Source organism: Serratia sp. PF-27 (assembly GCF_030053255.1).
GTDB classification, from domain to species: Bacteria; Pseudomonadota; Gammaproteobacteria; order Enterobacterales; family Enterobacteriaceae; genus Serratia; species Serratia bockelmannii.
On the sequence record NZ_JASGBT010000020.1, the window covers coordinates 1 to 55,175 of the forward strand.

The 55,175-nt window shown below is 58.6% G+C and carries 53 protein-coding genes, 1 pseudogene and 1 other annotated feature; of the genes and pseudogenes, 26 read left to right on the plus strand and 28 right to left on the minus strand.

Annotated elements, in window-relative coordinates; genetic code table 11:
* The 5 genes from QMZ29_RS12990 to QMZ29_RS13010 all read right to left on the minus strand — a co-directional run.
* A partial coding sequence (locus tag QMZ29_RS12990) for an ankyrin repeat domain-containing protein (RefSeq protein ID WP_283225777.1) occupies window positions 1-645 on the minus strand: 645 nt, incomplete at its 3' end.
* A 56-nt stretch (window positions 646-701) separates the two neighbouring features.
* Window positions 702-1,445 carry an ankyrin repeat domain-containing protein gene (locus tag QMZ29_RS12995; RefSeq protein ID WP_261423731.1) on the minus strand — a complete coding sequence of 248 codons (744 nt, stop codon included), beginning with the start codon at window positions 1,443-1,445 and terminating at the stop codon, window positions 702-704.
* Window positions 1,442-2,917, minus strand: coding sequence for a Tle-like phospholipase domain-containing protein (locus QMZ29_RS13000; protein ID WP_261423732.1), 1,476 nt, complete (start codon window positions 2,915-2,917; stop codon window positions 1,442-1,444). The genes QMZ29_RS12995 and QMZ29_RS13000 overlap by 4 nt, the downstream gene beginning before the upstream one ends.
* 403 nt (window positions 2,918-3,320) lie before the next feature.
* Entirely contained in the window at window positions 3,321-3,833 is a 513-nt protein-coding gene (gene eco, locus QMZ29_RS13005; protein ID WP_033642514.1) for a serine protease inhibitor ecotin, read from the minus strand.
* A 140-nt stretch (window positions 3,834-3,973) separates the two neighbouring features.
* Complete coding sequence (locus QMZ29_RS13010; RefSeq protein WP_261423738.1) at window positions 3,974-4,819, minus strand: 5'-methylthioadenosine/S-adenosylhomocysteine nucleosidase; 846 nt, start codon at window positions 4,817-4,819, stop codon at window positions 3,974-3,976.
* Between the two features lie 146 nt (window positions 4,820-4,965).
* Here QMZ29_RS13010 and QMZ29_RS13015 point away from each other — a divergent pair, with 146 nt between their 5' ends.
* Together QMZ29_RS13015 and ybjG are read left to right on the plus strand one after the other, a co-directional pair.
* Window positions 4,966-5,700 (plus strand): phosphatase PAP2 family protein, encoded by a 735-nt coding sequence (locus QMZ29_RS13015; protein WP_049207959.1) that lies wholly within the window; start codon window positions 4,966-4,968, stop codon window positions 5,698-5,700.
* Window positions 5,701-5,705: 5 nt separating this feature from the next.
* The gene (ybjG, locus tag QMZ29_RS13020) at window positions 5,706-6,311 is read left to right on the plus strand and encodes an undecaprenyl-diphosphate phosphatase (RefSeq protein ID WP_025302225.1); all 606 of its coding nucleotides are present in this window, start codon (window positions 5,706-5,708) and stop codon (window positions 6,309-6,311) included.
* Between the two features lie 36 nt (window positions 6,312-6,347).
* On the opposite strand, the gene QMZ29_RS13025 is transcribed toward ybjG, so the two are convergent.
* On the minus strand, window positions 6,348-7,184 hold the full coding sequence (locus QMZ29_RS13025; RefSeq protein ID WP_060432773.1) for an aldose epimerase family protein: 837 nt from the start codon (window positions 7,182-7,184) through the stop codon (window positions 6,348-6,350).
* Between the two features lie 213 nt (window positions 7,185-7,397).
* On the opposite strand from QMZ29_RS13025, the gene deoC reads away from it, so the two are divergent.
* The 4 genes from deoC to QMZ29_RS13045 all read left to right on the plus strand — a co-directional run bounded on the left by deoC (window position 7,398) and on the right by QMZ29_RS13045 (window position 12,734).
* Window positions 7,398-8,078 (plus strand): deoxyribose-phosphate aldolase, encoded by a 681-nt coding sequence (deoC, locus tag QMZ29_RS13030; RefSeq protein ID WP_261423743.1) that lies wholly within the window; start codon window positions 7,398-7,400, stop codon window positions 8,076-8,078.
* A 152-nt stretch (window positions 8,079-8,230) separates the two neighbouring features.
* Window positions 8,231-8,995: a DNA-binding transcriptional repressor DeoR gene (gene deoR, locus QMZ29_RS13035; RefSeq protein WP_261424348.1), complete on the plus strand. Its 765-nt coding sequence runs from the start codon at window positions 8,231-8,233 to the stop codon at window positions 8,993-8,995.
* Between the two features lie 979 nt (window positions 8,996-9,974).
* Window positions 9,975-11,273: an HAAAP family serine/threonine permease gene (locus QMZ29_RS13040; RefSeq protein WP_004938697.1), complete on the plus strand. Its 1,299-nt coding sequence runs from the start codon at window positions 9,975-9,977 to the stop codon at window positions 11,271-11,273.
* Between the two features lie 93 nt (window positions 11,274-11,366).
* Window positions 11,367-12,734 (plus strand): L-serine ammonia-lyase, encoded by a 1,368-nt coding sequence (locus QMZ29_RS13045; RefSeq protein ID WP_261423744.1) that lies wholly within the window; start codon window positions 11,367-11,369, stop codon window positions 12,732-12,734.
* A gap of 54 nt (window positions 12,735-12,788) precedes the next feature.
* Here QMZ29_RS13045 and QMZ29_RS13050 read toward each other — a convergent pair whose 3' ends face one another.
* The 9 genes from QMZ29_RS13050 to QMZ29_RS13090 all read right to left on the minus strand — a co-directional run bounded on the left by QMZ29_RS13050 (window position 12,789) and on the right by QMZ29_RS13090 (window position 21,162).
* Window positions 12,789-13,454: a response regulator transcription factor gene (locus QMZ29_RS13050; protein WP_049205929.1), complete on the minus strand. Its 666-nt coding sequence runs from the start codon at window positions 13,452-13,454 to the stop codon at window positions 12,789-12,791.
* Window positions 13,451-14,839 carry an FKBP-type peptidyl-prolyl cis-trans isomerase N-terminal domain-containing protein gene (locus tag QMZ29_RS13055; protein ID WP_261423745.1) on the minus strand — a complete coding sequence of 463 codons (1,389 nt, stop codon included), beginning with the start codon at window positions 14,837-14,839 and terminating at the stop codon, window positions 13,451-13,453. Before QMZ29_RS13055 ends, QMZ29_RS13050 begins: the two co-directional genes overlap by 4 nt.
* Window positions 14,836-15,258: a YuaE family lipoprotein gene (locus QMZ29_RS13060; protein ID WP_049205925.1), complete on the minus strand. Its 423-nt coding sequence runs from the start codon at window positions 15,256-15,258 to the stop codon at window positions 14,836-14,838. The genes QMZ29_RS13055 and QMZ29_RS13060 overlap by 4 nt, the downstream gene beginning before the upstream one ends.
* 24 nt (window positions 15,259-15,282) lie before the next feature.
* Window positions 15,283-15,837, minus strand: a complete 555-nt coding sequence (locus tag QMZ29_RS13065) for a fimbrial protein (protein ID WP_025302217.1) — start codon at window positions 15,835-15,837, stop codon at window positions 15,283-15,285.
* 50 nt (window positions 15,838-15,887) lie between these two features.
* The gene (locus QMZ29_RS13070) at window positions 15,888-16,526 is read right to left on the minus strand and encodes a fimbrial protein (RefSeq protein ID WP_038629099.1); all 639 of its coding nucleotides are present in this window, start codon (window positions 16,524-16,526) and stop codon (window positions 15,888-15,890) included.
* Between the two features lie 71 nt (window positions 16,527-16,597).
* On the minus strand, window positions 16,598-17,347 hold the full coding sequence (locus QMZ29_RS13075) for a fimbria/pilus periplasmic chaperone (protein ID WP_235614437.1): 750 nt from the start codon (window positions 17,345-17,347) through the stop codon (window positions 16,598-16,600).
* A 96-nt stretch (window positions 17,348-17,443) separates the two neighbouring features.
* A complete protein-coding gene (locus QMZ29_RS13080) occupies window positions 17,444-19,978 on the minus strand; it encodes an outer membrane usher protein (protein WP_080271247.1) in 2,535 nt (844 codons plus the stop codon).
* A 47-nt stretch (window positions 19,979-20,025) separates the two neighbouring features.
* A complete protein-coding gene (locus QMZ29_RS13085) occupies window positions 20,026-20,562 on the minus strand; it encodes a fimbrial protein (RefSeq protein WP_025302213.1) in 537 nt (178 codons plus the stop codon).
* A gap of 78 nt (window positions 20,563-20,640) precedes the next feature.
* Window positions 20,641-21,162, minus strand: coding sequence for a fimbrial protein (locus QMZ29_RS13090; RefSeq protein WP_025302212.1), 522 nt, complete (start codon window positions 21,160-21,162; stop codon window positions 20,641-20,643).
* A 664-nt stretch (window positions 21,163-21,826) separates the two neighbouring features.
* Between QMZ29_RS13090 and QMZ29_RS13095 the strand changes: the two genes are divergently transcribed.
* From QMZ29_RS13095 to QMZ29_RS13105, 3 genes are all read left to right on the plus strand, one after another.
* Window positions 21,827-22,159, plus strand: a complete 333-nt coding sequence (locus QMZ29_RS13095) for a hypothetical protein (protein WP_025302211.1) — start codon at window positions 21,827-21,829, stop codon at window positions 22,157-22,159.
* Window positions 22,160-22,238: 79 nt separating this feature from the next.
* The gene (locus QMZ29_RS13100) at window positions 22,239-23,210 is read left to right on the plus strand and encodes a fimbrial protein (RefSeq protein ID WP_225735589.1); all 972 of its coding nucleotides are present in this window, start codon (window positions 22,239-22,241) and stop codon (window positions 23,208-23,210) included.
* 19 nt (window positions 23,211-23,229) lie between these two features.
* Window positions 23,230-23,721, plus strand: coding sequence for a fimbrial protein (locus tag QMZ29_RS13105; RefSeq protein ID WP_225735588.1), 492 nt, complete (start codon window positions 23,230-23,232; stop codon window positions 23,719-23,721).
* Window positions 23,722-23,818: 97 nt separating this feature from the next.
* Here QMZ29_RS13105 and QMZ29_RS13110 read toward each other — a convergent pair whose 3' ends face one another.
* Window positions 23,819-25,024: a serine hydrolase gene (locus tag QMZ29_RS13110; protein ID WP_025302208.1), complete on the minus strand. Its 1,206-nt coding sequence runs from the start codon at window positions 25,022-25,024 to the stop codon at window positions 23,819-23,821.
* A gap of 466 nt (window positions 25,025-25,490) precedes the next feature.
* On the opposite strand from QMZ29_RS13110, the gene QMZ29_RS13115 reads away from it, so the two are divergent.
* Both QMZ29_RS13115 and QMZ29_RS13120 read left to right on the plus strand, forming a co-directional pair.
* Window positions 25,491-26,858, plus strand: a complete 1,368-nt coding sequence (locus tag QMZ29_RS13115) for a pyridoxal-phosphate dependent enzyme (protein WP_197770190.1) — start codon at window positions 25,491-25,493, stop codon at window positions 26,856-26,858.
* A 12-nt stretch (window positions 26,859-26,870) separates the two neighbouring features.
* Complete coding sequence (locus tag QMZ29_RS13120; RefSeq protein WP_261423750.1) at window positions 26,871-28,016, plus strand: trans-sulfuration enzyme family protein; 1,146 nt, start codon at window positions 26,871-26,873, stop codon at window positions 28,014-28,016.
* Window positions 28,017-28,075: 59 nt separating this feature from the next.
* Here the strand turns inward: QMZ29_RS13120 and QMZ29_RS13125 are convergent, their stop codons facing one another.
* Both QMZ29_RS13125 and QMZ29_RS13130 read right to left on the minus strand, forming a co-directional pair.
* Window positions 28,076-29,098, minus strand: coding sequence for an isopenicillin N synthase family dioxygenase (locus tag QMZ29_RS13125; protein ID WP_261424352.1), 1,023 nt, complete (start codon window positions 29,096-29,098; stop codon window positions 28,076-28,078).
* Window positions 29,043-29,279 carry a hypothetical protein gene (locus QMZ29_RS13130; RefSeq protein WP_261423752.1) on the minus strand — a complete coding sequence of 79 codons (237 nt, stop codon included), beginning with the start codon at window positions 29,277-29,279 and terminating at the stop codon, window positions 29,043-29,045. The genes QMZ29_RS13125 and QMZ29_RS13130 overlap by 56 nt, the downstream gene beginning before the upstream one ends.
* 107 nt (window positions 29,280-29,386) lie before the next feature.
* On the opposite strand from QMZ29_RS13130, the gene QMZ29_RS13135 reads away from it, so the two are divergent.
* Window positions 29,387-30,043 carry an HAD family hydrolase gene (locus tag QMZ29_RS13135; protein ID WP_004938759.1) on the plus strand — a complete coding sequence of 219 codons (657 nt, stop codon included), beginning with the start codon at window positions 29,387-29,389 and terminating at the stop codon, window positions 30,041-30,043.
* Window positions 30,044-30,132: 89 nt separating this feature from the next.
* Window positions 30,133-30,753 carry a glutathione S-transferase family protein gene (locus tag QMZ29_RS13140; RefSeq protein WP_060432761.1) on the plus strand — a complete coding sequence of 207 codons (621 nt, stop codon included), beginning with the start codon at window positions 30,133-30,135 and terminating at the stop codon, window positions 30,751-30,753.
* Between the two features lie 13 nt (window positions 30,754-30,766).
* Here QMZ29_RS13140 and QMZ29_RS13145 read toward each other — a convergent pair whose 3' ends face one another.
* Window positions 30,767-31,867 (minus strand): PQQ-dependent sugar dehydrogenase, encoded by a 1,101-nt coding sequence (locus QMZ29_RS13145; protein ID WP_197836374.1) that lies wholly within the window; start codon window positions 31,865-31,867, stop codon window positions 30,767-30,769.
* A gap of 131 nt (window positions 31,868-31,998) precedes the next feature.
* Between QMZ29_RS13145 and QMZ29_RS13150 the strand changes: the two genes are divergently transcribed.
* Together QMZ29_RS13150 and QMZ29_RS13155 are read left to right on the plus strand one after the other, a co-directional pair.
* The gene (locus QMZ29_RS13150) at window positions 31,999-32,418 is read left to right on the plus strand and encodes a GNAT family N-acetyltransferase (RefSeq protein WP_197811208.1); all 420 of its coding nucleotides are present in this window, start codon (window positions 31,999-32,001) and stop codon (window positions 32,416-32,418) included.
* 11 nt (window positions 32,419-32,429) lie between these two features.
* Complete coding sequence (locus tag QMZ29_RS13155; RefSeq protein ID WP_043137840.1) at window positions 32,430-33,413, plus strand: magnesium and cobalt transport protein CorA; 984 nt, start codon at window positions 32,430-32,432, stop codon at window positions 33,411-33,413.
* Between the two features lie 74 nt (window positions 33,414-33,487).
* On the opposite strand, the gene QMZ29_RS13160 is transcribed toward QMZ29_RS13155, so the two are convergent.
* The 4 genes from QMZ29_RS13160 to speB all read right to left on the minus strand — a co-directional run bounded on the left by QMZ29_RS13160 (window position 33,488) and on the right by speB (window position 38,136).
* Window positions 33,488-34,300, minus strand: coding sequence for a nitrilase-related carbon-nitrogen hydrolase (locus tag QMZ29_RS13160; protein WP_049207929.1), 813 nt, complete (start codon window positions 34,298-34,300; stop codon window positions 33,488-33,490).
* The gene (locus tag QMZ29_RS13165; RefSeq protein ID WP_049205896.1) at window positions 34,297-35,724 is read right to left on the minus strand and encodes a purine-cytosine permease family protein; all 1,428 of its coding nucleotides are present in this window, start codon (window positions 35,722-35,724) and stop codon (window positions 34,297-34,299) included. The genes QMZ29_RS13160 and QMZ29_RS13165 overlap by 4 nt, the downstream gene beginning before the upstream one ends.
* Window positions 35,725-35,740: 16 nt before the next feature.
* Window positions 35,741-37,126, minus strand: coding sequence for a sodium:solute symporter family protein (locus QMZ29_RS13170; protein ID WP_025302197.1), 1,386 nt, complete (start codon window positions 37,124-37,126; stop codon window positions 35,741-35,743).
* A 77-nt stretch (window positions 37,127-37,203) separates the two neighbouring features.
* The gene (gene speB / locus QMZ29_RS13175; protein WP_043137848.1) at window positions 37,204-38,136 is read right to left on the minus strand and encodes an agmatinase; all 933 of its coding nucleotides are present in this window, start codon (window positions 38,134-38,136) and stop codon (window positions 37,204-37,206) included.
* A 249-nt stretch (window positions 38,137-38,385) separates the two neighbouring features.
* On the opposite strand from speB, the gene QMZ29_RS13180 reads away from it, so the two are divergent.
* Window positions 38,386-39,291 (plus strand): LysR family transcriptional regulator, encoded by a 906-nt coding sequence (locus tag QMZ29_RS13180; RefSeq protein WP_025302195.1) that lies wholly within the window; start codon window positions 38,386-38,388, stop codon window positions 39,289-39,291.
* Here the strand turns inward: QMZ29_RS13180 and QMZ29_RS13185 are convergent.
* Window positions 39,282-40,472, minus strand: coding sequence for an MFS transporter (locus tag QMZ29_RS13185; protein ID WP_261423765.1), 1,191 nt, complete (start codon window positions 40,470-40,472; stop codon window positions 39,282-39,284). The genes QMZ29_RS13180 and QMZ29_RS13185 overlap by 10 nt on opposite strands.
* A 137-nt stretch (window positions 40,473-40,609) precedes the next feature.
* On the opposite strand from QMZ29_RS13185, the gene QMZ29_RS13190 reads away from it, so the two are divergent.
* Window positions 40,610-41,494 carry a LysR family transcriptional regulator gene (locus QMZ29_RS13190; RefSeq protein WP_060432756.1) on the plus strand — a complete coding sequence of 295 codons (885 nt, stop codon included), beginning with the start codon at window positions 40,610-40,612 and terminating at the stop codon, window positions 41,492-41,494.
* 15 nt (window positions 41,495-41,509) lie between these two features.
* Here QMZ29_RS13190 and QMZ29_RS13195 read toward each other — a convergent pair whose 3' ends face one another.
* Window positions 41,510-42,334, minus strand: coding sequence for an SDR family oxidoreductase (locus QMZ29_RS13195; RefSeq protein ID WP_025302192.1), 825 nt, complete (start codon window positions 42,332-42,334; stop codon window positions 41,510-41,512).
* A 229-nt stretch (window positions 42,335-42,563) separates the two neighbouring features.
* Between QMZ29_RS13195 and hisL the strand changes: the two genes are divergently transcribed.
* From hisL to hisIE, 9 genes are all read left to right on the plus strand, one after another.
* Entirely contained in the window at window positions 42,564-42,611 is a 48-nt protein-coding gene (hisL, locus tag QMZ29_RS13200; protein ID WP_100396937.1) for a his operon leader peptide, read from the plus strand.
* Window positions 42,587-42,713: a sequence feature (His leader region), on the plus strand. It overlaps the preceding gene by 25 nt.
* Window positions 42,714-42,784: 71 nt before the next feature.
* The gene (gene hisG, locus QMZ29_RS13205; RefSeq protein ID WP_015377256.1) at window positions 42,785-43,684 is read left to right on the plus strand and encodes an ATP phosphoribosyltransferase; all 900 of its coding nucleotides are present in this window, start codon (window positions 42,785-42,787) and stop codon (window positions 43,682-43,684) included.
* A 4-nt stretch (window positions 43,685-43,688) separates the two neighbouring features.
* Window positions 43,689-44,996 carry a histidinol dehydrogenase gene (gene hisD / locus QMZ29_RS13210; protein ID WP_025302191.1) on the plus strand — a complete coding sequence of 436 codons (1,308 nt, stop codon included), beginning with the start codon at window positions 43,689-43,691 and terminating at the stop codon, window positions 44,994-44,996.
* Window positions 44,993-46,081 (plus strand): histidinol-phosphate transaminase, encoded by a 1,089-nt coding sequence (gene hisC / locus QMZ29_RS13215; protein WP_147823016.1) that lies wholly within the window; start codon window positions 44,993-44,995, stop codon window positions 46,079-46,081. The genes hisD and hisC overlap by 4 nt, the downstream gene beginning before the upstream one ends.
* Window positions 46,078-47,145: a bifunctional histidinol-phosphatase/imidazoleglycerol-phosphate dehydratase HisB gene (hisB, locus tag QMZ29_RS13220; RefSeq protein ID WP_015377254.1), complete on the plus strand. Its 1,068-nt coding sequence runs from the start codon at window positions 46,078-46,080 to the stop codon at window positions 47,143-47,145. The genes hisC and hisB overlap by 4 nt, the downstream gene beginning before the upstream one ends.
* Window positions 47,145-47,735, plus strand: coding sequence for an imidazole glycerol phosphate synthase subunit HisH (gene hisH, locus QMZ29_RS13225; protein WP_147823015.1), 591 nt, complete (start codon window positions 47,145-47,147; stop codon window positions 47,733-47,735). Before hisB ends, hisH begins: the two co-directional genes overlap by 1 nt.
* Before the next feature lie 5 nt (window positions 47,736-47,740).
* Window positions 47,741-48,478, plus strand: a complete 738-nt coding sequence (gene hisA / locus QMZ29_RS13230; protein ID WP_025302188.1) for a 1-(5-phosphoribosyl)-5-[(5-phosphoribosylamino)methylideneamino]imidazole-4-carboxamide isomerase — start codon at window positions 47,741-47,743, stop codon at window positions 48,476-48,478.
* Window positions 48,460-49,236 (plus strand): imidazole glycerol phosphate synthase subunit HisF, encoded by a 777-nt coding sequence (gene hisF, locus QMZ29_RS13235; protein ID WP_033637764.1) that lies wholly within the window; start codon window positions 48,460-48,462, stop codon window positions 49,234-49,236. The genes hisA and hisF overlap by 19 nt, the downstream gene beginning before the upstream one ends.
* The gene (gene hisIE / locus QMZ29_RS13240; protein ID WP_015377251.1) at window positions 49,230-49,850 is read left to right on the plus strand and encodes a bifunctional phosphoribosyl-AMP cyclohydrolase/phosphoribosyl-ATP diphosphatase HisIE; all 621 of its coding nucleotides are present in this window, start codon (window positions 49,230-49,232) and stop codon (window positions 49,848-49,850) included. Before hisF ends, hisIE begins: the two co-directional genes overlap by 7 nt.
* Window positions 49,851-49,923: 73 nt before the next feature.
* Here hisIE and gnd read toward each other — a convergent pair whose 3' ends face one another.
* From gnd to QMZ29_RS13255, 3 genes and pseudogenes are all read right to left on the minus strand, one after another.
* Window positions 49,924-51,330 (minus strand): NADP-dependent phosphogluconate dehydrogenase, encoded by a 1,407-nt coding sequence (gene gnd, locus QMZ29_RS13245; protein ID WP_025302186.1) that lies wholly within the window; start codon window positions 51,328-51,330, stop codon window positions 49,924-49,926.
* Window positions 51,331-51,551: 221 nt separating this feature from the next.
* Window positions 51,552-54,926, minus strand: a complete 3,375-nt coding sequence (locus QMZ29_RS13250) for a GT99 family glycosyltransferase N-terminal domain-containing protein (RefSeq protein WP_164068642.1) — start codon at window positions 54,924-54,926, stop codon at window positions 51,552-51,554.
* An 8-nt stretch (window positions 54,927-54,934) separates the two neighbouring features.
* Window positions 54,935-55,175, minus strand: a pseudogene (locus tag QMZ29_RS13255) (ABC transporter ATP-binding protein); the annotation flags it as partial.

Consider the following 55,175-nt stretch of genomic DNA (forward strand, 5'->3'; position numbering starts at 1 on the left):
GAAGCTGTCATTAAAATCATCTTTGGCTAATGGGTTAGCGCCATGAGCCAAAAGAACCTCAATGTGTTCTGGGCAACTATTATACAACGCATTAATTAATGGCGTTCTGTTCATAGCACCTTTGATATTAACATCAACTTTGTAATCTATTAGAGTACTCAGCGTCTCTGTATTAACCGCTTGAAAGCTCTTGAAAATTATTGGTTGATTGTTTATTTCATCCCTTGCATTAGGCGATAGTCCGCCTTCAAGCATAGCCTGTATCCAGACGCCTTTATCCGCTTTCATAACATATTCAGCCGGGCTACTTCGCCCTTCCGGTCTTGGCTGCAGTGGATCTGCCCCCGCCTTGACCAAATCCGTAATGATCTTGAGCCGCTCTGGCGTATTCTTGTCAAAGATGGCGTTGTTTATAGCCCAGAATAGCAACGTCATCTCCGCCTTGGCCGGTCGATTTAACGTTTCTTTGCTTACCGTCGGTAAAACCTTATCCAGCTTTTGCCTGTCACCCTCGTAAATGATGGTGGCGATGTCCAGCTGCTTCCCTTTAAAGTAATCTTGTGGTTGTAGCTCCCTACCTTGCTCGCATCCCTGCATAACACACATCGACAGCACCACGGTGATAATGAGAATAATGTGCTTCATGCCATACCCATCCCATCCACGTCAAACGCCAATTATTTCACCCACCTGAGAGCCAACTAATTCACAATATTGATCTTCTCTTTAATTTTAATTAATTTTTTTATATAAGAATTATTTTTGTCTCCTTTGGCTATTTCCGCAGAAATCAAAGAAAGGAAGCTGTCATTAAAATCATCTTTGGCTAATGGGTTAGCGCCATGAGCCAAAAGAACCTCAATGTGTTCTGGGCAACTATTATACAACGCATTAATTAATGGCGTTCTATTCATAGCCCCTTTGATATTAACATCAGCTTTGTAGGCAATAAGTACCTTTAATGTTTCAGTATTCTTCGCTTCAAAACTTTCAAATATGATAGGTTGATTATGAACCCTATCTCTGGCGTTTGGAGAAAGGCCACCTTCCAACATAGCCTGTATCCAGACGCCTTTGTCCGCTTTCATAACAAATTCAGCGGGACTACCTGGCGTGTTGGGTTGAGGCTGTAAAGGATCTGCGCCGGCCTTTACCAAATCAGTGATAATTTTCAATCTTTCAGGTGTGGTTTTGTCATAGATGGCATTGTTTATTGCCCAGAACAATAAGGTCATTTCCTCCTTAGCTGGACGATTTAAGATCTCTTTATTTACTGATGGCAACAGTTTATCCAACTGCGGCCTATCACCATCATAAATGGCTTTGGCAATGTCCAATTGCTGACCGTCAAAATAATCCTGCGGTTGTAAATCCATACCTTGTTTGCACCCCTGTATGATGAGCATAGACACTACCATCGTGATAATGAGTATGATTTTTTTCATATTCTTCCCTTGATTGTGGCTATGTCATCGTCTTTTTCATTTTCAATGCATTGTATCGCCTGGTCTATACCGTGCTTATCCAGCAGTGAGCCTGTTCCACCGGGAAGCGTGTGTTTTACTCCCACTGCGTCAGGCGCCAACATGGACAGCCGTTCTTTCGCCATCACCGCAGGCGGATAAAATTTGAGGTCTTTAGCATCCTCCCACAAATCAACTTCCTGCAGCTTGGTTAACAGCTCCCCTTTTACGCGATACGCCTGAATATTATCGGCGCTACCTATTATCGAACCGCCGTATTTTTCGACGGTTCCCGCATTCAGGCCTGCTGCATTAAACGTCCAAGCCGGTTTACCGCTGGCTATAGAAGCCGCAGACGCCATGCCCCCACCCAGCGAATGACCAGATATCCCAACATCGCCTTTAATTGCTTTACCGATATTAACCGCTTTTTTGTAGTATTCAGAATTAAGCCCTATTCCCTGAGCACCATTATTTGTCCAATCGCTCAGGTTTTTAATTCCTGACAAATCGCCGTTCAATAACGCTTTCTGGGCAGCCTTGCTTATTCCCTCCGGGAACTCGGGCGCACGCGATCCGCGGAACACCACCGTCGGACTCATCGCTTTACCAAAGATGCTCTCATCTGGCTGATAAACTCGGGCTAAAAAATCAGGATTCATTGGTTTGTCATAAAGCATTTTACTGTCCAGACCAAGCCTATTTAAAGCTCGTTCGTTATTACTGATATCTTTCCAGCCCTCCGGTACCCCTGGTAGTTCGCCTAGTGAATCGGCGGTCTTGTAAACATTCTCAGCCAACTTCGCCTTTTCGACCGCGACGTTGTTCTCCGCCAGGCGCTGTGCCGCCATGCGCGCATCCGGGTAAATGCTGCGGTTGCCTCGTCCTATCAGGTACTGGCGTTCTTGCCAGCGTTCTGCCTTGGTCAGCGGACGGATGGCCTGCACCGTGGCGGCAACGGTTGCCACTGCGGTAGCGATGGCTTGTTGCAGAGGGGGATTCCGGGTCGTATTCTGCCTCGCCGGCAGCACCGTCGGTTTTGCCCGGTGGCCATAGCGGCTGACCATTTCTTCATAGCGGGCGATCACGCGCCCGGTAGGATAAAAGGCGGGAAGAGAGCTGCCTGGGTAGCGCTGTAATCGGCCTTCCGCGTCAACGTAAAAGGCATATTTCGTCGGCGTCCAGGTGCCCATTTCCTGATCAATCGCCAGCAAGCCGCCCCGGTTGATCTCATCGAGCACGCTGCGCTTCACAGCCACGTCCTCACGATAACCGGTGACGCCAATCCCGGATTGAGTATTGCGGGTAATCGGATACCGGCTGCTTATCGATATGCCGGCTGCGCCGCCGAACAGATAATGCCGTTCCAGCTCATACCGCGCTGCTGTAGGGTTAAGTATCCTGGAAAAGCTTTCCGGCGCCGTGTGTTCAGAGGAGAAATGAATCAGTTTCATGCGGTGCCTGCCCACTCGTAAGGTTCCGTGGTCGGCACAGGCGCACCATCATCAAGCAACTCGCCAGGTGTGCGGCTGTTACGGGTCTCGTCGAGCGTTAGCGAACGATAACGCATTGGATATCCTTATCTTCTGTGTCACGCCTAAATAGGGTATGGGCAAAATTATCACAATTCAGTAAAGATTTCTTTGCTCTATTTCTATACGCGCGCATCCTCTCCCATCCATGCAGCGGCGTGCTTCCTGTGCCCATGTGAAGAGCGTATTTCGTTGCCATGTTGCGGCTAAAAGCCACGTCCGAAAGCAATCAGTCGAGTGTCAACGATGCGGGAATGATAAGGAGACAGGAAGGAGAAAGGCTCCGCCAACCGGGAATGGCCAGCGGAGCGGCGTCAGGCGGCGGTTATTTCTGCTCAGCCTGACTTACGGTATCTTCGGCTTTCCAGATGCGGTATTTCACTTCCGCGTCTTTCGGCGCATACACCACGATCGGCAGGCGGCTGTTGTAACGCTGCATCGCGGCGTCGCCCAGGTTAGCGGCGATGAATTTCTTGGTCTTGGTGTTGTCCGGGCAGGCCATCATGGTCGAGGCCGGTTCAGACAGCTTCTCCAGCACCAGGTAGTCGTAACCCCAGCCGGACAGGGTTTTGGTCTCCAACGTGCCACCAATCATATGGCGGTTGCAGTCCACTTCCAGCGTCTTGCCGATCAGCAGCTCTACCTTGTAGTTCTCTTCGTGCTCTTGCTTCGGCAGGTAGATCACCTGGCGATTCATACCCTTCTCGGCTTTCGGGTAAGGCGCGACTTTTTCCAGCGGCTGTTTGCTCATGTCCGCGTCATCGCCAGAGGTCGCCGCCATAGCGCCGGCGGAAACGGCCATCAGCAGGCCGGAAAATACAACGGATGCCTTGTTCATGTTTTATCCCTACACTTTGTCAAATAATCCGTCTATAAACTAATACACTACCGCTAAGCTCGCCACAGGTTTAATCTTCTTTACAATAGGCAATTAATAGTGACAATCGCCTAATATCGCCGATTAGCCGGAGTAATAACTCAGTATTTCTTCAGGTTGGCAACATAGGCCTTCACCACCTGATAGACATAATCCTGGCATGCCAGCCCGGTTTGCGGATCGTACTTGCCCTGATTGGTGATGTTGTTGGACAGCACGCGAATGCCGACGAACGGCACCTTGAACTCGGCGGCGATCTGCGCGGCGGAGGCGGTCTCCATCTCTTCGACCGACGTCCGGTAGCTGTCGTGGAAATAGCGAATGCGATCCAGCTCGCTGTTCCATACGTCGGCCGAGCCGATCACCCCTTCCACTACCTTGCCCTGTCGGTAATCGCTCTTAACGCTTTGCGCAATCGCCAGCAGTTTGGGGTCGGCGGGAAACTGGCGCAGGCTGTGCGCCTTTTGGTCCTCGCCGGCGCTGCCCTTGGAAGCCAACAGATCCATCGGCTGCCACTGACGCGAGTCGCTGCCTTCCCCCAACGCCTTGGCTGGCGTTTTGAACGCCCCGAGATTGACCGAATATTTGCCCAGCACGATGTCATATACTTTCAGTGCCGGGTCATGGCCGCCGGCGGTGCCCTGATTAATGATCGCCACCGGGTGAAACTGCGTGGCGGCGATCGCCGTGGCCGCCGCGGCGTTGGACATGCCCTTCAGCGTCTCCGACACCACCACCGGGTAGCCGTCTACGGTACCGTGCCAAAAGCGCCAGCCGCCAACCTGCTCCTCACGCGGGTTTTCCAACCGCTGGGCGAAACGTTCCGCCTCCACCGGCATGGCGCCCTGTACCACGATCGGCCCGGCCGCCGCAGGTTGGCCAAAGCTCAGCGGAGAAAAGGCCGCACCGGCGGCTGCCAACAGTAAGACACGCGCTTTATTCTGCATCACCACACTCTCACCCCGAAAAAAGCAAACGATTACCTTAGCCGAAGGCGGTGGCCTCGGATAGGGTTTTCTTACCGGGGGACTAAGGTTTTCTTAAGACAGAATTATTACAGTAACGTCATTCAATCCTGTCACCGAGCCTGCGCGTGAATCCAGAATCGTCATTAAATCAATCCTCAACGACACCGCAAATTAAGACAACCACCCTTTACTCCCTGTCGGCATCCTTTTACCGTTGGCAAGTTTTTGGCCTGCTGATCAGCGGTTTGGTGTTTCTATGGCTCTCCCGTAACGAACAGCTGGACTGGGCGATCAGCAATTATTGGTACGATGCCGCCAGCGGGCATTTCCCGTGGCAAAACAATTATTGGCTGGATCTGATCAATCACCGCCTGTTGAAGCAGATAGTGATCGTAGGGGCGGTGCTGACACTGTTTTGGGGCCTCTATCGCCGCAGCGCGCGCCTGATCGTAACCATGCTGCTGATTGGTATCGGCCCGCTGGTGGTGGGCATTCTCAAAGCCACCAGCGCGCACTCCTGTCCGTGGGATCTGATTGAGTACGGCGGCAAGGCGATGTCCTTCCCGCTGTTCGGCACGGTACCGGCGCTGCCGGGCCCCGGTCGCTGTTTCCCCGGCGGGCACGCCTCGAGCGGTTTCGCGGTGATGGCGTTGTTTTTCCTGTTTTATCCGCAGCGTCCGCGCCTGGCCTGGTGGTGCTGGTGCGGCGGCATTGCGCTCGGCATGTTGATGGGCTTTGGTCAGATCATGCGTGGCGCACATTTTCTTACCCATAACCTGTGGGCGGGTTGGTGGGTTTGGTTAAGCCAGTTGGCTATTTATTGGATGATTAGCGGCTATTGGCGCCGCAAGATGAGGTAACGGTTATGGAGCAGCTAAACCATGTTCTTTTCGCCTGGATCAATGCGACCCCGGCGTCTCCCGAATGGATGATCGATTTCGCCACCTTTTTGGCGCGCGATCTTATCATTATCGTGCCGCTGCTGATCGTCGGCCTGTGGCTGTGGGGGCCGCAAAGCCAGCTGGTTTCACAGCGCGAAGTGGTGGCGAAAACCACGATCGCGCTGTTGTTCGCCATGCTTGCCGCCTCCGCTATCGGCGCGCTGCTGCCGCATGAGCGTCCGTTCGTCGCCGGCGTCGGCTATACCTTCCTGGCGCACGCGCCGGACAGCTCGTTCCCCAGCGATCACGGCACCGCCATCTTTACCTTTGCGCTGGCATTCCTGTTCTGGCACCGGGTCTGGTCCGGCGCGCTGCTGATGATTGTCGCCGCCGGCATCGCCTGGTCACGCGTTTACCTCGGCGTGCACTGGCCGCTGGATATGGTTGGCGGTTTCCTGCTCGGCCTGGTCGGCTGCCTGTTCGCGCAGCTGGTATGGAATCTGTTCGGCGATGTCCTCGCCGACAAGCTGTCGCGCCTGTATCGCTTCCTGTTTGCCTTCGCCATTCGCCGCGGCTGGGTGAAAGAGTAACCGCACAACATGACAGGGGCGTTACCGCCCCTGCTTTCACACCACGCCGGTAGTCACACAGAACGTCCGCGTTTTTCCCGCTCCCAGCATCACTCCTACCTCCCCTTCCGACGCGTTCGGCCGACAGTTCGCCGGCTGGATAAAAGCCAGCAGCCGCCTGTTGCCCTGAACGGCGATGCGCCGGAAACCATAGTTGAATTGTTCGGTGGCAAAACGCGTCACATAACGCCGGCCCTGCGGCGCCAGCATAAAGAATTCGGCCTGATCCACGTAGCGCGTCAGATCGTCGGAGCACAACAGTTCCTGCCCGATCGTATCCCCTAATAAAGCCGGCGTCGGCAGGTTCTGGCGGAATACCGCATCAGGAATGCAGTCATAGTTGAGGCCGCAAACATAGCGCAGCGGCTGCGGCCGCTCGGCCTGATTGGTGACCTTCATCTCTATGGCGAACTGCGCGCTCTGGGCCGCCAGACGCAGCGCCGGGCCGATGCGCCAACGCCCGCCCGCCCGCTCCCCCTCGCCGTGCAACGTCAGCTCATCGCCCGCCAGCTGGATCCACACGCGTTGCATCTGCAGCGGCTCACCGTCCTGATGCGGCCAGGCGGGATAGAACGCAGCGTCGTCAGCGCGCTTTCTGCCGGCGCCCCGCACGCTGCGGCGGCCCGACTTCAGCGAGTAACCGTCAAACTTAGCGTCCCAGATCGCAAGGCCCTGATACGGTAAAACCGTCAGCGCGCCACGGCAGTTCGCCAGCGTTAACATCGGCCCACGTTCTGCGCAGCGATGCGCGCTCACCGCAAAATCCGCATTGCGGAACAGTTCCTGCCGATGCGCCCCGAAAGCTTCAGGAGCCAGATCGATGTTGATCTTCATCTTTTTTCCCTCGACGTTTCGCCCGCGCAGGCCGCGAGCCACAAAATGTTATTTAAATAACAAATGAAACGCCTTTAAGCTATACCTATAACAGCATTATAGCGACGATCGGATCGACATTTTTTAAACAGCACTAGGTTTATCGGCATCGGAATGTTATTATTTTCACATTCCTCACTCCGTTTACTGTCTTAACCTCACTAAGGAACCGCGATGACCACCGAAAACATCGATTACGCCCGCTATGTCGACCACACCCTGCTGGCCATGGACGCCACCGAAATGCAGATCGCCAAACTGTGCGAAGAAGCGCAGCAGCACAACTTCTATGCGGTATGCGTCAACTCCGGCTACGTGCCGCTGGCGGCCCAGCTGCTGCAAGAAAGCACCGTGAAAGTCTGCTCTGTGATCGGTTTCCCGCTGGGTGCCGGCCTGACCGTCGCCAAGGCCTTTGAAGCCAAAGCGGCGATCGCCGCCGGGGCGCAAGAGATCGATATGGTGATCAACGTCGGCTGGTTGAAAAGCGGCCTGCTGGACGAAGTGAAAGCCGATATCGCCGCCGTGCGCGAGGTTTGCGCGGCGATCCCGTTGAAGGTAATATTGGAAACCTGCCTGCTCAGCGATGCGCAGATCGTCCAGGTTTGTGAAATGTGTCGCGAACTCGATGTGGCCTTCGTGAAAACTTCCACCGGCTTCAGCACCGGCGGCGCTCGGGAAGAGCACGTCAAACTGATGCGCGAGACCGTGGGCAGCGAGATGGGCGTGAAAGCTTCCGGCGCCGTGCGCGATCGCGCCACCGCCGAGAAGATGATCAACGCCGGCGCCACGCGTATCGGCACCAGCTCCGGCGTCGCCATCGTGTCCGGCGCTCAGCCGGCGGCAGGCAGCTACTGATCGTCGGCATGCCCTGACGGGCACAGCCAATACACTCCGATGCGGGACAATACGGGCGGCTAGGCGGCCCGATATTGCCCCGCATTGTTGTGTTTAGCGCCGGACACGCCGGCACGCCCTTTTACCTCTACTACCTGTGGGAAGACGGACCTATGGAAACGCGGCGCGAAGAACGTATCAACCGGCTAGTTCAGGCGTTAAAACGCGCTGACAAGATCCACCTGAAAGAAGCCGCCGTGCTGCTGGGGGTCTCGGAGATGACCATTCGCCGCGATCTGAGCGCCGAACCGGCGGCGGTGGTGCTGCTCGGCGGCTATGTGGTGACCGATCCGCGCAGCAACGGCGTGACCAACTACTTCGTTTCCGATCAAAAAGCCAAACAGGTCACGGAGAAACGGCGCATCGGCCTGCTGGCGGCCCCCTTGATCAATGAAAACGACACGGTGTTTTTCGACTGCGGCACCACTACCCCGGCGATCATCGACGCCATCGCCGACGAGCTGACCTTCACCGCCGTGTGCCATTCGCTGAACACCTTCCTGGGGCTGCAGGACAAACCGAACTGCAAAGTGGTCCTGTGCGGCGGTGAGTTCAAGCCGAACAACTACATCTTTTCCAGCGTCAGCGGCCGTAACGAGCTCGATCATATCTGCCCGAATATCGCCTTTATCTCCGCCGCCGGCCTCAGTCTGCAGCACGGCGCCACCTGCTTCAACTTCGACGAACTGGAGATGAAGCATCGCGCGATGGCGATGGCGCAGCAAAAGATCCTGGTGGCAGACCACAGCAAATTCGGCAAAACCAAACCGGCCTGCATCGGCCCCCTGACACAATTCGATCGGGTGATCACCGACCGCCAACCGGCCGCCGACTTCCTGGCATTCTTCAACGACAACGCCATCGCTATCCGCTATTAATCCGCCTTCAGCGCCGTCATAACCGACGGCGCACCGTTTCGATATCCCTCTTTCCTCACCCAAAAATGAACAAATAATGCGCAATCAATTCGCGTTTTTCGCTTATCCGCACGCAACATCAGGTTAATAAAATGCAACAGCTCACCCGCGTGATTATTTTTTCGCAGGCTAAACACGCGGTCGGCTGGGTGAATTAACGGCTATTTATGGCTTTTATATGATAAATCGTACCAAAGGCCAGGAAGTTTAAATAAACGGCGGTTTACGCGATTGCAGCAAATCTCACCAATACCTGTTAGCTATCTGTTATTTATATGATGAATGGTTACGCATTTTTATCCGCTAACCACGTAAGTAATTTCCCTTCGTTACTAGCGGTGAATTTTAAATAAAAATCATTAAAAACAAAAAGATAAATTAAATTTACCTTAAAAACATAATGTGATCCACGTCACTAAAACTGCTTAATCCGGGTTTTTCGCTAGATCCAAAACCACGCATAAAATATATTGCTCGGCTTGCTGCTGAGCACAGCGCTTTATCCGGCTAATTATTGTACAAGCCGCATAATCGCAGAAAATTTTATGAGAGCGTTCTCAGCACAAAATCTTACACAAATGTGCAACAAATGCGCGAAAAATCGATAAAAAAGCAGATAACTGCACATATTACGCATTTGAGAGCAGGATCACGGTTGTTTCTACTGTAAATCGTTATCTTGCCGCCAACAAAAATCGACAGGCAATGACCTGTCGGCAGCGGTAACGACTTTTATCCCCCGTGACGGTGGAAAGTCTTTAGTGAATTACCCGGCGCTGTGCCTTGGTAATGAACACAATAAACAACCAGGGGGACGCCAAAACATCCCCGCAAGCAACACCTGATTCTTACCGCAAGCGTTGCCTGAATAGGACGTTTGACGGTTTAACCTTAAGTTTTGCCTTTTAATTTTAAATTCGTGTTCACTTCGGAGATATTTATGGACACTACACAGACCGGCACAATTGCCTCTGCGGCCTCGGGCTCCAGCAGTACCTGGCGTAAAACGGATACCATGTGGATGTTGGGCCTGTACGGCACCGCCATCGGCGCAGGCGTCCTGTTCTTGCCCATCAACGCCGGCATCGGCGGTTTGATTCCTCTGATCATCATGGCCATCATCGCTTTCCCGATGACCTTCTTTGCCCACCGCGGCCTGTGCCGTTTCGTGCTGTCCGGCAAAAATCCCGGTGAAGACATCACCGCTGTAGTGGAAGAGCATTTCGGCATCACCGCCGGTAAACTGATTACCCTGCTGTACTTCTTCGCCATCTACCCGATTCTGTTGGTTTACAGCGTGGCGATCACCAACACCGTCGACAGCTTCATTACCCACCAGTTGGGCATGACGTCGCCGCCGCGCGCCATTCTGTCACTGATCCTGATCGTCGGCCTAATGACCATCGTGCGTTTCGGTGAGCAGGCCATCGTGAAAACCATGAGCATTCTGGTCTTCCCGTTCGTGGCGGTGCTGATGCTGCTGGCGGTATACCTGATCCCTAACTGGACCGGCGCCATCTTCGAAAACGTGTCGCTGTCCGGCAGCGGTACCGGCATGGGCCACGGCCTGATCATGACCCTGTGGCTGGCAATCCCGGTAATGGTGTTCTCCTTTAACCACTCGCCGATCATCTCCGCTTTCGCCGTCGCCAAACGCGAAGAGTACGGCGCAGACGCCGAGAAGAAATGCTCCCGCATTCTGGCTTATGCACACATCATGATGGTGCTGACCGTGATGTTCTTCGTGTTCAGCTGCGTGCTGAGCCTGACGCCGGAAAACCTGGCGGAAGCCAAGGCGCAGAACATCTCGATTCTGTCTTACCTGGCTAACCACTTTAACAACCCGATGATCGAGTACATCGCGCCGGTTATCGCCTTCGTCGCCATTACCAAATCGTTCCTGGGCCACTACCTCGGCGCTCGTGAAGGTTTCAACGGTCTGGTTGCCAAATCGATGAAGAGCCGTGGCAAAACCGTCAGCACCGCCAAGTTGAACCGCATGACCGCTATCTTCATGCTGGTGACCACCTGGATCGTCGCCACCCTGAACCCAAGCATCCTGGGCATGATCGAAACCCTGGGTGGCCCAATCATCGCCATGCTGCTGTTCCTGATGCCGATGTACGCCATTCGTAAAGTGCCTGCCATGCGCAAGTACAGCGGCCACATCAGCAACGTGTTCGTGGTTGTGATGGGTCTGATCGCCATCTCTGCTATCGTGTTCAGCCTGCTCGGCTAATCACGCCCGGCCGGCGCCGCTTGCGCGCCGGCCCTCCCGCACTCCCCCATTTCCCGTATTCACCGCCTGAAACCTGAAGAAGGAGGCGAGACCATGGTCAGCGTTTTCGATATTTTCAAAATTGGCATCGGCCCATCCAGTTCCCACACCGTTGGCCCGATGAAGGCCGGCAAACAGTTCGTCGACGATCTGATCGCCCACCAGCAGTTGCAGGACACCACCCGCGTGGTGGTCGACGTCTACGGTTCGCTGTCGTTGACCGGTAAAGGTCACCACACCGACATCGCCATCATCATGGGCCTGGCCGGCAGCCTGCCGCACGACGTGGACATCGACAGCATCCCGGGCTTTATTCGCGACGTGGAACAGCGCGGCCGCCTGCCGCTGGCCAACGGCCACCACGAGGTGGATTTTCCGCTGCACGGCGGCATGAATTTCCACAGCGACAACCTGCCGCTGCACGAAAACGGCATGCGCATCCGTGCCTTCGCCGGTGAACGCCTGCTGCACAGCAAAACCTATTACTCGATCGGAGGCGGTTTCATCGTCGACGAAGAACACTTCGGCCAGTCCGCCGAGGGCGCCACGCCGGTGCCCTACCCGTTCAAATCGGCGCACGATCTGCAGCAGCATTGCAAAGACACCGGGCTGTCGTTGTCCGGCCTGGTGATGCAGAACGAGCTGGCGCTGCGCAGCAAAGCGGACATCGACGCGCATTTCGCCGACGTCTGGCAGGTGATGAGCGCCGGTATCGAGCGCGGCATCAACACCGAAGGCCTGCTGCCTGGCCCGATGAAAGTGCCGCGCCGCGCCGCCGCGCTGCGACGCATTCTGGTGACCGGCGACAAGAACAATATCGATCCGATGAACGTGGTCGATTGGATCAACATGTTCGCGCTGGCGGTCAACGAAGAGAACGCCGCCGGTGGCCGCGTGGTCACCGCGCCGACCAACGGCGCGTGTGGCATTATCCCTGCGGTACTGGCCTACTACGACAAGTTCATCCGCCCGGTGAACGCCAACTCCTACACACGCTACTTCCTGGCGTCCGGCGTGATTGGCGCGTTGTACAAGATGAACGCCTCGATCTCCGGCGCCGAAGTGGGTTGCCAGGGGGAAGTGGGCGTGGCCTGTTCGATGGCGGCGGCCGGGTTGACCGAGCTGCTCGGCGGCAGCCCGGCGCAGGTGTGCATCGCGGCGGAGATCGCCATGGAGCACCATTTGGGGCTGACCTGCGATCCGCTCGCCGGCCAGGTTCAGGTGCCCTGCATCGAACGCAACGCCATTTCCGCCGTTAAGGCGGTCAACGCCGCACGCATGGCGATGCGCCGGACCAGCGAACCGCGGGTTTGTCTGGATAAGGTGATCGAAACCATGTACGAGACCGGCAAAGACATGAACGCCAAATACCGCGAAACCTCACAGGGCGGGCTGGCGATCAAGGTCGTGGCCTGCAACTGATCGCCACGGCGAGGTACTTAAGGCGCCAGCCGGTGTGACTTGGCCGGCGCCGTTTCAATAGCGATCCTTTCCTGCCGCAACGCCGGGCTGAATACCCGCGCGAAGCCCCACAGCCCCGGGACGAGCGCTGTGCCGCAGCCAGCCGTAAAGTTCGGCATTACGCCGGAATCCCATTTTGCGCATGACGCTCATCTTGTGATTGCTGACCGTCTTCACGCTAATGTCCAGCATCCGGGCGATTTGCGTGACTCCCATCTCCCGCGTCATGCAGCGCATGATCTCTTGTTCGCGCAGCGTCAGGCCCCGGTGTTGGCATACGCAGCTCCTGCCACAGCTCAGTCTGCCCGGCCATTTGCTGCGCCGCTCCAGCTCGGCGCTCACCTGATACAGCGCCGAAACCAACGGCATATCGTGGTAGATGACGCCAGTCTCCAGCGAGCAGCGGTTACCGACGGTGCGTTTATGCCGTCCCTCCGGCGTTCGCAACGAGAAATACAGCGTTTTACGCCCCGCGGGCTGCGCCTCAGAGAGGTGACAAAAACAGCTTTGCACGCCGGGAGGAAAATAGCAGAACACCAAATCGGCTTCGTGAACCTGCCGCGCATCCACTAACAGCGTGCGCTTGCCGTAAGTGCTGAAATGCAGCGCCAGGGCCTCTTGCCAACCGGCGCTGAAGTATCGATTCTCATCAAATAGCGCGATTTTTATCATCGTGTTCATCCCTGTTCTCCCGCCGTGTCGGCTTCCCGTTTAACCGCCTGGACGCCCTTCGCCGGCGCCTGGCTGTTGTCGATGCGCAATTCATAAACCATGGTGGCGTTGGGCGGCACCTTCGGCGGGTAGCCGGTTTCACCGTAGGCCAGCGCCGGCGGCACGACCATCGTCAACGAGCCGTGGTTGTGCAGATGACCTATCGCCTCCCGGAACAGCGGCGGGTATTCGGACAGCGGTTGCGACAGCACCTTGCCGCTCAGATCCATATCCTGGATCACCGTGCCGTCGGTCAGCTTCTCTTTCACCACGACATCGACCACCGCCGTTGGCGCCAGCGCGCCCTCCCCGGCGTAATCCACCCGATACCAGAAGCCCATCGCCGACTGCTTTACGCCCTTTTGTTGACTGAACTGCGCCAGATAATCTTCATCGCGCCGCCGCTGCTGGTTAACGCGTTTCTCACGCGCGGCCACGGCGGCGGCATCCGCCTGCGCCGTCAGCGTATTCAGTTCATCCGGCGGCAGCTGCAAACGCCCCGCCACGCTGTCGATAACGCCCGCCAACAGGCTGTCGCGGTCCACCGGTACCCCCCAGCTTTGACGCTCCGTCATCAACCCCTGAATATCCCGCCCCAGCGCACTGCCCGCCGCATAGGACAACCGTTTCCGTTCATCCTTCAACTGCTCCGGCGTCATCTCCCATTGCAGCCGCTTACGCAACGCCAGCAGGTCTTCGCGCGCCTGCTGAGTCGCCTTCTGCTCACCGGCCCGCTTCTGCTCGCTTTCTTCCAACGCGGCGCGCAGAGCTTGCAACGCCTCCTGGTGCTCGCGTTGGCGTTGTGCAAGCGTCTGTGCCGATGCCTGCGCGGCAGACTCAAGTTCGGTGACGCGCCGTTCGGCCTGCGCCGCCGTCGTTCTGCTTTTGGCGGTTTCCTGCGTCGCCTGACGCAACAGCGCCTCGGTGCGCTGCGCGTCGGGCGAACCTCGCCAGGCAGCGCCCAGCCCGGCAATCCACTGTTGAAGCGTCGACGAGTCCGGCAACGCTGCGACGGGTGGCGCCGCTTTCTCCGCCCGCAGCGCAGTAAGTTCCTGGCGCAACATCGTCAGTTCCATTCGCTGGCGTGCCAGCTGTTGGTCACGCGTCAATAATTCCTGGCTCAGCGTAAAAGCTTTGGCCGATGAAGCAGGCTGGTGGGTGTCCGGCGGACGCTTTGCCGGCTCACGCTTTTTTTGCCCCGCCTCGCGATCGGCGGGCGCCGCGTTTTCGCTCTTCGGCGCGGTGTTCTGCCGTTGATACTGCTCGGCAAACTGCAGCAGCGCCGGCACGCCGTCGTCCGCCTGCGCGACGCCGGTGAACAGCAGAGCCGCACAGCCCAGCAGGCGCAGCCTCATTTAACCTGCTCCCCGCGATCCGCCAAGCCGGTCAACACCGCCTGATTCACCCCGGCGCACAGATAGTTGACCTTGTAGCGATACAGCGCATCCACCGTCTCCTGCGTGTCGCCGTTTACCCTGGCGCGCAGGTTGGCGTACTGCGAAGCGCCGCTCATCAGGCTGTCGAAGGCCTGTTTGTAGCGCTGATACTGTTTCTCGTCGATCGTGCGCAATGCACCCAGTTGCTGCTGGCACTGCCGCAGCTGCTCGGCCTCACGCTGCTTGCGCAAAGCCTCTTCTGACGGAGCTTGCACAGCCTGATTTTTGGTGTTCACGGCGGGCTTGCCCGACTTTTGGTTTTGACAGGCGGCGGCGCTCAACGCCAACAGGCACAGCAGGCCCATGCGCAGGGCGCGATTGAGGGGCTTTATCATCATTGCGTTTTTTGTCCTTGTAGACGCTTATTCGTATTCCAACGTAAAGGTGGCCACCGCGCTGAAGGTGCCGCGGCCGATGGACTTCGTTTGGATGGCCTCCGGCTCCCCCTGCACATAGGCCTGCAGCGTGAGCGTGGTGTTGCCGGCATTCAGGCGGAATTTATCGCTGGCGCGATTGAGCGGCAGCGCCTTGCCGGTGCTGTCCTCCAGCCCGATGCCGATCCCCGAGGCCAGGCTGCCGGCATCCAGCGCCAACAGGCCGGGCAGTTTGGCGTTCTCGGTGCCGGTAAACGTAATGGCCACCGTATTGCCCAGGCTGAGATCGCATTCAGTCAGGTGCAACGCGAAGGTTTGGCTGTGGGTGCGGGTGTTCAGGTACAGGTATTTGTCGACGATGGTGCCGAAATCCAGTTGGATGTCCTCATCCCCCGGTTGTATGACACACGGCTCGGCCACCAGCGTACCGTGAAAGCGCATGTTTTCCGCCGCAGCCGCCGGCTGCGCCATCATGCCGGCCAGCATTACCATGCCGGCTCCCAGCAGCGCGCTTCGGCGCCGGTTCGTCTCTGTCGCGCGCATGACGCCACTCCCTTTGGTTATGCTTGCGCCTACCAGACGCAAGCGGCGTATTAGTCGTAATAAAGACGGAAATCGATCGCCGCGCGGTAAGCGCCGGCGCTCAGCGTCGCCGGGGTGCGCACCGGCGTCACCGTATACGTCAGGGTGTTTTGCCCCGGCGTCAGCAAGATCGGTTTGTTGCGCGCGCCGAGGCGGACCGGCAAACCGCGGGCATCCGCCAACTGCAACCCCAATCCGGTGACGCCGGCCACCCTGACCAGACCCGGCGCGTCGTCATCCGTCGGCGCGGAAAACGCGACGGACACCGCAGGCTGGCTGCCGCTCCAGGCCAGAACCCCGGTCCAGGCGTCGCGGTTGCTCGCCGGCGCCCGCAGGCAGTCTTTCAGCGTCAGCTCGAAGGCGACCGGCGTGCCGCGATCGCCCGGACGCTGGAAGTGCGCCGTTCCGGTCTCCCCCAGCCATACCTCCTGGCGGGCGGTGGTCATTTCCAGGCTGCAGGCGCTTTCCGTTAACGCGCCGTAGACGTGGAGCGTGCCATTCGCGCCCTCCACGTCCCAGTTGTCCACCGCGCGGGCCGGCGGCATCAGCATCAGCATCGTGCCTGCCGTCAGCGGTACCATCAGCGCGGCCAACACCGTCAGGCCGATAGTGCGTCGCTGATGACGTTCATAGGCCTTTCCCAACAGCATGGGGATCTTTCGTTGCATGATTCGTTCACTCCGCTGTGTTCACTCTGTCTTCCCTGCTTGCGCGCGGATCGTCATTTGGCGACCGGTACGACCTGGCAGGCATTGCCGCCGCAGCGGAAGTTCAACTGCGGCCGACCACCGTAATCGTTGATGTACGCCAGCGACGGGCCGCTACCGAGGCTCGCGGCGGAGACGTTCAGCGGGGCGCTGGCCTTCGGCGCCACCATCAACGGTTCAAAGCCGGCGGCCCCTTTCCCGCCCTTGCCGGCGCTCGCCTCAACGATCGTCACGTAATAAGGGGTCGGGTTGTTCACCACGTACTTGTCGCCCTGCCGGGTCAGCGTCAGCTGCTCCTGCCACGGTGCGGCGTTCTTTTTCGGGGCGAGCGCCGCCGGGCGATAAAACATTTTGATGCGCGTCTGCAACGCTATCTGCAGCGTGTTCGGCTTATTGCTGCGCGGCGGGATCTCGCGCAGATTGAAGTAATACAGCGTCTCCCTGTCCTGCGGCAGCTGACGTGCTGCCGGCAGCGACTGGATCTTCACCTGGCTCGGTTTGCCCGGCTCCACCCGCTGCACCGGCGGCAGCACGGTAAAAGGGTTTTGGATTTTGTTGCCGCGATCGTCTTCGATCCATCCCTGCGCCAGATAAGGCAACTGTTTGTTCTGGTTACTGATGTTGAGACTGACCGTTTTCAGGTCGCCGTCGAAAATCACACGCGTGCGATCCAGCGCAATGGCCGCATGAGCGGGCAGGCTGACCGCGCCGATCGTCAACGCGGCGACGAGCGGGCTCACAAGGAAAACGGTCTTTCTGGTCATAGTCAGATTCATCATGTCTTCACGGTTCCAGTCGGCCGGAAGCGGGCGAGCCCGCCCCGGCGGTTTAGCGGCGGAGCGAGCTCCGCCGGGTGTATGTCAGTTGGCGTCAGCCGCCGGCTTGTTGCCGGCAAGCGGGCGGCAAGGCAGCAGCAACGTGTTCATCAACATTTCGGCCGGCAGCGGCGCCGGCAGCTGGATTTCACACTGCGCCGCGCCGTTCCAGTGCACGCTCATGCGCTCGCCGGGGTTGAGGCCGGACAGGTAAACGCTGCCGCCGTCATTAATGATGCCGGTCTCCTGCTTACGGGCATTCAGCACCGTGGCGCCGAACGGCGGCTCGCTGCCGTCCGCCAGCTTGACGATCGCCATCGCCTTCTCGCCGGCAATCACTTCAAACTTGCGGTAGCCGATAGCCCCCTCGGTCAACGTGGCCTGCACCACCGAACGCGTCGCCTCGACGTTGTCGCTTAGGCTGTTGAGATCGATGCTGGCCTTATTGCGGTAGTAGCTGTTCACATCCGCCACCACCGCCTTGCCGTAACGGTTGGTCAGCACCGTACTGCCATAGCCACGTACCGGTACACCGGCGACGCCTTCGGTATCGAGCAGCAAGCGCGTGCCGCCCGGCGTATTGACGCGGTGCAGCACCGCTCCTTCCGCCGCCATCGTCAGGCCGCCCTGCGCGCCGATGCCGACGGCGCTGTACCGGCCGGCCTGGTAGCTGGCGTTGGCATTGATCTGCGCCATATCGCCCTGATGGCTGTAATACCCGCTGGCCGTCGCCCCACTGCGCGCGGCGCCTGCGCTGATCTGATAGTTGTTGTGTTCATCAACCCGGTTGTAGTACCCGACCCGATGGGCGTTCTCTTCGCGATCGAGCGTCATGTTGTAACTGAGCGTCCCGGCGCTGCCCCAGGGCAGCGACAGCGACAGGTACATCCCGTCGTCGTTGCGCTCGTTGTAACGGTTGCGATAGGCCGACAGCGAAACGCTGACGTTCTTGAAATCGCCGATATCGAAGTAGCGCGATACCATCAGGTTGTAACGATCGTTCGGCGCCCGATCCCAGTAGGTTTGGTGGCTGTAGTTGAGATAGGTGCTGAGCCCCAGATCGCGGAACTGTTTGTTGAAGGTGATGGTGTACATCTCCTTGCTCTTGCCGCTGCGTCCCCCTTCGTAACGCGCATCGAGGTAATCCCCCATGCTCATGAAATCTTCCTGGGAGAAGCGGTAACCGGCAAAGGTGACCTGGCTGTCGTATTCATCGAAGTTCTTCGAATAGCTCAGCCGGTACGAACCGCCGGTCAGCGTGCCATCCTGCGGCAAACGCGCACGCGACTGCGTGGCATCGAACGACAGCGCCCCCAGCGCCATCAGATCGCGCCCGATCCCCAGCGACAGCGCGTTATAATCGCCGCCGGCGATGCCCCCACCGTACAACGACCAGCCGTTGCTGATCCCCCAGGAGAACTCGCCGGTGCCAAACATCGGCCCGCGCAGATGGTGCCCCCACTCCGACGGTTTGCCCGTCGCCAGCTTGTAACGCACCGTACCCGGGCGCGTCAGATAAGGAATGTTGGCGGTGTTCATCTTGAACTCCTGCACGCTGCCGTCCTGCTCTTCGACGCGCACGTCCAGCTCGCCGGAAACGGCGTCATTGATGTCCTGAATGCGGAACGGCCCCGCCGCCACCTGCGTTTCATACAGCACGCGCCCCTGCTGGCTGACCACCACCTTAGCGTTGGTTTTCGCCACGCCGGTCACTTCCGGCGCATAGCCGCGCAGGTTGGGCGGCAACATGCTGTCGTCGGATCGCAGACTGACACCGGTAAAGCGCAGACTGTCGAAAATGTCGGAGTTCAGGTAATCCTCACCCATCGTCAACCGCGAACGCAGCGCCGGGATCGCCCGGTAGGCGTAATAGCGGCTCCAGTCGAACTGTTTATCGGTAGGCTGAGAAGAACCGGTCTGATGGTTGAGGTTGGCCTGCCAGTCGGCGCGCAAACGCCAGGCGCCCAGGTTGGCGCCGCCGGTGCCGTTGCCGCTCAGGCTGTAACTGCTGCCGCCTTTCTGGTGTTTTTGCGTTTGGGCGTTAACGTTATAGTCAAACAGCAGCCCAGGAATACCGTCATCCCAGCGCGAAGGCGGGTCCCAGTTTTCCGAGCTGTATTCCAGATAGGCCTGAGGAATGTTGAGATACAACGAGGAGCTGGCAAGATCGCCGCGGGCTTCCATCCCCGCCAGACTCGAGGCGTCAAGGCAACGGCCGCCGTGCGTCCAGTTCAGCGTGCTTAACAGTTTTTCTTTCAGCCCCAGTTGGTTGACCAATTCCGGCGAAAGACAGGCTTCGCTGCCTTTAGGATCGTTCTCAGGTGCCAAAAACGTCACCGGCTGTTCCGGCAGGTCGTTCTTATTGACGTGCACCACCATGGTATAAACGCCCGGCATGATGTAGCCGCTGCGCGTAAATTGGCTCAGATCGATATTTTTACGATCGTTGATGTCTAATACGTCAGTATTGAATTGAATAACGTCGGCGGCATAGACCAACGCGATCGGATTTCCCAGAGAAAGGGCAACACAGAGCCCCAAAGCTTGAAGACGAAATAACTTCCCTGCCGGTGAAAGCATAATAAAAGTCCTTTCAATAACGAATTAACCGTCAGTACGAGAAAAAATCAAAAATAATCCAGCTTAAAACGCACTGTGGAAAAATACGCTCCCGCCTTCAACGGCTGATGATTCGGCATCAACGTCATGGAATAATTCAGCACTCTATTTCCCGGTATTATTCCTTCCATCGGTAAGGGTTTCCCTGGAATAACCGGCGTGCCGTTGCTGTCTTTTATCTTCAATGCGACGCCGCGCGCCTCGCCCTGTACGCCAAACAGAGCGCCTTCCGCATAACCATCAAACGTGACCTGAAAGAATTTCCAATCAGGTTTGTTTTCCGGCCGTTCCAAAATGCAGTTGACCAATTCAATACTGAAAGGTTTGGTCATCCCCTGGCCGTCACGAATGATCTGCCCGAGAGGAAGAGTGTCCATATCGATCGTCTGATCGCGGCTGCCGGCGGCAATGGCGCAGGCGGTGTCGATAATGGCGCCGTGCATGTTGACTTTGCCCCACCCCTGCGCGGCGGAAGTTGCATAGCCGGGCGCAAACGCCAACGACGCCAAAAGAACGGCACCCGCTCGATTCCTTGGTAAAAACATCGCGACATTCCTTTGACAGGGAGATTCACCAGGCATGTGGCGAGCCCCATGCCTGGTTGATTAAGCCTTCGGACTCACTTACTGATAAGCCAGGGTGAAATCGGCTACGGCGGTGAAGTCGCCCGGAACGATGGCGGCGGAAGCGCCTTCGCCCTGCAGGTAGGCGGCGAAATGCAGGGTGTTGTTGCCGGTGTTCAGAGTCTGCGCGGTAGTCGCTTCACCCAGTTTGATCGGCTGGCCGTTGTAAGAGATAGCTACGCCGGCGCCGCTGGCGGTGCCCGCGATGCCCAGCAGATCCTTATCGGTAGACGATGCTACGCCGCTAAAGGTGGTTTTAACGGTTTTCAGGGTGGTGATGTCGCACTGCTCCAGCTTGATTTCAAACGGACGCGGGTTGGATTTGCCGCCGTTTTTCAACGCCACGTTGGACACCTGGCCCAGATCTACGGTCTGATCGATCGACTCAGGCGCAATAGAGCATGGCGCATCAATAATAGAGCCCGTGAAGGTGACCTTACCGTGTCCCTGATCGGCTGCCTGTGCAAAAGAACTTGCGCCAAATGCAATCACTGCAGCCATCATGATTTTGTTAAGTTTCATAGAACCTATATTCCTTATAAGAAAAAATGCATATTCCAATCAAGAAAAAGAGCCACAGGAAACCTGCTCGCGCTTATATGTGCGCAGCCCTAATTCTTTAGCATCTTGCTAGTTGGTTAACTGCCAAACCCCAAAGGCACCGACAATAAAAAAGTCGATAACGGCAAGTCTGCAGCGGCCCGCCCATTAATGAATTCGCCCTATAAAAATAAACGAAATCACAACAAGCAGGGGCCAATACTTTCTAATCCGCCCTTCTTGTTCGGCGATGAATATTCTGGCAAATGCCTCTCAGCAAAAAAAGGCTTTTTTTGATCAAGGCGAACATTCGCAATTTATTTCCTAATTGAAGTTAATTTACTGTTATTTTTAGGCTCATAGATCGTAAAAAATACTTTTATAGAGCAATATCCTGTTTTTGCGAGATTCACAAGTAATCAGATCGCAAAGTGGCGCTTTGTGAATATAATAAACCAAAATTTTAGGTTTCTGCGTGACGCCCCCCCTGCCTGAACATAGGTAAAAACGGGGCGGGCAACGCCTTTTTTTCAATCCTGATAAATAGATAGGAATTTTCTTTGTTCGCGTTTTACCTCGTTGTTGGTAGGCGGCGAATGTTTGTTTTTTCTTAGGAATACGGCAATCGGAATACAGAGGAAGTGCTATGGAAGCGTTATCTCCGAAACAAAAGGAAATACGGCAATTGCAGCACGATCTGCTGCAAACATTATTCGCGCAATCGCCCCGTCAATGTCCCGTCGCCGGGCCGCCGCCACAGCAGCAGTGGCTCTCGACGCGGCAACTGGCCAATGCCGTCAACGTCGGTGTTTACCGGGCTCGACGGCTGTTATTGGATCTTGTCGCCCGACAAGAAGTGATTGTGACGGACGGCTCCATCAACAACTCGTTGAGGTGGTATCCCACCGCGTTGCTGGACGGTGGTGATAACAACGGCATACCCAACAAAGATGCATCTCACTCTCCTTTAACGGAATAAATAGGGCCAGCCGGCCTGATTGGCAATATTTCATTGCGGAGTAACGCCGCACACCATTTATATATATCGGGATATTATCGTGAGAAAAACAGCCCTGCTATTTTTACGTTGCTGCCTGGCACTCTCTTTCTTCCTGCTGCTTGGCAACGCCAACGCATTTACCTGCCGCACGTCCGATGGCGGACTGATTCCACCCGGGGGCTCGACCACGCCGGTTGACGTCCGGGTTCGCATCGGGCCGCAGCTTTCTTATGGCAAAAACGAAATCGTCAACGTCAGCCAGGTCACCTGTAAAAACGACGTCGCGAGCTGGTATGACTATCTCAAAACCGACAGTCCGGCGCTGTCGATGAACAGTGCGATTTTTGGCGCCATCGGCAGCGGTACCACCATCAACGGCAGCGACTATAACTCCCCGGTGCCTGCCGGCATCAGCGTACTCAGCCTCACCGGCTTGCAGACCCAGTCTGTCGCCATCCGGGTCTATATCGTGTTGAACCGTTTCCCAACGCCGGACATCAAGGTGAACAAGGGCGACGTCATCGGCCAAATCAACTTTATTCAGACCAACGATCAGCCGGGTTGTCCGCAGTGCGGCGTTTATCGCTGGCGCCTGATCGCCGACAACGACGCCTACTTCGTCACCACCAGTTGCACCATTAACAACGGCCAGCAGATTAATGTCGATTTTGGTCAGATCCGCCAGGACTTTCTGACTCAAAGCGCCAGCGATGCCCAGATCAAACAGGACAAAGCGCTCAGCTACCAGTGCGACGATCAGAGTGCGACGCAGGATATTCTGATCCGCATGGTCAGCGACGCCAGCGGCTTCTCCAGCGATTTTATCAAGACCACCAATCCTAACGTCGGCGTGGCGATGGTGTATAACGGCGCGGTGGTGAAACCCAACAATGCCTTCAGAACACGCATCGTCAACGGTCTGGGTAACGATACCGTGACCTTTGTGCCGGTGAAGAACAATGTCCCTTACACCAGCATCGCCACCGGTCCGCTGTCGGGCTCGGCCACGCTGATCTTCAGCGCACCTTGAGACGGGAGCCAGAATGAACATGACGATAAAAACGGGCTGCGCCCTGCTGTTGGCGCTGGAATTGATTAGCTCGGCCGCTCAGGCCGCCGATCAGGGCACCAAAGTCAACATCACCGCCACCGTAGTGGCGCCTCCGCCTTGCGTGATCAACGACGGGCGCACCATCGATATCGACTTCGGCAAGGTCGGCATCAAGCGCATCGACGGCAACCGCTATATGCAACGCATCGATTACAGCATCAAATGCGAGTTTCTGGATAACAGCCGCCAGCTGAAAATGAAGATCATGGGCGGCGCGGCGGCCTTCGACGGCAGCGTGTTAACCAGCAGCGTCAATGGATTGGGCATCAAGCTGTTGGCCAACGGTAAGGCCTTCGCCATCAATACGCCGCTGGACATCGACTACGCCAATCCGCCGACGCTTGATGCGGTGCCGGTAAAAAACAGCGCCGTCACCCTGGCGGAAGGCGATTTCACCAGCGGCGCCACCATGCTGGTGGACTACTTTTAATCACCGCGCCGCAGAAACTCGCGAAAAAAAGCCGCAACGTCTCCGTTGCGGCTTGGTCGAGGATGGTGCGCCCGGGGCGCTCCTTACATCAGGCTATTCAGCCGAAGATCCCGCCGAACCACTGGCTCAGCTTCATCATCACCATATCCCAGATGCGGCTGAAGAAGTTGCCCTCTTTCACCTCTTGCATCACCACCAGCGGGTGCTGTTCGATGGTTTTGCCGTCCAGCTGGAAATCGATGGTGCCGACCACCTGGTTTTTCGCCAGCGGCGCTTCCAGCGTCGGTTGGGTCAGCTTGTAGCTGGCCTTCAGATTTTTCATCTGCCCTTTCGGAATGGTGACCGAGGCGTCTTTCGCCACGCCAAGCGGCACTTCGCTGACGTCGCCGAACCACACTTTCTGGGTGACGAACGGTTTATCGGCCTTGATTGGCGTCGCGGTTTCATAGAAGCGGAAGCCCCAGGTCAGCAGCTTTTCGCTTTCGCTAAAGCGCACGCGATCGCTCGGCGCGCCTAAAACCACCGAGATCAGACGCATCGGTCCGTCGGTAGCGGACGCCACCAGGTTGTGGCCGGCGCCGCTGGTGTAACCGGTCTTGATACCGTCGACGTTCAGGTTGCTGCTCCACAGCAGACGGTTGCGGTTAATCTGGCGGATCTTGTTGAAGGTGAACTCTTTCTCTTTATGCAGCGCGTATTCGTCCGGCACGTCGCGGATCAGCGCCTGACTCAACAGCGCCATGTCACGCGCGGTGCTGTACTGCCCTTCCGCATCCAGGCCGTGCACCGTCAGGAAGTGGGTATTCTGCAGGCCCAGGGATTTGGCATAGTTGTTCATCAGGCCAACGAACGAATCCTGGCTGCCCGCCACGTAGTCTGCCAGCGCGATGCTGGCATCGTTACCCGACTGGATCACGATGCCCTTATTCAGTTCCAGCACCGGCACCTGATCGCCCGGCTTGATGAACATCAGCGAAGAGCCGCGCAGCGCCGGGTTACCGGGCGCCCAGGCGTCTTTGCCGACGGTGACCATGTCTTCCGGCTTGATCTTGCCGGCCTTGATCGCCTGGCCGATCACGTAGCTGGACATGATCTTGGTCAGGCTGGCGGGATCGAGACGGGTGTCGGCATTGCCTTCGGTCAGCACCTTGCCGCTGTTGTAATCCATCAGAATGTAGGCCTTGGCGTCTACCTGCGGCGGCGCCGGCGGCTCAGCCGCGTGCACGGCCGGGGCAGCCAGCAACAGGATGCCTACGCTGAAGGTCAGTTTTTTCAGGGAAGTGGATAAGTTTTTTTTCATCATGACGTCGCCAGAGTGTCCATTCAAACCATTGAAATAGCGTTAACTTTCAAACATGTTCACGTTTTAAGCCAACCAGCGAGAGTGGCCCGGTGCGCGCATGCCGGCCGCAACCCCCTGCGGCGCCCATAGCGGGTAACACAACGCACCGAAAATGCCCTTGCTGTGAGTTTATGTGATTTATCTTATTTTTGCAGGGTTTAGCGTGAATTTTCAGCATTTTTACATAACTGTACGCAGCCCCCCGCTTATCGTTCAAAAAAGCATCGAGACGCGCATTTTTGCACCCACCCACGGCTACACGGCCAAGCATCTGCACCGCTAAACATCTGCGCTTCCATACGTCCAAAAAAGATTAATATATTCCATAATGGCATATAGAACCGTTATTTGTTCTTTTTAAAGCGCTTATCCTCAGCGCTATCATCCGCACAACGACTTTTATACCGAATAATCCTGGAGATGAGTCATGGCGATCCCCCATTCCGTCATCGAGATGATTGGCAATACCCCGATGCTGGAACTGACCCAGTTCGATACCGGCCCATGCCGGCTGTTCGTCAAGCTGGAGAACCAAAACCCCGGCGGTTCGATCAAAGACCGCGTCGCGCTGTCGATGATCGAACAGGCCGAGCGCGACGGCAAACTGCAGCCGGGCGGCACCATCATCGAAGCCACCGCCGGCAATACCGGCCTGGGGTTGGCGCTGGTAGCGGCGCTGAAAGGCTATAAGCTGCTGCTGGTGGTGCCGGACAAGATGAGCCGCGAAAAGATCTTCCACCTGCGCGCACTGGGCGTGGAAGTGCTGCTGACCCGTTCGGACGTCGGCAAAGGGCACCCGGCTTACTATCAGGATTACGCCAAACGCCTCGCTGGAGAGATCCCCGGCGCCTTTTATATCGATCAGTTCAACAACCCGGCCAATCCGGCGGCCCATACGACCACTACCGCGCCCGAACTGTGGCAGCAGATGGAGCATGACGTGGACGCTATCGTCGTCGGTGTCGGCTCCGGCGGCACGCTGGGCGGGCTGAGCCGCTATTTCGCCGACGTTTCGCCGCAGACGGAATTTGTGCTCGCCGACCCTGCCGGCTCTATCCTGGCGGACTATCTCGACAACGGCCACATCGGCGAAGCGGGCAGTTGGTTAGTTGAGGGCATCGGCGAAGACTTCGTCCCACCGCTCAGCGACTTTGACCAGGTCCGCAACGCTTACCGCATCGGCGACGCGGAGGCCTTCACCACCGCGCGCGATCTGCTGCGCAAGGAAGGCGTGCTGGCGGGATCGTCCACCGGCACCCTGCTGGCCGCCGCTCTGCGTTACTGCCGCGCGCAAACCGAACCCAAGCGGGTCGTGACCTTCGTTTGCGACAGCGGCAACAAATACCTGTCTAAAATGTATAACGACCACTGGATGCTGGAGCAGGGCCTGCTGAGCAAACCGCAGCACGGCGATCTGCGCGATCTGATCGCCTATCGCCACGACGAAGGCGCCGCCGTTTCCGCCGCGCCGGACGACACGCTGGCGATCGTGCACGCCCGCATGCGGCTGTACGACATCTCGCAGCTACCGGTGCTGGAAGGCGATCGGGTCGTCGGATTGATCGATGAGTGGGATCTGCTGAACGCCGTCCAGGCCGACGCCGCCCACTTCAGCCTGCCGGCCGGCAGCGCGATGACCAAGCAGGTCCAGACGCTGCAAAAGGAAGCCGGCTACGAGGAATTACAGGCCACCTTCAACCATGGCCACGTCGCGGTGGTGCTCGACGGCGAGCGCTTCCTCGGCCTGATTACCCGCACAGACGTGCTTAACGCCTGGCGCCAAAAATTACGTTAATAAGGACCCATTATGGCCAAGTTTGATACGTTGACCGTTCACGCCGGTTACACCCCGGACGCGACCGGCGCAGTGATGCCGGCGATTTACGCCACCTCCACCTACGCCCAACCGGCACCGGGCGAGCATACCGGCTACGAATACTCCCGCAGCGCCAACCCGACGCGCACAGCGCTGGAAAGCGCCATCGCCGAACTGGAAGGCGGCAGCCGCGGCTACGCCTTCGCCTCCGGTCTGGCGGCCTGCTCCACGGTGCTGGAGCTGCTCGATAAAGACAGCCACCTGATCGCGGTAGACGACCTGTACGGCGGCACCTATCGCCTGCTGGAAAAAGTGCGCAGTCGCACCGCCGGCCTGCGCGTGACTTACGTGTCGCCGGCGGATCTCGCCGGGCTGGAACAGGCGATCGAACCGGATACCAAAATGATCTGGGTCGAAACGCCGACCAACCCGCTGCTCAAGCTGGCGGATCTGAGCGCCATCGCCGCGATCGCCAAAAAGCATCAGCTCATCAGCGTGGCGGACAACACCTTCGCCTCGCCGTATCTGCAACGTCCGCTGGATCTAGGTTTTGACGTGGTGGTGCACTCCGCCACCAAATACCTCAACGGCCACTCCGACGTGGTGGCGGGCGTCGCGGCGGTGGGGGATAACCCGGCGCTGGCGGAACAGCTCGGCTTCCTGCAAAACGCGGTCGGCGGCATTCTCGATCCGTTCAGCAGCTTCCTGACGCTGCGCGGCATTCGCACCCTGGCCCTGCGCATGCAGCGCCACAGCGACAGCGCGCTGCGCATCGCCCAGTGGCTGGAGAGCCAGCCGCAGGTGGAAAACGTCTACTATCCCGGCCTGCCGAGCCATCCGCAGCAAGAGCTGGCGGCACGCCAGATGACGCGCTTCGGCGGCATGATCTCGGTACGGCTGAAAGGCGACGACGCCTATGCGCGTCGGGTCATCCAGCGTTCGCGCCTGTTCACCCTGGCAGAAAGCCTGGGCGGCGTGGAAAGCCTGATTAGCCAGCCGTTCAGCATGACGCACGCCTCCATTCCGCTGGAACAGCGCCTGGCAACCGGCATCACGCCGCAGCTGGTGCGCCTGTCGGTAGGGATTGAGGATGTGGAAGATCTGATCGCCGATCTGCAGCAGGCGCTGGCGGAATAATCACCTGAATCAATCGCCATCAGCCCGGCCGGCGCGCCGGGCTTTTTTGTGCCTGATGTTCAGACGCCGATGACGTCCCGATAAAAGCGCTGTGCCACATCGGGGTGGGAACGGATGCGGCCTTTCAGGTAGTTATACCCCACGTCGCGCAGCAGCGGGTTGAGCGGATCGCTAGCCGGGCCCCGAGCCTGCGCCGCCAGCGGCGGCGGCAGTTGATACAGCGGCACCACCGCGTCCAGCCGTGCGCCGAGGAAGAACGCGATCGACAACCTGTCGCGCCCCGCCGGCGGCGTCTCCACCCGGTGCACCGTGGCGCGCAGATAGCCGTTGGTCGCCAGCTCCAGCAGCTCGCCGATGTTCACCACGAAAGTGTCTTCATGCGGCTGCGCGTCTATCCACCGCCCTTCGCTCACCTCCACCTGCAGCCCTTTTTGCGCGTCCTGCAGCAGGAAGCTGAGAAAGCCGGAGTCCTTGTGGGCACCGACGCCCTGTGCGCTGCCGGTAGCCTCCCGCCCCGGGTAGCGGATCAGTTTGATGTGCTCGTTGGGCTTCTCGCCGTATAAGCGATCGAAAGCCTGCTCCGGCAGCGACAGTGCCAGCGCGAAAGCGCGCAGCAGCCGCAGCGACATGGCGGTCATCGCCTGTTGCCACTGCAGCAGCAGCGGTTTCAGCGTCGGCAGCGCCGCTGGCCACTGGTTTGGCCCCTGCAGGCGCGCCCAGCGCGGCGTGTCATCAGACAACGTCAGCGCCGGGCGTTCGGCGCCGATATCGAACTGCTCGCGCCAGTCAGGCTGCCCGCGCGTGAGCTCCGCCGCCGCCCGGTTGTAACCGCGAAAGTGCGGCGAATGCACCATCTGCACCGCCAGCTTGTCGGCTTCCGGCAGCGCGAAAAATTGCCGCGCGGCGTGCTGCAACCGCGCATTCAGTGCGCCGTCCACGCCGTGGCCGCGCAGATAGAAAAAGCCGACGTCGCGGGCCGCCGCGCGCAGATCGTCGAGAAAGGCGCGCCGCCGGCGCGCATCGCCGTCAAGCTGCGAAAGATCCAGCAGCGGCAGCGTCTTCAGCGTCGTCAGGTGCGTCATCATGCGGTTCCTCTTCTTCCCCGATCGCGATCGGGCTGCCATACAGGCGAATAATCAACATTGTCTCTCTCCAGCGGGTAGCTGCGTTTGCCCCATAGTTATCACCGCGCTCGCCGGGGCGGCCAATATTGTTGCGTTCTAAGTTATGCAAACGTTCAACAAACTGTCGCAAAACCGTCATCAATGTTTCTTATGCTCTGCGCAATTTCGCCGACGCCGCTGGCTGGCGATGGGCGCTATCCGCTATCCTGTAAACGACCTCATACCCTGCCTGCCGGAGAAATACTGATGGATTTAGCCTTATTCGACCTGGATGAAACCCTGATTGACGATGACAGCGCCAGCCTGTGGATCCGCTGGCTGGTCGGCCAGGGCTTCGCGCCGGCGGAGCTGGAGCTGCAGGAGCAGCAGCTAATGCAGCTCTATTATCAAGGCAAGCTGTCGATGGAGGATTACATGCAGGCCACGCTGGCGCCGCTGACCGGCCTGAGCGTGCAAACCGTGGCCGGCTGGGTGCAACGCTACATTCGCCGCGACATCCTGCCGCGCGTCTATCCCGCCGCCCGCGAGCGCCTGCAGTGGCACCGCGAACGCGGCGACTGCATCCTGGTGATCTCCGCCACCGGCGAGCATCTGGTGGCGCCGATCGCCGAACAGCTCGGCGCCGACGATGCGCTGGCGATCGGCGTGGAAATCAGCGACGGCCGCTTCACCGGCAACACCTACGGCACCATGACCTACCAACAGGGCAAGGTGATCCGCCTGCAGCACTGGCTGGCGCAGCATCCACACCTGAAGTTCGAGCACAGCCATGGCTACAGCGATTCCCTCAACGACAAGGCGATGCTGCAATTCGTCGACAGCGCCACGGTGATCAACCCCGACAGCGAACTGAGCGCGCTGGCGGCGGAGCACGGCTGGGAAGTGTGCCGCTGGGAGCGTTGATCGGCAGACAAAAAATGCCCTGCGGTGTGACAAAAAGCGCATTGTGGCGTAGGTATTAAGGGTCTTTAATCCGCTAACGGAGTTATCCCATGCTGACCATTTGGGGTCGTGAGAATTCGAACAACGTCAGGAAGGTGCTGTGGTGCGCCGCCGAACTGGGGCTGAGCTATACCCACATCAACGCCGGCGGCGCGTTCGGCAAGGTCAACGAAGAGAGTTACCGCGCGCTGAACCCGAACGGCCTGGTGCCGCTGCTGCAGGACGATGACTTCGTGCTGTGGGAGTCCAACACCATCGTGCGCTACCTGGCGGCGAAATTCGGCGACGCGACGTTCTATCCGCAAGATCTGCAGGCGCGCGCCGCCGCCGAGAAATGGATGGACTGGACCACCTCGACCATCGTTCCGGCCTTCACCATCGTCTTTTGGGGCCTGATCCGCACCGCGCCGGAGCTGCGCGACATGGCGAAAATCGAAGCGGCGATCGCCACGCTGGAAAAACACTTCGACGTCATTGAACAGACGCTGGCGCACCAACCTTACCTCTCCGGCGACGCATTCGGCTTCGGCGATATTCCGCTCGGCAGCTTCGCCTACGGCTGGTTCGAGATGCCGATCGCCCGCCGCTCGCGGCCGAACATGGAACGCTGGTATCAGCAGCTGCGCGATCGCCCGGCCTATCAGCGCGGCGTGATGAGCGAACTCACCTGATGCGTGCGGGGCGTTATGACGCCCCGACCTTCAGCAGCTTGCCGTCCCGTTCGTCCGTCAGCAGATACAGGTAGCCGTCCGGCCCGCTGCGCACCTCGCGGATGCGTTCGCCGCGATCGCCCAGCAGCCGCTCTTCCGCCACCACTTTGTCACCCTCCAGCGTCAGGCGAATCAGTTCCTTTTGCGCCAACGCGCCGATGAACAGCGAGTGACGCCAGGCAGGGAAGCGCTGCCCGTCATAGAATGCCATGCCGCTGAGGCCGGGCGAGACTCGCCAATAGTGCTGCGGTTGTTCGGTGCCGGGCACCCGCTCTCCTTTCGCCTCCGGGATCGGCTGGCCGGAATAGTTGATGCCGTAGGTGGCCAGCGGCCAGCCGTAGTTTTTACCCGGCAGCGGGATGTTGAGCTCATCGCCGCCGCGCGGGCCGTGCTCGTGTTCCCAGATCGCGCCGCTCCACGGGTTCAATGCCAGCCCTTGCGGATTGCGGTGGCCGTAAGACCAGACCTCCGGGCGTTTACCTGCCTGGCCGACCCAGGGATTATCTGGTGGTATCGCGCCCTCGGCGGTCAGCCGCACCAGCTTGCCCTGCAGTTTGTCGGTTTCCTGCGCCGTCGGCCGCTGGTTGTTTTCACCCAGCGCGATAAACAGGTAGCCTTGCCTGTCGAACGCCAGCTTGCCGCCGAAGTGATTGCCGACCGACAGCTTGGGCTGCTGACGGAAGATCACCTTGAAGTTCTCCAGCCGCGCGCCATCGTCGCTCAGGCGGCCATAGCCGACCGCCGTGCCGGCTTTGCCGCCCTCGCCCGGTTCGGCGAAGCTGAGGTATACCCGGCGGCTGGCGGCGAAGTCGGGGGCCGGCAACACCTCCAGCAGGCCGCCCTGCCCCTCGGCGTAAACCTGCGGCACGCCGGCGATCGGCGGCGACAGGCCTTTGCCCTGCTGCCACAGCCGCAGCCGGCCGGGCCGTTCTGTGATAAGCAGGCCTTGTTCCGCCGGCAAGAAGGCCAGCGACCACGGGTGTTCCAGGCCGTCCTGCAGTTGGCTGACCGTCGGCGCGGCGTGCAGCAGGCCGCTGCACAGCAGCAAACCGGCCAGCAGAGTCAATCGGGGCATGGTGTCCTCCTGGGGTGAAAATGACCCGTTTAGTGTAGCCCACTCAGCGGATGTGGTCGTTTGCATTACATTTCAATAGGTTGCCTTTTGGCCGTAGTGTGCTTAAGTTAACGCATCACCCAGGAGGAAAAATGGACATTACCGTTACCGACGCGATTGACGAACAAACCCTCGATGCGATCAGGCAAGGGCTGCGCGCTTACAACCTGCCGCATATCGACGCCAGCCACCGCAAGCCGCTCAGCGTCTATGCGCGCGACGAAGCCGGTACGGTGATCGGCGGCCTGACCGCCGAAACCTGGGGCAACTGGCTGAGCGTCGAGTGGCTGTGGGTGGCGGACTCCCAGCGCGGCAGCGGCCTCGGCGGCCGGTTGATGCGCGCCGCCGAACGCGAGGCGCAGGCGCGCGGCTGCCGCTACGCTCGCCTCGACACCTTCAGCTTCCAGGCGCGGCCGTTCTACGAAAAGCTCGGCTATCAGCTGCAAATGACGCTGAAAGATTATCCGGTGGAACATGAGTGTTATTTTCTCACCAAAACCCTGACTGATTAATGGATGGACGGATGGACAGCAAAAGCATGGTGGTGAACTGTGTGGCGTACAAAGCCGGCCAACGGCTGGGCGAAGTGACCATCGACGATATCAGTGAGGTGGTCAAACAGCCGGACACCTTCGTCTGGCTGGGGCTGCGGCAGCCGGAGCCGGCGTTTATGCGCAAGGTGCAGGAGGAGTTTGGCCTGCACGATCTGGCGATCGAAGACGCGCTGTGCGCGCATCAGCGGCCGAAGCTGGAAACCTACGGCGACTCGCTGTTCATCGTGGTGAAAACCGCGCAGTGGGGCGAACACGACGAAATAGAATACGGCGAAACCCACTTCTTCGTCGGCAAAAACTTTCTGGTGACGGTGCGCCACGGCGCCTCGCCCAGCTACGCGCCGATCCGCGCCAAGGCGGAAGAGAACCACAAGCAGATGTGCCACGGGCCGGGCTTTGCCCTCTATTCGGTGTTGGACTTCGTGGTGGATAACTACCGCAGCGTGGTGACGCGCTTCGAGAGCACCATCGAGAACATCGAAGCCAACATGTTCCAGTCGGAGTTCGATCAGGCGGCGATCGAGAACGTCTATACCCTGCGCCGCCACCTGTTGGCGCTGCGCAACGCCGCGCTGCCGATGGATGAAATCTGCAATCAGCTGATCCGCCTGCACGAAGAGGTGATCCCGAAGGAGCTGCGCGCCTACGTGCGCGACGTGCAGGATCACGCGCATCAGGTGGTCAGCAACATCGATGACATGCGCGAAATGCTGACCAACGCCATGCACGTCAACCTGGCGCTGGTGACGGTCAAACAGAACGAAGTGGTGAAACGGCTGGCGGGCTGGGGGGCGATTTTGGCCATCCCGACGGTGGTCTTCAGCCTGTATGGCATGAACTTCGCCGACATGCCGGAACTGAAATTCCCGTGGGCCTATCACGCCACGCTGGGAGTGACCGCCGTCGGCTGCATTTTCCTGTATCAGAAGCTGAAGAAATCGGGCTGGCTGTAGCGCCCAAACGGCGGCTTTTCCCGCCGGCAAAGACGCTCTGCGGGGCAGCCGGGTCCACCGACCGCCCCGCCGCTTTAATACAGCATCGGCCGCCGATCGCGATGCACGTGATTGTGGCGGCCAATGTGCTTGTCATCGGCTACGCCGATATCCATCGATGCCAGCACCATGCCTTCACCCTCCAGGCTCTGCGTCAACGGATAACCATCGGCGTCGACGATCACCGATCCGCCGATCCACGCAACGCCGCGCTCCGTTTCGCAGCGATCGCATACCGCGATGAACAGCCGATTGACGGCGGCGTTGGCCTGCGCCTTCACCATCTCCGCCGGCCGTTCACCCTGCGGGCGCGGCGCCAGCGGCCAGTTGACCGGCGCGCACAGCAGTTGAGCGCCGGCCAACGCCGGCAGCCGCACCCACTCAGGGAATTCGAGATCGTAACAGATCATCACCGCCAAGCGGCCAAAGCGGGTCTCGACGACCGGCGGTGGCCGATCGCCGGCGGTAAAGATCGTGCTCTCTTCATGCCACAGGTGGGCCTTGCGATAAATCGCCCTCACCCCCTGCGCATCGATCAATGCCGCGCTGTTGGCCACCTCACCCTCGGGCAGGCGCTCGCAGAAACCGGCGACGATCGCCACATCCAGCTCACGCGCCAGTCCCCCCCACAGGCTGAGGCTAGGCCCGTCTTCGGCCTCGGCCAACGCCAGCGCCTCCGCCTTATCGCGCAGCACGTAGCCGCTGTTCACCAACTCCGGCAACACGATGACGTTGGCGCCGTGCTGCGCCGCCCGGCGGATAGCCTGGGCGGACAGCGCCCGATTGTGCTCCGCTTCCCCTACCCGCAACGCTAACTGGCAGCATGCGACGCTGATTTTTTCCTTCACTCCGGTTCTCCTTCCAATAACCCCTCGCAGCGCAACGCCACCCGCCGTTCGGCTTCAAGATCGAGCTTACGGCACATTACGACATAAACGCTCCCGGCCACCAGCAGGCCGATCAGAAAAGCGATATCCGCGCCGCCCAGTAAAACAGCAAAGGGACCGGTGTAAAAGCCCAACGTCATGAACGGCACCATCGCCAGCAGACCGACCGCGTAAGCCGTCAGACCGGAGCCGCCCCAGCGGCCGTAGATCCCCGACGGGTTGAAGATTTCACCTATCGCGTAATGCCCGCCGCGCACCACGTAAAAGTCCATCAGGTTCACCGCCGTCCAGGGCACCAGAAAATACAGCATCAGCAGTACGAAGGTATTGAAGCTGGCGAGATAGCTCGCCGGGATGGCCAACGCCACCGCAAACACCGTCATAGCGACGACGCCAATGCCGGCCATGCGTAATTTCAACGTTGGCGTCACTTTACGGAACGCGTCAATCGCGCTGAGGCTGGTCAGCATTGCGCCATAACAGTTGACCGCCATGATACCGACCAGCGAGGGCACGGCGATCAGCACGGCCAACGTGCCAAACCCAGGATAGACGGCATTACCCACCGCCTGTACGCTGCCGATCGCATCGGGGGCCGGTAAGGCTGAAGCCAGAAACGCGCCCAGCGACATCAGCCAAAGCGCCGATCCGGCCGCCCCCAGGTAAGTCCAAAAGATCACGTTGGCCGACGGCGTTTCATGCGGTAAATAACGCGAGTAGTCGGAAACGTACACTGCGTAGCTGATTTGATAGCCGGCGGCGGCCGACAGCTGAATCAAAAAGGCCGCCCACGAAAAATGCCCAGCGCCGACGACGGCGTCCATCCGCAGCGACAACACGGCGCCGACCGTCAGCACGCCGAACACTGCCATCATCACATAGGTCAGCCAGCGCTGCACCGCATGGAGCATGTCGTGGCCGACGATCGCCAACAGCACGGCCACCGCGATCAGCAACGCATACCAAGGCAGACGGTGGCCCGGCAACACCGTGTTGATCGCATCGGTCGCGAGAATAACGTTGAACACGTTGAAACCGATGTAAACAAACACCACGGCGGCAAAGGGAACGATGGCGCCACGCAGGCCGAATTGGGCCCGTGACTGGATCATCTGCGGCAGCCCCATGCGCGGCCCCTGATTGGCATGACACGCCATGAAGAACGTGCCGAACCCCACGCCGACGGCAATGGCCAGCATCGAATAAAGCGCGCCCAACCCCAACGCCGGGCCGCTGAAACCGACCACCATCGTCGTCAAAACGAAATTACCGGTAAACCAAAACGGCGCCTGATGCCAAACCTTGCCATGCCGCTCGTGACGGGGCACATAGTCTATCGAGCGCACTTCAATTTTTGGGCGTGACGCCACATTGCGATTGTTCATGTCCCACCTCGTCGTTTCAACGCTCGGTTTGCGGCTGCAGCTGCGCTGCCGGGCGGCTCAACAGGCTGCCCAACACGAAGGCGACGCCGCCGCCCAGCAGACCGCCGTAGATCGGGCTGTTGGCATCGATGCCGTGCCAGATCATCAGCCCCACCACACACAGGCTGCCGGTCAGCATGCTGGCAATCGCGCCGGCGCTGGTAGCGCGCGGCCAGAAGATCGCCCCCACCAACGGGATCAACATGCCCCCCACCAACAGGTTGTAAGCCAGCGTCAGCGCCGCCAGCACGTCGCGCACCACAAACGCCAGCCCCAGCATGACCACGCCCATGAAAAGCGTGGTGAAGCGCCCGGCGGCCAGCCCGCCGGAAGGTTTGCGGCGGATGGCCGGCAATACGTCCTCCAGCGCGATGGTGGAAGACGCCAGCAGGCAGGCGCTGGCGGTAGACATCAGCGCCGCCAACGCCGCGGCGGCCACCAGCCCGCTGACGCCGACCGGCAACACCGCCTGCGCGATAGCGGCGAAGGCGCCGTCGGTGTTGCTGAGCGACGGCAGCACGATCTTGCCGGCCATGCCGATCAGCGCGCCGGTCACGCCGTACAGCACGCAATAGACGCCCGCGCCCAGCCCGGCGAAGCGCGCCACATTGGCGCTGCGGGCGGTGAACACCCGCTGCCAGATGTCCTGGCCGATCAGAATGCCGAAGAAGTAGATCAGGAAGAACACCAGAATGGTGTCCAGCCCGATCGACGACAGCTGGTAGTAACCGGCGGGCAGCAGGCTGGTGAACGCCTCCCAGCCGCCGGCCTTGACGATGCTCATCGGCATCAGCACCAGCATCATGCCGACGGTCATGATGATGAACTGAATGATGTCGGTCAGCGTCAGCGACCACATGCCCCCCAGCGTTGAATACAGCACCACCAGCCCGCCGCCAAGCAGGATAGACGCGCTGAACGACAGGCCGAACATCACCTGCATCACGCTGCCGATGGCGATGATCGAGGTCACCGCCACCATCAGGTCATACGCCAGCATGATCGCGCCGCTGGTGACCCGCGCGGCCGGGTGATAACGCCGCGACAGCACCTGGCTGACGGTATACAGCTTCAGTTTGAGCAGCGGCTTGGCCAGCACCAGGCTCAACACCACGATGCCCAGCCCGAGCGCGCCGCACAGCCAGACGCCGGAGATGCCGTAGGTGTAGCCGAGCTTGACGCTGCCGATGGTCGACGCGCCGCCGAGCACCACCGCCGACAGCGTGCCCAGATACAGCCCCGGCCCCAGGTTGCGCCCGGCCACCAGATATGCCTCTTTGGAATTGGCGCGGTGAATGCCCATCCATCCCACCGCGCCTATCACCAGAAAGTAAATCACCACAACCAGCAGATCGAGATTCATGGGTACCTCCACTCCGTTGTTATTGTTATCAGGGGGCCCGACGCAACCGCTCCGCCGGTAGGGTCAGTACGCCGGCCTCAGCGGGCCGGCAGCACGCACAACATTTCAAACAGCAGGTTGGCGGCCAGCAGCGCCGTGTTACCGGAGCGATCGTAAGGCGGCGACACTTCCACCACATCGCCGCCCACCAGGTTCAGCCCGCGGCAACCGCGTACGATCTCCAGCCCCTGCCAAACCGACAGCCCGCCGACCTCCGGCGTGCCGGTACCCGGCGCAAAGGCCGGATCCAACCCGTCAATATCGAAGCTGAGGTAAACCGGCGCATCGCCCATCTGCTCGCGGATCTCCGCCATCAGCGGCGTCAGCGACCGGTGCCAGCAGGCCTCGGCCGGCACCACGCGGAAGCCCTGGCGCCGTGACCAATCGAAGTCATCCGCCGCATAGCCGCTGCCGCGCAGGCCAATCTGCACCACCTTTTCGGGCGCCAGCAGCCCCTCCTCAAACGCGCGGCGGAAGGTGGTGCCGTGCGCCAGCTGTTCGCCGAACATCTCCTCATTGGTATCGGAATGCGCATCGACGTGGATCAGTCCGACCGGGCCATGTCGGCGGGCGACGGCGCGCAGCACCGGCAGCGTCAGGGTGTGGTCGCCGCCGAGCGTCAACGGCATGCAGCCGTGTGCCAGGATCTCGTGATAAGCCGCCTCGATGCGCTGCACGCTGTCCGCCAGGCTGTAAGGGTTGATGGCGACATCCCCCAGATCGGCCACCTGCAGCCGTTCGAACGGGGCGGAACCGGTGCCCATGTTGTAGGGACGGATCATCACCGATTCCTGGCGGATCTGGCGCGGGCCATAGCGGGTGCCACTGCGGTTGGAGGTGCCGATATCCAGCGGAATGCCGACAAAGGCGGCGTCCAGACCGTGCGCCTGTTCGGCGGCGGGCAGGCGCATCATGGTGGGAATACCGGCAAAGCGCGGCATGTCGTTACCGCTTTGGGGTTGGTTCAGCATGGCGTATCCTTGTCTTGATCTGCGATGAATTGAAACATTTGAGCAACATTCGCAGACTACCCCGTTGGCCGCCTCGGCTACCATTCCCGCTTTTGCATGTAAACATCGGAAAACGCGATGCAACTAACCTATTGAAGTATTGATTTTTATTTCAAATTCATGCCATAAGGAAGACCATATCTTCAGCGCCGCACCTATTTCTTCGATGTTAAAAATGGGTTAACCGGCCGACGTTCTGCGGAGGGGGCGATGCTCACCAACCTAAGCGATATCGATCTGAAACTGCTGCGGGTGTTCGTCGCGGTGGCGGAAGCCCAAGGCGTCAGCGCCGCACAGGAAGCGCTGTTGATGAACCAATCCACCATCAGCACCCACCTGGCCTCGCTGGAAACCCGGCTGGGTTTTCGCCTGTGTCAACGCGGCCGCTCCGGCTTCCGGCTGACGCCCAAGGGCGAACGCATGCTGATCGCCTGCCGCTCGCTGTTCAACGCCGCCCGCGACTTCACCCGGGTCAGCCAGTCGCTGAACGGCCTGCTGACCGGCGATCTGCAGATCGGTCTGGTGGATAATCTGGTTTCGCTGCCGGGCAATCCGTTCAGTCAGGCCATCCAACACTTCCAACGCCGACATCAGGACGTGCAATTGCAGTGCCGCATCTGTTCGCCGAACGAGATTGAACAAGGGTTGCTGCACCGGCAGCTCGATCTGGGCATCGGCTACTTCGGCCAGCAGCTGGAGGCGTTGCGTTATCAGCCGTGGCTGGAGGAGACGCAGGCGATCTACTGCAGTAGGGATCACCCGCTGTTCGCGGTAGAAGAACCGGGGCGCGAGCAGATTGAAAACGCGCGCTGGGTCAAGCGCGGCTACCTGCTGGCACAGCAGCTGTGCCCGATCGCGCCGCCGCATCTGGCCGCGGTGGCCCACCATATGGAAAGCGTCGCCCATCTGGTGCTGAGCGGCACCTGTCTCGGCTATTTGCCCACCCACTACGCGGCGCGTTGGGTGGAACAGGGGCTGCTTCGGCAGTTGGGCGGTACGGCGCTCTCATACCGCGCCACGCTCAGCCTGGTCAGCCGCCCCGTCCAGCCCGACGAGGCGCTGAACGCGCTGCTGGAGGATTTGGCGCGCGCCGCACGCCCATCACCTCATCGCTGAGAGGCCAGCGCCCGATTCATGGCAAACAGCGTGCCGGTTAAAGACAGGACGAGTAATCCGATGATGGCCCAGGCGAAAGAGGGCGCCCCGCCCTTGTCGAGCAACATGCCGCCGACCGCGCCACCGGCTGCCACGGCGGTATTCCAGCCCGTCGTATACATGGACTGCGCCACGTCGGCCGCGCGACCGGAAAGGCGTGACAATGCCGTCTGCGTGAGGGTGGCGAAACCGCCGAAAGCCACGCCCCACAATGCGACGGAGAGATAGACCATCGGGATCATCCGTCCCCCACTCCCCAGCAGCACGGCAGCGAGAGCAAAGATGACGATACTCATCACCGTAAGAGATTGGACTCGCCGATCGACCAGCATCCCGGCGACGCCCAATCCGGCAATCGCGCCCAGCCCGAAGATAAACAGAACGATATCGACCCGCTCGGACAACCCCGATGGCTTGAGGAAAGGCTCCAGGTAGATATACAGAATGTTATGGGCAACGATGAAGGTGAACACCACAAACAGCACGGCGCGGATCCCCCGTTGCAAGAATACGCCGCTCAGAGACGGCCGATGCGCCTTAGCCTGACCGGGGAAATCCGGCACGATGGCGATGATCCACACCACGAGCACCAGCGCCATCAACGTCATCAGACCAAAGGCGCCCTGCCAGCCGATGGCTCGGCCAAGCAACGTGCCGAGCGGTACGCCGAGCACCAGCGCCAGGGTGGCGCCGGCGCCGGAGATCGCAATAGCGCGGCCGCCAAGGTGGGCCGGTGACATACGCACCGCATAACCAGCCAGCAAAGACCAAACGATGCCGCCGAAAACGCCGGCGAAGAAACGCGTCGCCAATGAGACGTGATAATCGTTCGACAGCGCCGTGACGAGGTTAACGATGGCAAAACCGCCGATCGCGCTCAAGAGCAAGGGGCGGCGCCGCATACCTTGCGTCAATGCGGTCAGCGGAATAGCGGCGACCAACGCGCCCACCGCATAGGCGGTGATGAACTGCCCCGCCAGGCTTTCAGATACGTTCAAATCGCCCGCGATCGAAGACAGCACGCCCGCCGGCATGATCTCGGTCAGCAGCGTGATAAAAGCGGCCATCGCCAACGCCAGCAGGCCGCCCAGCGGCAACCGATCGATGCCCTCGGCAGGCGCAGATATCGTCGTTTGATTCATTAATCACTCCCCATTCAAAGATGTTTCCGCCCATCGCGGATGACGTTTGCATCATGCTGCCCACTCGCTGATAAAAGAAAAACAGGCTAAAGTGAACAACACTCATGACATAAAGTTCATCAATAGAATGGAAGCCTATGGAAAGTCTGGGTTCTCTCGACGTTTTCGTGCGGGTCAGTGAAAGCCGCAGTTTCACGGCGGCCGGGCAACAGCTGGGGATCTCCGCCTCGGCGGTCAGCAAGACCATCGCCCGGCTGGAGGAACGACTCAGCGTGCGCCTGTTTCACCGTTCTACCCGCACGGTCAACCTGACACCGGAAGGGGCCTTGTTTCTGGAAAGGTGCCGACGCATTTTGAGTGAGGTGAAAGAGGCGGAAGCCGAACTGTTGCAAACGCGGGGAACACCTCAGGGCAAGCTGCGCATCAGTCTCCCGTCGCTGGGCACGCTTTTCATGCCAAAACTGGGGGACTTCAAGCGCCGCTATCCTGAGATCGAGCTGGATATTGATTATTCGGATCGGCTGGTTGACGTGATTGAGGAAGGTTTCGATGCCGTTATCCGCAGCGGAACCCCGAGCGATTCACGGCTGGTTGCCCGCCGGCTGGGTACCTGCCGCAAGGTTTTCGTTGGCGCACCGGGTTATTTCAGCAAAGTGGGTATGCCGCGCAAGCCCGAGGATCTGACCAGCCATGCCCGTTTGCATTATCGCTTTCCCAGCACCGGCAAACTGGATGTCTGGCCGCTGGGAGACAAGACGGAGATAATCCCCGAACGGCCGGCCAGCATGGTGACAAATACCCTCGATCCGCAGGTATGCTTCGCCGAACAAGGGCTGGGCATCGCTTATTTGCCGGAGATCGCCGTGCGCAGACAGCTGGAACAGGGCAGCCTGGTGACGGTTTTGGATGACTACGACCGCGAGAACATGGTTTTTCATGTCCTCTGGCCGTCGGGCCGCCACCTGTCAGTCAAAATCAGGCTGTTCGTCGACTTTGTGACGAGCCACCTTTTCCCGCTTTAAACAACGTATGCCGCCTTAACTGACCGGCATACGCGCCGGATCGGGATACTGGTACTCAAAACCCAGCTCGTTGCAGATGCGGTTGCCGTCCACCAGCCGCTCATCCTGATCCGCTTCGTCGGCGAACTGCGGCGGCGCTAGGTGCAGCTGTTCGGCCAACGCAGGATAAAATTCGCGTTTGGCCGGATGATGCGGCGCGCACAGGTTGTACACGTGACCGCCCTTCGGCAACTTCAGCAGCAGTTGGATGGCGGCGATGACGTCGTCCTGGTGCACCAAATTCACCCCCTGCGACCCGCCCTTCACGTCGAGTTTACCCGCCAGGAAGCGGCCGGGGTGACGATCGGCGCCCACCAGCCCCGCCAGCCGCAGAATGTCCACCGAGGTGTTCGGCAATTCATGCAGCCAGCGCTCCAGCTCGGCCAACACCCGGCCCGATGGCGAGACCGGCCGCAGCGGCGACTCTTCGCGCAGCGTGCCGGCAGTTTCGCCGTACACCGAGGTGGAACTGGTAAAGATCACCCGCGGCACGCCAAAGGCCATCGCGCTGTCCACCAGCATACGCACCGCATTGAAATAGTTCTCGCTGCCTTCGACGGTACGGCGAGCGGGCAGCGTCACCACCAGCGCATCCACGCGCAGCAGCGATTCCAGATCGTCCGGATCGCACACCAGCTCCGGCGTCAGCTCCAGTTGATAGCATTCAATGCCGCTCATGCGCGCGGCCTCGACGCCGTCCGGCGTGGTTTTGCTGCCGACCACATCATACCCGCGGCCCATCAGCGATAACGCCAACGGCATGCCCAGCCAACCTAAACCAATAATGGCTACCTTTTTCATCCTCTTCCTCTCCTGAAGATCGCAGCGCCCTGCCCCTAAGGCTACGCCACTGTACACGGCGATACAATCTGCCCGGCTTAAGGTTAGGTAAAGCCGTGTGTGGCTAATAACTCAACCTGTTTCAATAAATTAAATTTATGACGTTAAAAAAGGGTTGCACGGTGGACAGCGGATAGTTTAGCTTAATTGGCATACGGTTTTTACCGGCTTTTGATTAGAGAAAAACACCATGACACGCGTTCAGTTCAACCACCATCATCACCATCACCCTGACTAGTCTTTCAGGCGATGTGTGCTGGAAGACGGTTTGTTAATCTTCCAGTGGCGCGCAGAACGCAAGAGAGAGCCCTCGGAAGATTTCTTCCGAGGGTTTTTTTTTGGCTCCGGACAGACAGAAAAGAAAGTTTTTTACAATAAATTCAAAAAATTACAGATTAAACAGAGGTTACCATGCTGGACAAGACACGTTTACGGATCGCAATGCAGAAGTCGGGCCGCCTGAGCGATGAATCCCAGGAACTGCTGGCACGCTGCGGCATCAAGATCAACCTGCAGCAGCAGCGTCTGATCGCCTTCGCCGAAAACATGCCGATCGATATCCTGCGCGTGCGCGACGACGACATCCCGGGCCTGGTGATGGACGGCGTGGTCGATCTCGGCATCATCGGCGAGAACGTGCTGGAAGAAGAGCTGCTCAGCCGCCGCGCCCAGGGTGAAGACCCGCGTTACTTCACCCTGCGCCGCCTCGATTTCGGCGGCTGCCGCCTGTCGCTGGCCACCCCACTCGACGCCGAATACGCCGGCCCGCAAAGCCTGCAGGACGCCCGCATCGCCACCTCTTATCCGCACCTGCTGAAGCAATACCTCGACAAACAAGGCGTGCGCTTCAAATCTTGCCTGCTGAACGGCTCGGTGGAAGTCGCGCCGCGCGCCGGCCTGGCCGACGCCATCTGCGATCTGGTCTCTACCGGCGCCACGCTGGAGGCCAACGGCCTGCGCGAAGTGGAGGTGATCTACCGCTCCAAAGCTTGCTTGATCCAGCGCGACGGCGAAATGCCTGAAGCCAAACAGCAGCTGATTGACCGCCTGATGACCCGCATTCAGGGCGTGATCCAGGCGCGCGAATCCAAATACATCATGCTGCACGCGCCGAGCGAGAAGCTGGACGAGATCGTCGCGCTGCTGCCGGGCGCCGAACGCCCGACCATTCTGCCGCTGGCCGGCGCGCAGAATCGCGTGGCGATGCACATGGTCAGCAGCGAAACCCTGTTCTGGGAAACCATGGAAAAACTGAAAGCGCTCGGCGCCAGCTCGATTCTGGTGCTACCGATTGAAAAGATGATGGAGTAACGCCATGTCGACCTTCAACACGCCGATCGATTGGGCAACGTGCAGCGCCGAACGCCAGGCTGAGCTGCTGATGCGCCCGGCAATCGCCGCCTCCGACAGCATCACCCGCACGGTGAGTGAGATCCTCGACAACGTGAAGGCCAATGGCGATCGGGCGCTGCGCGACTACAGCGCCCGTTTCGACAAGGCGGAAGTCTCGGCGCTGCGCGTCAGCGCCGAGCAGATCGCCGCCGCCGCCGCGCGGTTGGGTGATGATATCAAACAGGCGATGGCGGTGGCCGTCGCCAACGTGGAAACCTTCCACAACGCGCAGCGACTGCCGCCGGTGGACGTCGAAACGCAGCCAGGCGTGCGCTGCCAGCAGGTGACCCGCCCAATCGACTCGGTGGGCCTGTATATTCCCGGCGGGTCAGCGCCGCTGTTCTCCACCGTACTGATGCTGGCGACGCCGGCGCGCATCGCCGGTTGCCGCCGGGTGGTGCTGTGCTCACCGCCGCCGATCGCCGATGAGATCCTGTATGCGGCGCAGCTGTGCGGCGTGCAGGAAGTGTTTCAGGTCGGGGGCGCGCAGGCGATCGCCGCCCTGGCGTTCGGCACCGAAAGCGTGCCGCGCGTGGCGAAGATCTTCGGGCCGGGCAACGCCTTCGTGACCGAAGCTAAGCGGCAGGTCAGCCAGCGCCTCGACGGCGCGGCCATCGACATGCCGGCCGGCCCTTCTGAAGTGCTGGTGATCGCCGACGCCGGCGCCACCCCGGCGTTCGTCGCTTCCGATCTGCTGTCGCAGGCCGAACACGGCCCGGATTCGCAGGTGATCCTGCTGACGCCGGACGCGGCGATGGCGCAGGCGGTGGCCGAAGCGGTGGAAAGCCAGCTGGCCGAGCTGCCGCGCGCCGACACCGCACGCCAGGCGCTGGCGAGCAGCCGCCTGATCGTAGCGCGCGATCTGACTGAGTGCGTGGCGATCAGCAACCGCTACGGCCCGGAGCACCTGATTATTCAGACCCGTAATGCGCGCGAACTGGTGGACGGCATCACCAGCGCCGGTTCGGTGTTCCTCGGCGACTGGTCGCCGGAGTCCGCCGGCGATTACGCCTCCGGCACCAACCACGTGCTGCCGACCTACGGCTACACCGCCACCTGCTCCAGCCTGGGGCTGGCCGATTTTCAAAAACGCATGACGGTGCAGGAGCTGACGCCGCAGGGCTTCAGCAACCTGGCCGCCACCATCGAGACGCTGGCTGCCGCCGAGCAGCTGATCGCCCACAAGAACGCCGTGACCCTGCGCGTCGCCGCCCTGAAGGAGCAAGCATGAGCATCGAAAAACTGGCGCGCGCCAACGTTCGCGAGCTGACCCCTTATCAATCGGCGCGCCGCCTCGGCGGTAAGGGCGACGTGTGGCTGAACGCCAACGAATACCCGATCGCACCGGAATTCCAGCTGACCGCGCAAACCTTCAACCGCTATCCGGAGTGCCAGCCGGCGCAGGTGATCGAACGCTACGCCGCCTATGCCGGGGTCAAGAAAGAGCAGGTGCTGGTCAGCCGCGGCGCCGATGAAGGCATCGAGCTGCTGATCCGCGCCTTCTGCGAGCCGGGCAAAGACGCCATTCTGTTCTGCCCGCCGACCTACGGCATGTACGCCGTCAGCGCCGAAACCTTCGGCGTGGAGCGCCGCACCGTGGCCGCCAAAGAAGACTGGCAGCTGGATCTGCCGGCCATCGCAGACAGCATGGACAACGTGAAGCTGATCTACGTCTGCAGCCCGAACAACCCAACCGGCAACCTGATCGACCCTGACTCTCTGCGCAGCCTGCTAGAGCTGGCCAAGGGCAAGGCGATCGTCGCGGTGGACGAAGCCTATATCGAGTTTTGCCCGCAGGCCACGGTGGCCGGCTGGCTGAGCGACTATCCGCACCTGGCTATCCTGCGCACGCTGTCGAAGGCCTTTGCGCTGGCCGGCCTGCGCTGCGGCTTTACGCTCGCCAATGAAGATCTGATTGCCCTGCTGCTGAAGGTGATCGCGCCTTACCCGCTTTCGACGCCGGTGGCGGATATCGCCGCGCAGGCGCTGAGCGAAGAAGGTATCCGCACCATGCGCCAGCGCGTCACCGATATCGCCGCCACCCGCAGCTGGCTGCAGCAACAGCTGGAGAAATGCGCCTGCGTCGAGCAGGTTTTCGCCAGCGACAGCAATTACCTGCTGGCCCGCTTCACCGCCGCAAGTAATGTGTTTAAAAGCTTGTGGGATCAGGGCATTATCTTACGAGACCAAAACAAACAGCCCGGGTTGTCCGGCTGCCTGCGCATCACCATAGGCACCCGCGACGAATGTCAACGCGTGGTGGACGCCTTGTCCGCCCTACCCGGCGCCAACCCGACTCGCCAGGAGCCAATGTGAGCCAAAAAATCCTCTTTATCGATCGTGACGGCACGCTGATCGCCGAGCCACCGGAAGATTTCCAGGTTGACCGCCTGGACAAGCTGGCGCTCGAGCCAGACGTGATCCCTTCCCTGCTGGCGCTGCAACAGGCGGGGTATCAGCTGGTGATGATCACCAATCAGGATGGGCTCGGCACCGCCAGTTTCCCTCAGGAAACCTTCGATCCGCCGCACAACCTGATGATGCAGATCCTCAGCTCGCAGGGCATTCAGTTCGCCGATGTGCTGATCTGCCCGCACCTGCCGGCGGACAACTGCGACTGCCGCAAGCCGAAAACCGCGCTGGTGAAGGGCTACCTGGAACCCGGCGTGCTCGATACCGCGCACAGCTACGTGATCGGCGATCGGCCGACCGACGTGCAGCTGGCAGAAAACATGGGCATTCAGGGGCTGCGCTACCAGCGCGGCGTGCTGGGCTGGAAAGAGATCGTGCGCCAGCTGACCCTGCGCGACCGTCATGCGCGGGTTAACCGCGTGACCAAAGAGACGCAGATCGATGTCAACGTCTGGCTGGATCGCGAAGGCGGCAGCAAAATCAAAACCGGCGTCGGCTTCTTCGACCACATGCTGGATCAGATCGCCACCCACGGCGGCTTCCGCATGGAGATCGACGTCAAAGGCGACCTGTATATCGACGATCACCACACCGTAGAGGACACCGGCCTGGCGCTGGGTGAAGCGTTGAACAAGGCACTGGGCGACAAGCGCGGTATTGCCCGCTTCGGCTTCGTGTTACCGATGGACGAATGCCTGGCGCGCTGCGCGCTGGATATCTCCGGCCGCCCGCACCTGGAGTACAAGGCCGAGTTCAACTATCAGCGCGTCGGCGATCTCAGCACTGAAATGGTCGAGCACTTCTTCCGCTCGCTCTCCTACACCATGGGCTGCACGCTGCACCTGAAGACCAAAGGCAAAAACGACCACCACCGGGTCGAGAGCCTGTTCAAAGTGTTTGGCCGCACGCTGCGCCAGGCGATCCGCGTCGAGGGCAATACCCTGCCGAGCTCGAAAGGAGTGCTGTGATGAACGTGGTGATTTTGGATACCGGCTGCGCCAACCTGGCCTCCGTCACCTATGCGGTGCGGCGCCTGGGCTATCAGCCGGAAGTGAGCCGCGATCCGGAGATCGTGCTGCGCGCCGACAAGCTGTTCCTGCCGGGCGTCGGCACCGCGCAGGCGGCGATGGATCAGCTGCGCGAACGCGATCTGATCGAACTGATCAGGGCCTGCACTCAGCCGGTGCTGGGCATCTGCCTCGGCATGCAGCTGCTGGCGGCCAACAGCGAAGAGAACGGCGGCGTGACGACGCTCGGCCTCATGGATACGCCGGTAAAGCAGATGACCGACTTCGGCCTGCCGCTGCCGCACATGGGTTGGAACCAGGTATCCGCGCAGGCGGGCCACCATCTGTTCCGCGGCATCGATGACGGCGCCTACTTCTATTTCGTACACAGCTATGCGATGCCGATATGCCCCAGCACCATCGCCCAGGCGAACTACGGCGAGCCCTTCACCGCCGCCGTGCAAAAAGACAACTTCTTCGGCGTGCAGTTTCATCCAGAACGATCTGGAGCGGCCGGCGCGCAACTGTTGAAAAACTTTCTGGAGATGTAGGCAGCATGATTATTCCGGCTTTGGATTTGATCGACGGCAACGTGGTGCGCTTGCATCAGGGCGATTACGGCCAGCAGCGCGACTACGGCAACGATCCGCTGCTGCGTCTGCAAGACTATCAACAACAGGGCGCGCAGGTACTGCACCTGGTCGATTTGACCGGCGCCAAGGATCCGGCCGCACGCCAGATCCCGCTGCTACGCAAGCTGTTGGCGGGGGTTAACGTGCCGGTGCAGGTCGGCGGCGGCATCCGCAACGAGCAAGACGTCAGCGCCCTGCTGGAGGCCGGCGCCACACGCGTGGTGATCGGCTCTACCGCGGTGAAACAACCGCAGTTGGTGCAGAGCTGGTTCGAGCGCTACGGCGCCGACGCGCTGGTGCTGGCGCTGGACGTGCGTATCGACCCGCAGGGCGTGAAACGCGTGGCCATCAGCGGCTGGCAGGAAGATTCCGACGCCACGCTGGAACAGGTGGTGGAGCAGTTCCTGCCCTACGGGCTCAAGCACGTGCTGTGCACCGATATTTCGCGCGACGGTACGCTGGCCGGTTCCAACGTGGCGCTGTATCAGGCGATCAGCCGCCGCTATCCGCAGGTGGCCTTCCAGGCCTCGGGCGGCATCGGCAATCTGGACGACATCGCCCAGCTGCGTGGCAGCGGCGTTGCCGGCGTGATCGTAGGGCGCGCCCTGCTGGAAGGTAAATTTAGCGTTGAGGAGGCGATCGCATGCTGGCAAAACGGATAATCCCGTGCCTGGATGTTAAAGACGGGCAAGTGGTAAAAGGCGTGCAGTTCCGCAACCACGAAATCATCGGCGACATCGTGCCGCTGGCGCAGCGCTATGCGCAAGAAGGTGCGGACGAGCTGGTGTTTTACGATATCACCGCCTCGAGCGACGGCCGGGTGGTGGACAAAAGCTGGGTATCGCGCGTGGCGGAGGTGATTGATATTCCGTTCTGCGTCGCCGGCGGCATTAAAAGCGCCGAGGACGCCAGCCAGATCCTGTCTTTCGGCGCCGACAAGATTTCGATCAACTCACCGGCGTTGGCCGATCCTGAGCTGATTAGCCGCCTGGCGGAACGCTTCGGCGTGCAGTGCATCGTGGTAGGCATCGACACCTGGTTCGACAGTGAAACCGGCAAGTATCACGTCAACCAATATACCGGCGATGAGAGCCGCACCCGCATCACCCAGTGGGAAACCCTCGACTGGGTACAGGAAGTGCAGCGCCGCGGCGCCGGTGAGATCGTGCTGAACATGATGAACCAGGACGGCGTGCGCAACGGTTACGATCTGCAACAGCTGCGCCGGGTGCGCGAGGCCTGCAAGGTACCGCTGATCGCCTCCGGCGGCGCGGGCACCATGGAGCATTTCCTGGAAGCGTTCCGCGATGCGGACGTCGACGGCGCGCTGGCGGCATCGGTGTTCCACAAACAAATCATCAATATCGGCGAACTGAAAAGGTTCCTGGTCGAACAAGGCGTGGAGATTCGCGTGTGCTGACAGAACAACAGAGAAACCAGCTGGACTGGGAAAAAACCGACGGCCTGATGCCGGCCATCGTGCAGCACGCCGTTTCCGGCGAAGTGCTGATGCTGGGTTACATGACGCCGGAAGCGCTGGCGACCACCGAGCAGAGCGGTAACGTCACCTTCTTCTCACGCACCAAGCAACGCCTGTGGACCAAAGGCGAAAGTTCCGGCCACTTCCTCAAGGTGGTCAGCATCACGCCGGACTGCGATAACGACACGCTGCTGGTATTGGCCAACCCGATCGGCCCGACCTGCCACCTCGGCAACAGCAGCTGCTTCCACCCGGCCGCCAGCGACTGGACGTTCCTCTATCAGCTGGAGCAGCTGTTGGCGGAGCGCAAGCACGCCAGCCCGGACAGCTCGTACACCGCCAGCCTGTACGCCAGCGGCACCAAGCGCATCGCGCAGAAGGTCGGGGAAGAAGGTGTGGAAACCGCGCTGGCCGCCACGGTCAACGATCGCGAAGAGCTGACCAACGAAGCCTCGGACCTGATCTATCACCTGCTGGTGCTGCTGCAGGACCAGGATCTGGATCTGAGCGCGGTGATCGGCCGGCTGCGCGAAAGGCATCAGAAAAAAGCGTGACGTTAAATCACGCGCAATAAAAAGCCGCCGGGCGTTAACCTCGGCGGCTTTTTTTATCGTTCAACGAGCGGGCTTATTCCATCCATTCGGTATGGAACACGCCTTCCTTATCGATACGTTTGTAGGTGTGCGCACCGAAGTAGTCGCGCTGCGCCTGGATCAGGTTCGCCGGCAGTACCGCAGAACGGTAGCTGTCGTAGTAGGCGATCGCGGCGGAGAAGGTTGGCGTAGGGATACCGTTCTGCACGGCGTAAGCCACCACGTCACGCAGCGCCTGCTGGTACTCGTCAGCGATTTGCTTGAAGTATGGCGCCAGCAGCAGGTTGGCGATATCGGCATCCGCCGCGTAAGCGTCGGTGATCTTCTGCAGGAACTGGGCGCGGATGATGCAGCCGGCGCGGAAGATCTTGGCGATTTCGCCGTAGTGCAGATCCCAGTTATTTTCTTTAGAAGCGGCTTTCAGCTGTGAGAAGCCCTGTGCGTAGGACACGATCTTACCCAGATACAGCGCGCGACGCACTTTCTCGATGAATTCGGCTTTGTCGCCGCTGAACGGCGCCACTTTCGGGCCAGTCAGCACTTTAGACGCGGCAACGCGCTGGTCCTTCAGCGAGGACAGGTAGCGTGCGAACACCGACTCGGTGATCAGCGACAGCGGTTCGCCCAGATCCAGCGAGCTCTGGCTGGTCCACTTGCCGGTGCCTTTGTTGGCGGCTTCGTCCAGGATCACATCGACCAGGTATTTACCCTCTTCGTCTTTCTTGGTGAAGATGTCTTTGGTGATGTCGATCAGGTAGCTGTTCAGTTCGCCCTTGTTCCATTCGGCGAAGGTTTCGGCCAGCTGCTCGTTGCTCAGGTTCAGCGCCTGCTTCAGCAGGGAATAGGCTTCGGCAATCAGCTGCATGTCGCCGTATTCGATGCCGTTGTGCACCATCTTCACATAGTGGCCGGCACCGTCAGCGCCGATATAAGTCACGCAAGGCTCGCCTTCCGCGACCGCAGCGATTTTCTCCAGGATCGGTGCCACCAGCTCGTAAGCTTCTTTCTGGCCGCCAGGCATGATGGAAGGCCCTTTCAGCGCGCCCTCTTCACCGCCGGAAACGCCGGTGCCGATGAAATTAAAGCCCTGGTCGGACAGTTCGCGGTTACGACGGATGGTGTCCTGATAGTAGGTGTTGCCGCCATCGATCAGGATATCGCCCTTGTCCAGGTGCGGAGTCAACGAGGCAATGGTTTTATCCGTCGCTTCGCCCGCTTTCACCATCAGCAGGATGCGGCGCGGTTTTTCCAGCGATTCGACAAACTCTTCTACGGTGTAATACGGCGCCAGATTCTTGCCCGGGTTCTCAGCGATCACTTCGTCAGTTTTGTCGCCAGAACGGTTGAAAATGGAAACGGTGTAACCACGGCTCTCGATGTTCAGCGCGAGGTTGCGGCCCATTACCGCCATGCCGACAACGCCGATTTGTTGCTTGGACATTTAGGAACTCCTGTCTGAGGATGACCCTGCCGGCAACGTCGGCCAGCAGGTTTTGTGATGTGGCACACATGTTAACTCAGGATTGAGCCGCGTGGGTAGTGATTGGTGCGATAGGTCACATGATGTCGCAATATATTCATATCCTCCCCACAAAAAACCACGGCACCCTAAGGTGCCGTGGTCTGCGGTTCAGTCAATCAGTACGAAACGAGGGGCTTGAGTCACCGCACTTGGGCCGCCTTGAACGCGTCTACTTTTTCCTTCAATAAACGCTCACTTTCACTGATCATATCCAGATATTGAGTATTTACGAACCCCCACAACGTGGAGGTTTGATCCTCAGCATGCCCAACCTGGAAAGGTAGAGTGGTCACCACAACCAGATTTGGCACTGACTCCAAATAGCGATCTATGGTATTGGTTTGAGCATCAACGTTACGTTCATCCCAGTGGCTAACTGCCTCTATCCCACGACGTGAGTAAATATTCATCACCGTGCTTGTCATGCGATTGATATAAATATACTCAATGCCATCGACCTCCTCGACAGCCAGAATCTCCGTATCTTCATTCAAATGCGCAATAATGCCCGAGAAAATGTGCCAATCCCAATTGCTGCGTTCCAGATAAGCAACAATCTTCTCAAGTTTAATGTCAAAGTCGTCAGGGAATAACGCATCGTCCTCGCAGATCATAGCCATTTCGGTATTACGATCGGCAAGCACGGACAGCATGTATTTATAACTCATGCCACATCCGATCCAGCCAATACGGTGTCTAACCCCCTCAATGACCTTGAAACCATGGGTAGGCTTACTGAGGAAATCTTGCTTCCGTACCGGTGTTTCCGTCAGTGAGAGGCAGAGTTTTGGAATATCCGCCTCTATCGCAGGGATAAAATCAACGCCATTTTTATAAGTTTCGAAATCAATCAAATCATTCGCCAAAAGATAGCGTTTGAAATAGCCTTCAAAGTTGTTGTCGCTATGAGTAAACAACGCAATATTTTTCTTACGGCTAGCATGATAATCTTGATCGTTCAAGAGACGATCAATTTTTTTCGCCATTGCGTCAATATCGCCAATAGGAGCAAAATCAATAACATCAATGAGAGACGTATGCTCCGCGATATCCACACTTTCTTCACTAACAATTGGCGTTCCCAACGATAGCACTTCGTAAATACGTGTGGTCTCAAGCAACGCATTCTCATAGTAATGCAGGTTAATAACCAGTTTGGCATTTTTCACCAGCCGGGTCAGCTCATCGCCGAATACACCAGAGGCAATATGAATATTAAAACGTTGTCCCAATTGTTCAAGATAATGACGACGGCGCTCACAATTCGTATCACCATAGAAGAGAACGTCAATTTGCTCCTCATTACCGTTCAACTTATGACCTTTCTGGGTCAATTTTGAGCTGTAGTCTGCAAAAGAAGCAATTGGGAGGTAGAACAATTTCTGATAAGGGATACCATGTTCTAATAAGTAATTAATGTTAGTCAGGGAATAGTCAAATATAGCCATTGCACGTTCGAGAATCGCAAAATACTCTGGCGTAAACCAACGTGGGTTAATAGATTGTTCCATTTGGAACGCAACAAAGTTTTGCGGCAGCTCAGCAAAAATTTGAGGGCAAATAACAATATGCAGTTGCCCACTGTCCGCCGGCGCTGAGTATGCTTCAATTATGGTAACGCCGCGCCCCACCTCTACAAGCGTTTTCTCAAGCAAATGGGCCACAAACAGTGTATGCCTAGTAGTGAGAATAACAATATGGTCGGTATCTATATTAACTAGCGGCATCGGCGTATTAGCGGTATTTTTCGCCACACGTAGAAGACTGCTACGCAACTCACCGAAACGGCCGGTTAGCAATAGTTTGCCTGCCACTTTAGTTTTGCGAAGCAAAGCCTTATAAGGATGCGGACTTGCACGAAACGCTTGCCAACCTTTCCCAACCAAAGAGGTCGATTTTGTCCCTTTACGCTGTCGCATGTAGTGTCTGGATATATCCCTGATTACCCCAAACTCACCGCGAATGGCCCGACCAAGCATACGAACAGGTACCGTTAGTCGCCACGACAGACTTTTTCGCATATTGTTCATGTCGGACTGACTTTCACTAAGTTGTTGACTCAGTGTTTCAACCTTTAATTTAAGAGGTTCGTCTTCAACATAATTATTATTTAAAAGAAGAACTTCTTTTTGCGCATTCTCCAACAATTGCTGAGTAACCAGCTGTTGCTCTCGCTGTTGTATAAGCGTTTCCTGAAGCAACAGCAATTGCTCTTGCATAGAAGAAATCATTGCCTGCTTTTCTTCGTTATCGATCATCAGATGATGCTCAGCAACACGAATTTTTTGTTGCATATCATCCTGCTTTTCATTTTCTTGCTTAACCTGTTTTGATAGCAACTCACCCAGAGTCAACCCCTGCATTTTTAAAAATCCTTCCTTCTCAGTAGAATAATATTCAATATGGCGACTGACTATCGCCTGTTCACTTGGCCGAGATAAACGGAATCGCAGATAATCAATATCGAAAATCAATTCGAATGGAACTAAGTATGAAAATAGATAAAATGCCAAACGATTAGTTCTTTCTTGTTCATCGTCTGCCAAGGTTATATATTTATATGAACTGTCACCAACGACTGTCGTTGGTATACCAGCGAAAATTCCTTCTAATCCCACACTAGAATTAATCGTTAAAATCTCTCGACAACGCTGGACGAAAGACAAACTGGTCGGTGAACTGTCGATCTCATACTCACCCTCCTTGAGCTGGAACTGACTACCAGGATGAGTGCGAATTAATAATTTTTTCTCTGGAAAACGTGTACGCGCATAGGAAAGCAACGTAAGATTAGTGAATTCTTCACCATAAGCAACGAGATTTGAATCGTCTTCAACCTGTAATGCGATCCCCAGATCGGCATCACACTGCTGCTCATGAGTATTTGGCACACGCAGGAAGTAACGATGCAACTCCTCTATGGAAAGATCGACCTGGCACTGTTCCTGAACCGCCAAATAGCGCTTCTCTGCCTCTGTGTGACCGTTAACACCTGAGAAATCCAAATACCCTGTACTATAATAAGAGGGCATTCTCAACGGCCCTACTTCAAAGTGCATGACAGGAATAGATAAAGACTCGGCAACGGCCTCCAGAGAAGGGCAATTGCAAATTGACAATATCCCCTCTATTTTTCCAGACTCATAGCCTTGGAGATGGTTTAGCAGCTCAGCTTCCAGCTCGGGGATTCGCTGGGTCAGCATTTTCTTGAACGCCAACATCGGATTGTAGTTTGAAGAGTCTAATAAACTCTCAAATACACTCTCTCTCAAATGGTAATAATCATGACTTGCCAATAGCTCATCAGACGGAATGCTGTAACCCAAATTATTCATTGTAGGTACATCAAATTCCCAACGTTCTGACTTGCGCCACTCTTCCGGAGACAACAAGTAATCATTACCGGCGATAAAAAGTGAACGCTGCTGCAATGAGTTAAGCAGGCGATAAAATATCCATAAATAGGGAGCTTTCACTCCCCTAAACGGATATGGCGGTAAGAATACAGCAATCATTGCTCTAATTACTCCTCGCTTAAAACACTGATAGGGGCATAAACAACCCCCCCGAGTTCACGAGAGGACCAAAACTTCAATCTCATCATTGGTCTGCGTTGATCCAACTCTTCTCGCTCGCCGCCTTGCAGCGATGCCAAGCCGCAATGAACCAGGTAATCTCCTGAGTTAATTGGCAATTTAACCTTATAAATCACATGCTGCTCACCAGCCTTGAGGATTAAAGGTTTGCCGGCTCCAATGTTGCTG

Bases quoted from the DNA above. Each gene is read 5' to 3' on its own strand.
- QMZ29_RS12995 (WP_261423731.1), bottom strand. From the start codon at position 1,445: ATGAAAAAAATCATACTCATTATCACGATGGTAGTGTCTATGCTCATC.
- QMZ29_RS13000 (WP_261423732.1), bottom strand. From the start codon at position 2,917: ATGAAACTGATTCATTTCTCCTCTGAACACACGGCGCCGGAAAGCTTT.
- eco (WP_033642514.1), bottom strand. From the start codon at position 3,833: ATGAACAAGGCATCCGTTGTATTTTCCGGCCTGCTGATGGCCGTTTCC.
- QMZ29_RS13010 (WP_261423738.1), bottom strand. From the start codon at position 4,819: ATGCAGAATAAAGCGCGTGTCTTACTGTTGGCAGCCGCCGGTGCGGCC.
- ybjG (WP_025302225.1), top strand. From the start codon at position 5,706: ATGGAGCAGCTAAACCATGTTCTTTTCGCCTGGATCAATGCGACCCCG.
- QMZ29_RS13025 (WP_060432773.1), bottom strand. From the start codon at position 7,184: ATGAAGATCAACATCGATCTGGCTCCTGAAGCTTTCGGGGCGCATCGG.
- deoC (WP_261423743.1), top strand. From the start codon at position 7,398: ATGACCACCGAAAACATCGATTACGCCCGCTATGTCGACCACACCCTG.
- deoR (WP_261424348.1), top strand. From the start codon at position 8,231: ATGGAAACGCGGCGCGAAGAACGTATCAACCGGCTAGTTCAGGCGTTA.
- QMZ29_RS13040 (WP_004938697.1), top strand. From the start codon at position 9,975: ATGGACACTACACAGACCGGCACAATTGCCTCTGCGGCCTCGGGCTCC.
- QMZ29_RS13045 (WP_261423744.1), top strand. From the start codon at position 11,367: ATGGTCAGCGTTTTCGATATTTTCAAAATTGGCATCGGCCCATCCAGT.
- QMZ29_RS13050 (WP_049205929.1), bottom strand. From the start codon at position 13,454: ATGAACACGATGATAAAAATCGCGCTATTTGATGAGAATCGATACTTC.
- QMZ29_RS13055 (WP_261423745.1), bottom strand. From the start codon at position 14,839: ATGAGGCTGCGCCTGCTGGGCTGTGCGGCTCTGCTGTTCACCGGCGTC.
- QMZ29_RS13060 (WP_049205925.1), bottom strand. From the start codon at position 15,258: ATGATGATAAAGCCCCTCAATCGCGCCCTGCGCATGGGCCTGCTGTGC.
- QMZ29_RS13065 (WP_025302217.1), bottom strand. From the start codon at position 15,837: ATGCGCGCGACAGAGACGAACCGGCGCCGAAGCGCGCTGCTGGGAGCC.
- QMZ29_RS13070 (WP_038629099.1), bottom strand. From the start codon at position 16,526: ATGCTGTTGGGAAAGGCCTATGAACGTCATCAGCGACGCACTATCGGC.
- QMZ29_RS13075 (WP_235614437.1), bottom strand. From the start codon at position 17,347: ATGACCAGAAAGACCGTTTTCCTTGTGAGCCCGCTCGTCGCCGCGTTG.
- QMZ29_RS13080 (WP_080271247.1), bottom strand. From the start codon at position 19,978: ATGCTTTCACCGGCAGGGAAGTTATTTCGTCTTCAAGCTTTGGGGCTC.
- QMZ29_RS13085 (WP_025302213.1), bottom strand. From the start codon at position 20,562: ATGTTTTTACCAAGGAATCGAGCGGGTGCCGTTCTTTTGGCGTCGTTG.
- QMZ29_RS13090 (WP_025302212.1), bottom strand. From the start codon at position 21,162: ATGAAACTTAACAAAATCATGATGGCTGCAGTGATTGCATTTGGCGCA.
- QMZ29_RS13095 (WP_025302211.1), top strand. From the start codon at position 21,827: ATGGAAGCGTTATCTCCGAAACAAAAGGAAATACGGCAATTGCAGCAC.
- QMZ29_RS13105 (WP_225735588.1), top strand. From the start codon at position 23,230: ATGACGATAAAAACGGGCTGCGCCCTGCTGTTGGCGCTGGAATTGATT.
- QMZ29_RS13110 (WP_025302208.1), bottom strand. From the start codon at position 25,024: ATGATGAAAAAAAACTTATCCACTTCCCTGAAAAAACTGACCTTCAGC.
- QMZ29_RS13115 (WP_197770190.1), top strand. From the start codon at position 25,491: ATGGCGATCCCCCATTCCGTCATCGAGATGATTGGCAATACCCCGATG.
- QMZ29_RS13120 (WP_261423750.1), top strand. From the start codon at position 26,871: ATGGCCAAGTTTGATACGTTGACCGTTCACGCCGGTTACACCCCGGAC.
- QMZ29_RS13125 (WP_261424352.1), bottom strand. From the start codon at position 29,098: ATGACGCACCTGACGACGCTGAAGACGCTGCCGCTGCTGGATCTTTCG.
- QMZ29_RS13130 (WP_261423752.1), bottom strand. From the start codon at position 29,279: ATGACGGTTTTGCGACAGTTTGTTGAACGTTTGCATAACTTAGAACGC.
- QMZ29_RS13135 (WP_004938759.1), top strand. From the start codon at position 29,387: ATGGATTTAGCCTTATTCGACCTGGATGAAACCCTGATTGACGATGAC.
- QMZ29_RS13140 (WP_060432761.1), top strand. From the start codon at position 30,133: ATGCTGACCATTTGGGGTCGTGAGAATTCGAACAACGTCAGGAAGGTG.
- QMZ29_RS13145 (WP_197836374.1), bottom strand. From the start codon at position 31,867: ATGCCCCGATTGACTCTGCTGGCCGGTTTGCTGCTGTGCAGCGGCCTG.
- QMZ29_RS13150 (WP_197811208.1), top strand. From the start codon at position 31,999: ATGGACATTACCGTTACCGACGCGATTGACGAACAAACCCTCGATGCG.
- QMZ29_RS13155 (WP_043137840.1), top strand. From the start codon at position 32,430: ATGGACAGCAAAAGCATGGTGGTGAACTGTGTGGCGTACAAAGCCGGC.
- QMZ29_RS13165 (WP_049205896.1), bottom strand. From the start codon at position 35,724: ATGAACAATCGCAATGTGGCGTCACGCCCAAAAATTGAAGTGCGCTCG.
- QMZ29_RS13170 (WP_025302197.1), bottom strand. From the start codon at position 37,126: ATGAATCTCGATCTGCTGGTTGTGGTGATTTACTTTCTGGTGATAGGC.
- speB (WP_043137848.1), bottom strand. From the start codon at position 38,136: ATGCTGAACCAACCCCAAAGCGGTAACGACATGCCGCGCTTTGCCGGT.
- QMZ29_RS13180 (WP_025302195.1), top strand. From the start codon at position 38,386: ATGCTCACCAACCTAAGCGATATCGATCTGAAACTGCTGCGGGTGTTC.
- QMZ29_RS13185 (WP_261423765.1), bottom strand. From the start codon at position 40,472: ATGAATCAAACGACGATATCTGCGCCTGCCGAGGGCATCGATCGGTTG.
- QMZ29_RS13190 (WP_060432756.1), top strand. From the start codon at position 40,610: ATGGAAAGTCTGGGTTCTCTCGACGTTTTCGTGCGGGTCAGTGAAAGC.
- QMZ29_RS13195 (WP_025302192.1), bottom strand. From the start codon at position 42,334: ATGAAAAAGGTAGCCATTATTGGTTTAGGTTGGCTGGGCATGCCGTTG.
- hisG (WP_015377256.1), top strand. From the start codon at position 42,785: ATGCTGGACAAGACACGTTTACGGATCGCAATGCAGAAGTCGGGCCGC.
- hisD (WP_025302191.1), top strand. From the start codon at position 43,689: ATGTCGACCTTCAACACGCCGATCGATTGGGCAACGTGCAGCGCCGAA.
- hisC (WP_147823016.1), top strand. From the start codon at position 44,993: ATGAGCATCGAAAAACTGGCGCGCGCCAACGTTCGCGAGCTGACCCCT.
- hisH (WP_147823015.1), top strand. From the start codon at position 47,145: ATGAACGTGGTGATTTTGGATACCGGCTGCGCCAACCTGGCCTCCGTC.
- hisA (WP_025302188.1), top strand. From the start codon at position 47,741: ATGATTATTCCGGCTTTGGATTTGATCGACGGCAACGTGGTGCGCTTG.
- hisF (WP_033637764.1), top strand. From the start codon at position 48,460: ATGCTGGCAAAACGGATAATCCCGTGCCTGGATGTTAAAGACGGGCAA.
- gnd (WP_025302186.1), bottom strand. From the start codon at position 51,330: ATGTCCAAGCAACAAATCGGCGTTGTCGGCATGGCGGTAATGGGCCGC.
- QMZ29_RS13250 (WP_164068642.1), bottom strand. From the start codon at position 54,926: ATGATTGCTGTATTCTTACCGCCATATCCGTTTAGGGGAGTGAAAGCT.